The sequence below is a fragment of the Clostridium sp. 16K-1-R1 genome, from assembly GCF_023921145.1.
Lineage (GTDB): Bacteria > Bacillota > Clostridia > Clostridiales > Clostridiaceae > Sarcina > Sarcina perfringens.
In genome coordinates this window covers 2,960,514-3,018,184 of the sequence record NZ_CP046515.1, presented here as the reverse complement: position 1 = coordinate 3,018,184, position 57,671 = coordinate 2,960,514, and the positions used below count along the sequence as shown (strand labels likewise).

Here is a 57,671-nt window from a genome sequence, read left to right as displayed (position 1 = left end):
GGAGAGCACCTGCCTTGCACGCAGGGGGTCAGGAGTTCGAATCTCCTTACCTCCACCATATGTGGGTCTATAGCTCAGGTGGTTAGAGCGCACGCCTGATAAGCGTGAGGTCGATGGTTCGAGTCCATTTAGACCCACCATTGTTCTTTGAAAATTGCACATAAATTAATATAGAAACAACAAGCCAAATTGGCAAAACCAATTTCTATTCTTTGTAAAATGAGAACTATAACTAATATAGGTCAAGCTACAAAGGGCGCATGGTGAATGCCTTGGCATCAGGAGCCGATGAAGGACGTGATAAGCTGCGATAAGCTTCGGGTAGGCGCACATAGCCTGAGATCCGAAGATCTCCGAATGAGGAAACTCACATGGGAAACCCCATGTATCATTAAGTGAATACATAACTTAATGAAGGTAACCCAGGGAACTGAAACATCTAAGTACCTGGAGGAAGAGAAAGAAAAATCGATTTTCTTAGTAGCGGCGAGCGAAAGGGAAAGAGCCCAAACCGGAAACTTGTTTCCGGGGTTGAGGACATAACATAAAGAGAAGTAATGGCTAATTGAAGAGAACTGGAAAGTTCCACCGTAGAAGGTAATAGTCCTGTAAATGAAAGCTAGTATAATTGAGTTATGATCCAGAGTACCACGAGACACGTGAAACCTTGTGGGAAGCAGGGAGGACCACCTCCCAAGGCTAAATACTACCTGATGACCGATAGTGAAGCAGTACCGTGAGGGAAAGGTGAAAAGAACCCCAGGAGGGGAGTGAAATAGAACCTGAAACCGTGTGCCTACAACCGCTCAGAGCCCCTTATGAGGGTGATGAGGTGCTTTTTGTAGAACGAGCCAACGAGTTACGGTATGTAGCAAGGTTAAGTACTTAAGGTACGGAGCCGAAGGGAAACCGAGTCTGAATAGGGCGACTAGTTGCATGCCGTAGACCCGAAACCGGGTGACCTATCCATGGCCAGGTTGAAGCGAGGGTAAAACCTCGTGGAGGACCGAACCACGTTGCTGTTGAAAAAGCATGGGATGAGCTGTGGATAGCGGAGAAATTCCAATCGAACCCGGAGATAGCTGGTTCTCTCCGAAATAGCTTTAGGGCTAGCGTCGAGTATGAGTAGTGGAGGTAGAGCACTGAATGGGCTAGGGGGCATAGCGCTTACCGAACCTTATCAAACTCCGAATGCCACATACTTTGAGCTCGGCAGTCAGACTACGAATGATAAGATCCGTGGTCAAAAGGGAAACAGCCCAGATCGTCAGCTAAGGTCCCAAAGTGTAAGTTAAGTGGGAAAGGATGTGAGATTTCTAAGACAACTAGGATGTTGGCTTAGAAGCAGCCATTCATTAAAAGAGTGCGTAATAGCTCACTAGTCGAGAGATCTTGCGCCGAAAATGTAACGGGGCTAAACTTACCACCGAAGCTACGGGCTTGAACTTAGTTCAAGCGGTAGGAGAGCGTCGTAACCGGGCTGAAGTCGTACCGTAAGGAGCGGTGGACTGGTTACGAGTGAGAATGTTGGCATCAGTAGCGAGATGTGGGTGAGAATCCCACAGGCCGAAAACCTAAGGTTTCCTCAGGAAGGTTCGTCCGCTGAGGGTTAGTCGGGACCTAAGCCGAGGCCGAAAGGCGTAGGTGATGGACAACTGGTTGATATTCCAGTACCACTACCATCGTTATTATCGATGGCGTGACGCAGGAGGATAGTGTGTGCTAGCTATTGGATGCTAGTCTAAGCGTTTAGGCAGTGAGAGTAGGCAAATCCGCTCTCATAATGCTGAGGCGTGATGGGGAAGGTTCCACGGAACCGAAGTACATGATTCCACGCTGCCAAGAAAAGCGTCTAGAGAGAGAAGTAGTGCCCGTACCGCAAACCGACACAGGTAGGTGAGGAGAGAATCCTAAGGCCGGCGGAAGAATTACAGTTAAGGAACTCGGCAAATTGACCCCGTAAGTTCGCGAGAAGGGGTGCCTACGAGAGTAGGCCGCAGAGAATAGGCCCAAGCAACTGTTTAGCAAAAACACAGGTCTCTGCTAAAGCGTAAGCTGATGTATAGGGGCTGACGCCTGCCCGGTGCTGGAAGGTTAAGGGGAACACTTAGCGCAAGCGAAGGTGTGAACTTAAGCCCCAGTAAACGGCGGCCGTAACTATAACGGTCCTAAGGTAGCGAAATTCCTTGTCAGGTAAGTTCTGACCCGCACGAATGGCGTAATGACTTGGGCACTGTCTCAACTGTAAATCCGGCGAAGTTGTAGTGCGAGTGAAGATGCTCGCTACCCGCGATTGGACGGAAAGACCCCGTAGAGCTTTACTGTAGCTTAGCATTGAGTTTTGGTATTGTCTGTACAGGATAGGTGGGAGACTAGGAAACCAGGGCGTCAGCCTTGGTGGAGTCAACCTTGGGATACCACCCTGACAGTACTGAAATTCTAACTGGCGGCCATGAATCTGGTCACAGGACATTGTTAGGTGGGCAGTTTGACTGGGGCGGTCGCCTCCTAAAAAGTAACGGAGGCGCCCAAAGGTTCCCTCAGAACGGTCGGAAATCGTTCGAAGAGTGCAAAGGCAGAAGGGAGCCTGACTGCGACACCCACAAGTGGAGCAGGGACGAAAGTCGGGCTTAGTGATCCGGTGGTACCTCGTGGGAGGGCCATCGCTCAACGGATAAAAGCTACCTCGGGGATAACAGGCTGATCTCCCCCAAGAGTCCACATCGACGGGGAGGTTTGGCACCTCGATGTCGGCTCGTCGCATCCTGGGGCTGAAGTAGGTCCCAAGGGTTGGGCTGTTCGCCCATTAAAGCGGCACGCGAGCTGGGTTCAGAACGTCGTGAGACAGTTCGGTCCCTATCCGTCGCGGGCGTAGGAAATTTGAGAGGAGCTGTCCTTAGTACGAGAGGACCGGGATGGACTGACCTCTGGTGTACCAGTTGTTCCGCCAGGAGCACAGCTGGGTAGCTAAGTCGGGAATGGATAAACGCTGAAAGCATCTAAGCGTGAAGCCAACCTCAAGATGAGATTTCCCATAGCGTAAGCTAGTAAGATCCCTTGAAGAACACAAGGTTGATAGGTCGGGGGTGTAAGCATGGTAACATGTTCAGCTGACCGATACTAATAGATCGAGGGCTTGACCAAATATAGTATTAATTATGTGCAATTTTGAAAAAACAAAATATTTCTAATAATCTGGTGATGATGTTCTTTAGGGTAACACCCGTTCCCATTCCGAACACGACGGTTAAGCCTTTAGAAGCCGATGGTACTGCACGGGAGACTGTGTGGGAGAGTAGGTGGTCGCCAGGTCAGTATTCCTCGATAGCTCAATGGTGGAGCACTCGGCTGTTAACCGATAGGCTGGAGGTTCGAGTCCTCTTCGAGGAGCCAAATCTAGTGATGATGCGTTTAAGGGTAACACCCGTTCCCATTCCGAACACGACGGTTAAGCCTTTAACGGTCGATGGTACTGCACGGGAGACTGTGTGGGAGAGTAGATGGTCGCTAGGTAAGATAAAGCTTGAATTTTAATTCAAGCTTTTTTATTTTGTAATTTTTATAATATCCACATGAAAGGTTTAATTTTTAAAATTAGATTTTCCTGTGGATATTTTTATTTTAAAAATTATCCACAGAATTTATTGAATTAAAATATAAAATATATTTGTGGATAACTTTTGAGTAGTAATACTTGTCCTATAGCAAGTTGAATTATTATATTATAGTTTAGATTATTTTTAATAAGATTTATAATATTTAAATTTATGTCTTAAGATTGTGAAGTTAAGTTTATGCGGTTTGAGTTTTAAATTAAGTTTAAAAGCACAATTACATTAAAAATAAGATAAGAATATATATTTATTAATAGAATCTTATATTTTTAAATAAAAATTTAAATAAAAAAAGATTTGTATTTTATAATTGATATTCTCTCTATATATAATTTGAGTTAATTTTCAAATATTAATTTAACAACTTTAATAGTTTTTTGCTTTTTATTATCTTTAATACTTTTTAGGAATATAGTAGTATTTACGTTATTGTAAATAGTATAAGTTTCTGTTGATAAAATCTTTCTTATTTTACTTGTGTATAAATTTTAAGAAATTCTCTAATAAAGAGTTTAAAATTAAGGAACACTTTTTATTCTTAAGAATACAATATAGTGTGGTTAAAATATTAAATTATAGTTATAAATTTAATTAATAAAAAGTAATGTATAAAAATAAGTTATAAAAAAATAAGGTATAGAAAAATAAGTTATAAGGATAAATCATAAAAATAGATTATAAAAATAGATTATAAAAATAGACTATAAAAATAGACTATGAAAATAAATTGTAGAAAAGTAATTCAAAATTAAAATATAGTAATTTACTAATTAATTCAATATGAGTTAAGTCTTTATCACATAAAAATAATATTTTTAAGTTAAATTAATGTTATTTTTAGAAAAGGAGCTTTTTAGTGGCTTTATAATGTATTTTTTGTTATATATTAATCTAATAAATATATTTTTATAAAAAAAATCATAAAATTTTTAAAAAATGTATTGACATATTAGCTATATATCTATATAATTAATACTTGTGAAGAGCAAATGTTCTTTGGTGGTAAGGCTCGATAGCTCAGTCGGTAGAGCAGAGGACTGAAAATCCTCGTGTCGCTGGTTCGATTCCTGCTCGAGCCACCAGTGTGGCGCTATAGCCAAGTGGTAAGGCAGAGGTCTGCAAAACCTTTATTCCCCGGTTCAAATCCGGGTGGCGCCTCCATAAAAAACCTCAGTAACTTTACTGAGGTTTTTGCTTTGCAGAAATTTACATATACACACTAAATTTTATTCCAAACACTAAGAATTAAGTGGATTTATATTTTATAAATCCACTTTTTTCATTAAACATTAAAAGGGACATGTTAATATGTCTTTTTTAGTTTATTTAGCATAAATAAAAGTAAATGTTATGCAGTATCTGGAACTCTCTCCTTTATTCTTCTTAAACCTTATTATAAATAAAAGTACATTTTATGTGGTAGCTAATAAATTCTTATAGCCTTAGTGCAATCTACATGTTTTATTGATGGTTATGATATTAGTTTATCCTTAGCTAGAATATTAATTTCACTATTAACCATAAGAAACATTTAATATTTTATTATTAGTTTATCTTTAGCTGTGTCGAAAAGAATTGATGATCCTATTGGTAAGGTTATATTAGGATAGTCATGACCAAAAGGAATATTATATATAATTGGTTTTTTATATGGTAATAGTATAGAAAGTATAGTATTTATTGTTTTAGGATTATACGGTGTGAAATGTCCTATTAAAAAAGCTCTACAAGAATCTAGTTTACCTGAAAGTTTTAATTGCATTAAGTATCTATCTATAGCATAATTCTCTTCATTTACATCTTCAATCATGAGAATTTTATTTCGAGTATTTATTTCATAAGGAGTTCCTAAGGTGCTACATATCATAGTTAGGTTTCCACCACAAAGAATTCCTCTAAATAGTTCCTTATTTTCCACTTTAAAATCCTTTGTAGATATGTTAATTAAATTGCTCTCATCAGTAAGCAGTGATAGAAAGCTATTTTTAGTTATTTCATCTGAACTAATTTTAGAATTTATCATAGGTCCATGAAATGTTATTAAGCCTGTCTTTTGAGATAAGTAATTTAAGAGAACTGTTAAATCACTATAGCCACATAAAATTTTAGGATTTTTTTTAATTACTCCTATATCTAAATAGGGTAACATTCTTATACATCCATACCCACCTCTATAAGCTACTATTGCTTTAACTTCCTTATCTTTAAACATCTCCATTAAATCTTCAGCTCTTTCTTTGTCAGAAGCAGCTAGATAATCATTTTTTCTTCTTAAATATTTTCCTTCTTTAATTTTAAAGCCAAGATTTTTAAATGAGGATATATTATAGTTTATTACATCAGCACTATCTCCACTGGCAGGGGAAACAATACCTATAGTATCACCAACTTTTAATTTTTGAAATTTCACCATAAAACCTCCTAAAAAAATAGAGAGCATAAATTGCTCTCAATAATCTTTTAGTTAATTATATGCAAAAATATTTTTATGGTTACAGATAAATTTAAAACATATCTTTTTTATATAGTATAAATGCTATTACACCACAAAGTATTACAGATAAAGTCATTATTATATGGAACCCATATGGATGGTGTAATAGTGGTAAGTAGTCAAAGTTCATTCCGTATATACCAGAGATAACTGTAAGGGTAGACATAAGGATTGTAACTGAAGCTAAGACTTTCATCACTATGTTTAGGTTATTAGAAATAACAGAAGCAAAGAAGTCCATGGTACTACCTAGAATGTTACTATAAATATCAGTCATCTCAATAGCCTGTTTATTTTCTATTATTACATCTTCTAAAACATCTTTATCTTCTTCATATCTTTGAATAACATCAAGTTTTAACATCTTTTCTAATGTAATTTCATTAGATTTTAAGGATGTTGAGAAATATACTAAGGATTTACTTAATGAGTGCAATTGTACTAACTCTCTGTTTTTCATTGATTTATGAAGACGCTTTTCTATCATAATACTTTTTTTATCTATTTGTCTTAAGTATAAAAGATAATATGTAGAAACTCTGTTTAGAATTTGTAAAATAAATCTTGATTTTTTAAATGAGTAAAAATTACGAACTTTGTTTGAAGAGAAGTCGGTTAATACCTTGCTATTTTTTAAGCATACAGTAATTAATTCATTTTTTGTATGAATTATTGCTAATGGATAAGTATCATATGTTAAGGAGTTATCCTCCATTTCTGTAAAAGGAATATCGACTATTATTAATATAAAATCTCCTTCAATTTCTATACGAGAAGTTTCTTCATCATCTAAAGGTGCTCTTAAAAATTCTAAAGGAACTCCTGTTTTTTTAGAAATAAGAAGTAATTCTTCCTGAGAAGGTGCTATTATATTAACCCAACAACCTGGTTCAAGGGAAGCAATTTTCTTTAAAGTCCCATCATTTTCACTTAAAGATTTATATATCTGAATCATTTTCTCCCTCCCAAAGCATTAAGTTATATTTTGTTTCAATTATCATTAAACAAGTTATTTAAAATAAAATCAAGATAATTTTTATAATTAGCTTAGATATAACAAAGAAAGTAATAGAAATAAAGAGGTACAAGCAATACAATTACTATAAACTTTAAATATGAGCAATTAAGATTGAAATCAATAAAATTTTACACTTATCTAGGTAGATTTAATTTTTGAAAATTAGTATAATGTGATTTGTTTATAATATTAAAAGTCGGGGGATTTTTAAATGGGCACTATGCATAAGGAAGTTGTCAAAAAAAGAAGGGATGTAGCTATTGTAATTAGTATAGTTTGCATGAGCTTAGCTATAAGCCTATCTAATTTTTTTGGCAATATTAAATTTGAGTCTTTTAATGCAGAGACAATAACAGATCCAATATTTCTAGTTTTAACATTAGTTATATTCTTTAGAGAGTATAGAAAATGTAAGACAAGTTATAAATATTCCATAGTAGCTAATCAACTAATGATTCATAAGGTGAAAGCTAATAAGCAATCAACTTTAGAGAACATAAAGTTAAATAATATTGTTTATTTAGGTAAAGATTATTCTAAAGAAGCAAAGGATTTTAAAACTTCTTCTTGTAAGAAATATGTGTGTAGTTTATTAGATAGAACAGGTCATTATTGTTGTATATATAAAAATGGTGATGGATATAATAAATTCTATTTTAAGCCAAGTAAAACACTTGTTGATAAATTAGAAAAAAACTTAGCTATTTAAGAAAAGAGAGTCTTTTGACTCTCTTTTTTTAATATAAATTTTCCTTAGACATATTGAAGGTTTCTTTAACCTCTGAAAGAAGAAAATCGCTTTCTATAAGATCTAAGGCTGTTGAAATAAGGGCATAAGAAGCTGAAAGCGCTTGTTCTTGAGCAAAGGATGATATTGTTGCATCTGCAAATTCTTTAGTTCCATAGTCAATATTTACATTATCAACTATGTTTATATAAGGATGAATACAAGGTACCTTGTGACTTACAGTTCCTAATGAAAGACCAGCATCTATATCTCTTGGTTTTCCTATGTTTATTATTCCGTTTTCTTTTAAATTATGACTATATAATCTATTTAATACTTGATTAGATAAAAGCTCTTCATTAGGTGGCTCATAAAGTTCAACACAACTTTCTAAGTTCATTGTGTCAGAAATACAAGCAATAAGGTTTCTTATTTTATTTTCTATACATTTTGCAGTTTTGGTGCTTTCTGCTCTTATATATAATTTACCTTCTGATTCAACAGGTCTTAGAAGAGGTGTAACGCCTCCTTGAGATAAAATAGTGTGTATGTTAGCTTTCTTACAGAAGCCCTTAGATAAAGCGTTTATTACATTAAAAGTTAGCATAGTACCATCTAAAGATGTAAAACTATCAAAATCTAAGAAACTTAATCCATCATGACCTTTAAAAGTTACTTTTAGAGGTATAATTGCCTTTGAAGTACCACTTTCAGAGGTTATTATATCTGGGTGAGTTGTTAATACCACATCTATATCATCAAAAATACCTTGTCTAACATAAGTAGACTTAGTTCCACCTAAATATTCTCCAGGACATCCTATTAATATTACTGTTCCACCAGACTTTTCAATTACCTTGCTTAATCCTAAGGCACTTGTAATTGATATAGTAGTAAGAAGATTATGACCTGTTATATGTCCTCCCTTAGATTTAATAGCATCATATTCGCATAAAAAGCATATTTTAGGGTATCCATTTCCTTTCTTAGCATAGAAAGCAGTATCTAAATCTAAAAATTTTTCTCTTACATCAAAATCTCTATCTCTTAGGAAATTACATATATATTTGCAAGCGTCATATTCTTTGTAACTATCTTCAGGATTATCATGCAGAAATTTACAAAGATTAAAGAGAGCTTCTTTTTCTGTAGATAAATAAGAAATAACTTCCTGTCTCATTGAAAAAACCTCCTAAATATTTATAGGATTAGTTTGTGCTACAATAGAAAAAATATTAATTTTTATTTATTTAAATATTTTTCCTGCTGAATTATGTATAGAAAAATATTATATGGAAAAAATATAGAAAAATAGAGATTTAAGGAGTGTTATCTATGAATAAGTCAATTTGTATAATTTGTGGCAAAGAGGGTAATGGTATAATGATAAGAGGAAAATTAATATGCACAGAATGTGAGAAAAAAGCTATAAGTTGTGATATTAATAGTGAATTCTATGAGTTTTATAAAAATAGATTAAAAGAAGAAGTTTATAAGAAAAAATTAGGGTAACAGAGGAGTGGTTAACTTTGAGAAATATTCCTATAATTAATGGGATATCAATGTACTTAAGAGAAGAAATAGTACCTTTTTCTATGCCAGGTCATAAGAATGGACGAGGCTTTAAGGGATTTGAAGAAATACTTTTACAAGGTGATTTAACTGAAGTTGAAGGATTAGATAATTTGCAGCATCCAGAGGGAATAATTAAAGAAGCTGAGGATAAACTTTCTAAGTTATATAAAAGTAAAAAGAGTTATTTTTTAGTTAATGGAAGTACTTGTGGAAATTTAATAATGATATTTTCTTTGTTTAAAGAAGGAGATAAAGTTTTAGTAGAAAGAAATTGTCACAAAAGTATAATGAATGGAATAATAATGAGAAAATTAAAACCAGTTTTTATAAATAATATATTTCATTCAAAATTAAAAGCACCAGTAGGAATTGATTTAAATCATTTAAAAGAGCAAATAAGTTTAAATAAGGATTTAAAAGGAATAATATTAACCTACCCTAATTATTATGGCGTAGGAGTTAATATAGATGAGACTATAAAAATAGCTAGAGAGGCAAATTTAAAAGTTGGAATAGATTCAGCTCATGGAGCACACTTTGGATTTAACAAGTTATTGCCTGAAAGTGTACAAGAATTAAAGGCTGATATAGTTGTAATGAGTGCTCATAAAACTTTACCAAGTTTAACACAGACTGCTTGGATGCATGTTAACAATGAGGATTTTATTGAAGAAATAGAATTTTATAAAAACATTTTTATGAGTACTAGCCCTTCATATATGTTTATGATGAGTTTAGATTATTCAAGAAATTTTTTAGAAGAACATGGTGAAGAGGCATACAATAACTTGTTTAAGATCATAGAGGATTTTAAAAATAATATTAAGGACTTATCATATTTTAAAATATTAGATAAGGAATTTTTAATTAATGGATTAGAAAAAAATATTAAGATAAATGATATTAAGATAGATAATAGTAGAATAGTACTAAACTTAAGGGAAAATTTAAATGGGAATAAACTATTAGATTATTTAAGAAGTAAAAATATACAATGTGAAATGAGTGATAATAAAAATGTTGTTTTAATACCGTCACCATTTAATACTGAAGAAGATTTTAAAATTTTAAAAGATGCTTTAAAATCTTGTGATATAAATTGTCTTAAAGATGAAGAAATAGATTTTTATTTAACAGATTTACCAGAGAAAAAATTAGAACCTTTTGAAGTTTTAGATTTAGAATATGAAAGAATTAATATAAATGATGCTGTAGGTAAAATTGTAGCAGAGAGTATAGTTCCGTATCCACCAGGAGTCCCTATGCTAATAATGGGCGAAGTAATAGAAGAAAGACATGTTAAATTACTTAATGAGTATATGAAAAATAAAGTAGATTTAATAGGGATAAAGGATAAAAAAGTTAAGGTAATAAAGAATAAGTAAATACTTAAAGAATATATTAGTTAGGTTGTATCGAAGTTGGGAGTTAAATAAAGAATATAATAAGTATTTTTTATTTATAAGATTTTGGTACAACCTTTTTAATTTATTAAATAAACGATTAGAAGATTATTTGATATAATAATCCTTGTATTAAAATTATTACATAAGACTTTTTAGGGAGTTTTATAGAATTTATTTAATATATTTTTAGAGAAAAAAACGTGTTTATATAGATTGGAGTAGTTATGGGTAAAATATTTTGCATAATGGGGAAAAGTGGTTCTGGTAAGGATACTATTTTAAAAGAGATAAATAAGGTTGAAGATTTAAATTTAAAAACTATAGTTACATATACAACTAGACCTAAAAGAAATAATGAAACAGATGGAGTGGAATATTTCTTTATAGATAAAGAAAAGCTAGATGATTTTAATAGAGAAGGTAAGATAATAGAATGTAGAGTTTATGATACTGTTCATGGAAAATGGTATTACCTAACTGTAGATGATGGCCAAATAAACTTAGAAGAAAATAATTATATAGTTATTGTAACTTTAGAGGCTTATTCTGAGTTTAGAAAATATTTTGGAGATGAGAAATTAGTACCACTTTACATAGACTTAGATGATGGAGTTAGACTTGAAAGAGCATTAAAAAGAGAGAGAGAACAGAAAAGTCCTAATTATAATGAGATGTGCAGAAGATTTTTAGCAGATAATGAAGATTTTAGTGAAGATAAATTACTAAATAACAATATAATTAAGAAATATAACAATTACAATTTAGAAGAATGTATAAGTGAAATATATGATGTAATAAGAAAAACTTCTAAATAATCTGGGGGAAAATAATATGAAAAATGCATTAAAGTTAACTTTTATTGGATTTCTAATAATATTAGTAGGAATATACTTAGCGGTTTCTGATATAGATACATATGGAGTACATAAAGTTCTTACTATAGTAGGAGTTATTTTAGCTGGTTTTGGCATAAAGAGCATAAAATAACTTAGCTATTAAAAATATTAATTTTAAATAAAAAGTAAATTATATAACTTATGAAATTAAAGCAATAATAAGGTTTGGTTAAGGGTTGTAAATAATGATATAATTATTTAAAACATAAATTTGAATTTTAGGGTAGAGATGTGAGGAGGACGTGTTATGAAATTAGTAATATCTATAGTTCAGGATGATGATGCTTTAGATTTAGTTGATGCGTTAAATGAGAAAGGTTATAGTGTAACTAAATTAGCTACAACAGGTGGATTTTTAAAATCAGGAAATACTACACTTTTAGCTGGGGTTCAAAAAGAAAAGGTTGATGATGTTATAAGTATAATAAAAGATATATGCCAAACAAGAAAGGGCGTTGTAAGTTCATCTGCAAGTGTTTCTGAACCAGGTGGAGTGTATATACCATATCCTATGGAAGTGCAGGTTGGAGGAGCTACAATATTTGTTGTTGATGTAGATAAATTTATAAAGATTTAAAATAGAAAGGAAAGTGCATAAATGATAGGTCACAATAAAGTTAGAGATAGATTTAGTAAAAGTGTAAGTAAAAATGCACTTTCCCATGCTCATTTAATTATTGGTGAGGATGGAATAGGAAAAAGTCTTTTAGCAGATGAATTTGCTTATAAGATTTTAGGAATACCATCACAGAGAGAACATGTAGATATTGTTCATTATAAATCTGAAAAGGCCTCTTTTGGTGTTGATTTAGTAAGAAATATTATAGCTGAGGCAAATAAAAAACCTTATGAATGTGATAGAAAGGTTATAATAATTCATAATGGAGAAAAGCTTACAGTTGCAGCACAAAATGCTTTATTAAAGACCATAGAAGAACCTCTTACAGGTATTTTTATAATAATTTTAAGTAGTAATATTGATTCTATATTAGAAACTATAAGATCTAGATGTCAAATACATAGGTTAGCACCTCTTAGTAAAGAGGAAATTAATTTATATATATCTAAAAAGTATAATGGAATAGATGATGAATTAAATAGAACTCTTATATCTTTTAGTGAAGGTATCCCAGGAAGAGTTGATAAATTCATGAATGATGATATTTTTAAGGATATAAGAAATACAGTTATAGAGATGTTAAAAGATATTGGGCATGGGAAAATAGAAGTTCCTATAAAATATTCTGATAAATTTTATAGCATGAAGGGTAACGAAGAGGAAATCTTAGAGACCATAACTATTTTTGCCAGAGACTCAATTATATTTAAGGAAATAGAAAGCAACTTGTCCATAATAAATGGAGATAAAATAGATGATATTAGAGAAATAGCTAGTAATTTATCCTATAATAAATTAAATAGGATAATAAAAGTAGTTAATGAGGCCAGAAATAATTTAAAAAGTAATACTAATTTATGGCTAACTTTAGATAGTATGCTGATTAGTATATTGGAGGAATAAAAATGATAGAAGTAATAGGAGTCAGATTTAAAAAAGCTGGTAAAATATATTACTTTGGTCCTAATGGTATAGAGATAAAGAAGGGTCAAAACGTAATTGTTGAAACTGCTAGAGGTATTGAATTTGGAGAATGTGTAATTGGTATAAGAAAAATTAGTGAAGAGGATATCGTTGCACCATTAAAATCTGTATTAAGATTAGCTACAGAGGAAGATATAAATAAGCATAAGGAGAATAAAGCTAAAGAAACAGAGGCTTTTGAAATATGCTTAAAGAAGATAGAAGAACATAATTTAGTAATGAAACTAATAGATGTAGAATATACATTTGATAATAATAAGGTTATATTCTACTTTACTGCAGAGGGTAGAGTTGACTTTAGAGAATTAGTAAAAGATTTAGCAACTATATTTAAGACAAGAATAGAGCTTAGACAAATAGGGGTTAGAGATGAGGCTAAAATGATAGGTGGACTTGGACCATGTGGAAGACCTCTTTGTTGCTCTACATTCTTAGGAGACTTTGCTTCAGTTTCAATAAAAATGGCTAAGGAACAAAGTTTATCACTAAATCCAACTAAGATATCAGGAATATGTGGAAGACTTATGTGTTGTTTAAATTATGAGCAAAGCACATATGAAGAAATAAGAAAAGAACTTCCTAGAGTAGGATCTGTAGTTGAGACTGAACTTGGAAAAGGTGAAGTAGTAGGTAACAACGTATTAAAGGAATTAGTAAGAGTTAAATTACCAAGAAAAAATGAAGAGATTATACAGGATTTTAAAATGTATGATGTAAAATTAATCTCAGGTAGCTATGAAGGTGAAGTAGAGGATACAAACATTAGATTAGAAATTACTGATGAAGCGGATAAAGCATTAATTAAAAATCTAATAAAAGATAATTAAAATTAAATTTTTAATACGGTATAGGGGTATTCTTTAGCATGTTAATTCTAATTTTACTAGAATAGGCTAAATATGCTTAAAAGAGATATTAAATACTTTAAAAATTAGCAAAAATATGATAATATAAATATGGTATTTTTATACCAACATTTTAGGAGGTGTTTTATTATGGCATACAAAATATTAGACACATGTGTAAGCTGTGGAGCATGCGCTGCTGAGTGTCCTGTAGATGCAATATCACAAGGAGATACTCAATTCGTTATAGATGCAGATACTTGTATCGATTGCGGAAACTGCGCTAATGTTTGTCCAGTAGGTGCACCAGTTCAAGAATAATATTATTAAAGATCATCTTCGGATGATCTTTTTTTTGCAGCTTTAAGCTGCTTTTTTTATTTTAAAGTAAATTTTGAATAAATGTAGGAGAGTGTTGGGAAAATATAATATAAAAAATGGTAGGAAGGGTGAGTGATTTGAAACTAAAGGATTTAAGAGTTCTAGAGGGGAGAAATATAAAGGGAGAAGAAAATCTTATATTTATAGACATAGAGGAATCTGAAAGAAAAAGATTATATTGGTTAATAAGTGATTATGAGTTCATATGCAGAAAGATGAATATGGAAGGTACCTTAAAAGAGGCTATATATAATGAGTTTGGAGGATGTGCGTGGTTAACTTACTCTAATAAGGAATTAGCTTTATTTATAATTGAAAGCTTAATAGAGAGAGTAAGTGCAGATAAATTATTAAATGAAGCTGTAGCTAAAAAGCAACGGATTTGGGAGTATAACTTATTAGAAGAGTGTTCTAAGAAAAAAATAGACTTCTTTAAAGAGGATGATGAAATAATAGTAGGGTATGGAGTTAATTCTAAGAGAATAAGTAAAGAGGATTATGAAAATAAAAATTATAATCTGGATTTAATAAATAATGGAGTTATTCCTATAGTATCTATAACAGGAACTAATGGTAAAACATCTACTTCAAGATTAATATATAAAGGTTTTGAGAATTTAGGGTATTTCTCTGGATTGGCTATGACTGGTGGGATAATTATAAATAATGAGTTTGTAAAGAAGGGAGATACTACAGGATTTTATAGTGCTAAAAAGGTTCTTACCAATCCACAGGTTGAAGTTGGGGTTTTAGAGACTGCTAGAGGTGGTATTTTAAGAAAGGGATTAGGATTTAAAAATTCTAAGGTTGCCATAATAACATCCTTAGCAGAGGACCACATAGGGGTAGATGGAATAAAAGATATTAATGATTTACTAGATATAAAATTAATTACAACTAGAGAAGTTTTACCAGAAGGAAAAGTAATAATAAAGGCAGAACCAAAGCTATATGAAGTTCTACAGACAAAAGAAAATTTAGTTTTATTTAATTCTAAAAAGAATGAATATATTGAAAAACACATGAAAAATGGTAAGGAAGCTTGGTTCGTAGAGGATGAAAATGTAATATTTTTTGATGGTAAAGATAAAAATATTATCTCTAATATAAAAGATTTTAAGTTTACTCATAATGGTAATTCAAAAACTAATATAAATAATATTTTGGTATCTATAGCTGCTATATATGAAGTACATAAAAATTTAAAGGAAGTAGTGGAGTGCTTAAAAAATATAGAGTGTGATGTCTATAACAATATTGGAAGACAAAACATAATTGAATTTGAAAATTTTAAGATTATATTGGATTATGGTCATAATCCAGAAGCCTTTGAGAAATTATTTTACCTAGCTAATAAGATCAAAAGAAATAAGATCATTTCTATAGTTTCATCACCAGGAGATAGGCTTGATGAATACATAAAAGAATTAGGAAGAATAGCAGGTAAAAATTCAGATACTATTATAATAAAAGAAACCTTTGATAGAAGGGGAAGAGAGGAATTAGAAATAACTAATTTAATAAAAAGTGGGATAAATGAAGTTGAAAATAAATCAGTAGAAGTATTATCAATAATAGATGAAGAAGAAGCTATCAAAAAGGCAATATCAATGGCCGAAGAAGGAGACATTATAGTAGATTTTACTCAACATTTAGATGTAGTAATACCTGTTATAAATAAATACTTATCTAATCATGGAAAAGAAATTATAGAGGTTGATTTAGAAGACTTTCACTAAAGAAAAAGACTATATCAAATTCCTAAGTAATGGAGTTTGCATATAGTCTTTTATATCATATCTTCAGAAGTTAGCTCTAATATTTTTATTGTAGTATTTTCAGGAAGTGATTCAGAATTTACTGATAAAACTTGATCATGAGTTATTTTAAAACCTTTCATTTCCATTAGAAATTTATCTACAGTATTTAAATAGAAACTTAATTTTGCAGTTTTATAATGCATTGGAATAACGTAACTAGGATTTATATCTAGGATTACCTTTTTTAGATTTTCTACAGAAATAGTTAAATGTTCTCCTACAGGAACAAATAATATATCTATATGGCCTAGTTGCTTTATAACTTTAGAAGAAAGTATATGTCCTAAATCTCCTAAATGACAAAGTGTTATGTCATCACAAAGAATTTTAAATATGAAGTTTTTATCACGTTTTAATCCAAAGCAATCATCATGAAAAGATAAATATGATTTAACTTTGCAAAAGGTATTTTGATAATCAACTAAGTCTGTTAATACTTTTGCTTCATCATTAATGTATTTTGTACAATTATGATCGAAGTGCATATGACTTATAGTAACTAAGTCCACATCACCTTTATAGGGAATATATCCTATATCTATATCAAATGGGTCCATTAATATACGTTTTCCAAGATTAGTTTTTATTAAAAAACAAGAATGACCTAACCAATAAATATTCATTAAAAAGCCTCCTATAAAAATTATTTATATTATTGACACATATAATATAAATAAACATAAAATATAAGAATAATTTATTTGAATTGAATTTATTTAAGGAGATTTAAATAAAAATAATAGATGAATAAGTGTATTACATTGATTAAGTATGTCAAATGTATTAATATATATTGTGTATTAAGGTCAGTAAAGGTCAAATTTTGAGGAGTGATATATATGGCTAAATTGTCAGATTCAATAGAATATTTTCTAAAGGATTTATTAGACCAAACAGAAGATAACAATTTAATAATAAGAAGAAATGAGTTAGCTGATAAGTTTAAGTGTGCACCATCACAGATAAATTATGTTTTAACAACTAGATTTACCTATGAAAAAGGATATTTAATTGAAAGTAGAAGAGGTGGTGGTGGATACATTGTAATAAAAAAAGTAATTCATGAAGTTCATGCTGATAGAAGAGATTTAATTTATGATGAGATAGGTACAGGGATTACATACCATAATGCAGCTGCCATTGTAGATAATTTACTTGAACATAATATCATAGATGAGAAAGCAGCAAATCTTACTAAGGTTGCAATAAATGATAGAACCCTTCAGAGTTCTAAGAATATAAATGAAACAAGGGCAGATATTTTTAAGGCTTTGCTTATGGTATTGCTTAAGTAATTTATGGGAGTTGAAAATTTTGCTTTGTGAGAGTTGTAATAAAAATAATGCAACAATACAATTATTAAAAAGTACTAAGGGAAAAAAAGAAAGCTTAATGCTTTGTGATAAATGTGCAATCGAAATAATGAGCCTTGCACTAGAAGATGAGGAGATAAATTTAGAAGATTTTTTATTAGATTTAAACACTTATATAGAGTGCATTGAAGAGAGGGTTAAGGATAAAGCTTTAGTATGTAAAAATTGTGGAACAAGATTTTCTGATTTTGAAGAGGATAATTTCCTAGGGTGTGAAAAATGCTATGAGATATTTAAAAATAGAATAATATTTTTATTAAATTTAGAAGAAGCAGAGATAAAGCATAGAGGGAAACAACCTAAAACAATAAAAAAGGACTTAAAGAAATTAGAAATCTTAAATTTACAAGAAAAATTAAAAATTAATATACTGAAAGAGGAATATGAAGAAGCTATTATTACTAAGAAAAAAATACATGATTTAAAAGAGAGTATAAGGGAGGATAGTAATAGTGGTTCAATGGATTAGCCCCTTAGATAATAGTATAGTAATTGCATCAAAAGTTAAAATCTTAAGAAACATAAAAGGAATTAAATTCACTAAGATGTTAAATGAAGAGGAATTTAATAATCTTTCAAGTATGGTTTTAGGACACTTGAAAGAAGTTGATATTTTGGATAAATGTTATGTAGTTAAATTAAAAGACGGTGAAGAAAAAATAATAGATTACTACAAAGAAAATTTTGGCTTAATAAAATACTTTGAAAATAAGGATAATCTTATTTTTATAATGAATAAAAATGGAGAATTTAATATATTACTGAATGAAGAAGAGCATATTGGGATAGAATGTACAAATAGTGGATTAAGTTTAAGAGAAGTGTATTCTAAGGTAGATAAATTAGATGACTTAATTGAAGAAAAAATACACTATTCCTTTGATTCTGAATTAGGATATTTAACATCAAATATAAAAAATTTAGGAACAGCTTTAAGAGCAAAGGTATTTATACACTTACCTCTTTTAAGTTCAAATAATTTAATAAGAATAATAAAAAATGCTCTAAAGGAAGAAGGAATTACTCTAAAGAGTATATACAATTCAGGAAATAAAGATGTTGGCAATATTTATGAAGTATCTAATATTAAGACTTTAGGAATGTCAGAAAAAGATATTTTAGATTCTCTTATATCTATTACTAATAAATTAATTTTAAGAGAGAAAAACCAAAGAGATAATCTTTCAGAGGATGAGTATATTGAATTAAAAGATTATATTTTAAGAGCCTTAGGAGTTTTGAGAAATACCTATTCAATAGATAGGGATGAAGCTTTAAAATATTTATCTTATGTAAGGTTAGGAGTTGAGCTAGGCATTATAGAAGATCTTAGTTTAAAATCAGTAAATTCTGCTATGATTGAAATTCAACCTGATATGATAAATAACTCATCAATTAAAAAGAGAGATATACAAAGTTTAAAAATAGAAAGAGCCAAAATTATTAGAAATGCTTTAAACACATAATTATAGGGTATTGGGAGGTAAAAGATGCGTCTTGATAATTTTAATGAAAATTCCAAAATAGTAATCAATAAGGGAAAAGAAAGTTCTTTAATGCTAAAACACGGCTACATGGGAACAGAGCATTTATTAATAGGATTAATTAATGAAAATGGACAATGTTCTAAAATTTTGGAAGAAAGCAATGTAACTGAAGAAAAGGTACTTAGTTTTATTAAGCTATATGTTGGAATTGGAGAGGTAAATTATAGTTTGGATGAGGTGCCTTTTACACCTAGATGCAAAAAGATTTTAGATAGAAGTGTTGAAATTGCTAAGGAATATGGTCATAGCATTTCAAGACCAGAGCACATATTATTAGCCTTAATAAAAGAAAGAGAAGGTGTAGCTAATTTAATTCTAACTAAAATAGTAAAAAATGATATAAAAAATATAAGCGATAAGTTAAATAACATACTAGGTAGAATTCCAAGTAAGGAAAGTAAAAGCCTTAAAGAAAAGGAAAAACCAAAAAGAAAAGATACTCCTACATTAAATCTTTATGGTATAAATTTAATAGAAAAGGCAGATAAAAATAAACTTGATCCTGTAATAGGGAGAAAGGATGAAACTCAAAGACTTTTAGAAATACTTTGTAGAAGAATGAAAAACAATCCTTGTTTAATAGGAGAACCTGGAGTAGGAAAAACTGCCGTTGTAGAAGGATTAGCTCAAAGAATTCTATTAGGTGAAGTACCAGATATTATTAAGGATAAAAGAATATTTACCTTAGATGTGACTTCTATGTTAGCTGGGGCAAAATATAGAGGAGAATTTGAGGAAAGACTTAAAAAGGTTTTAAACGAAGTAAAAGATTCAGATGATATAATACTCTTTATAGATGAAATGCATAATATTGTTGGGGCTGGGGGAGCAGAAGGTGCTATAGATGCATCAAATATATTAAAACCAGCTTTAGCAAGAGGTGAAATACAATGTATAGGTGCAACAACAACTGATGAATATAGAAAAAATATAGAAAAGGATTCTGCTTTGGAGAGAAGATTTCAACCAGTAGTTGTAAAAGAGCCTAGTAAAGAAGATTCCGTATTAATATTAAAGGGATTAAGAGAAAAGTATGAAGTACATCACAATGTAAAATTAACAGATGAAGCCATAGAGGCAGCTGTTAATTTATCAAGTAGATATATAACCGATAGATTTCTACCAGATAAGGCCATAGATCTAATAGATGAGGCTGCGGCTAAGGTAAGAATAGAAAGTATGATTGTTCCTCCTAGACTTTTTAAGCAGGAAGAATTAATAGCTAACTTAAAAATTGAAAAAGAAGAAGCTATAAAATTACAGGACTTTGAATTAGCTGCAAAGTTAAGAGATGAAGAATCAATGTTACAGGAAGAACTAGAGCGAGATAAAGAACTTTGGAGAGAAGAAAATTACAATAAAATCTACGAAGTTAATAAAGAACATATTGCAAAGGTTGTTTCAAAGTGGACTCAGATACCAGTAGAAAGGCTTACAGAGAAAGAATCAAGTAAACTTCTTAAGCTGGAAGAAAAGCTTAGTAAAAGAGTTATAGGACAATTAGAAGCAATAAGAACCATATCTAAAGCTGTAAGAAGATCAAGGGTAGGTCTTAAAGATCCTAAGAGACCTATTGGATCCTTTGCCTTTTTAGGACCTACTGGAGTAGGAAAAACAGAGCTTTGTAAGGCTTTAGCAGAGGCTATGTTTGGTGATGAGAATAAATTTATTAGGCTTGATATGTCTGAATACATGGAAAAGCATGGTGTATCTAGACTTATTGGAGCTCCCCCAGGATATGTAGGATATGAAGAGGGAGGACAACTTACAGAAAAGGTAAGAAGAAATCCTTACTCAGTAATACTTTTTGATGAAATAGAAAAAGCACATCCAGATATATTTAATGTTCTTCTTCAAATATTAGAAGATGGTGTTCTTACAGATGGAAAAGGTAAAACAGTAGATTTTAAGAATACAATAATCATAATGACTTCAAATATTGGAGCAGATAAATTAGATAAGAAAAATGCAGTTGGATTTAGTGCTAAAGAGGATAAGGAACGAGATTATGATAAGATGAAAGGAATTATGTTAGAAGAGCTAAAACAAAATTTCAAACCTGAATTTGTAAATAGATTAGATGACATAGTTGTATTCCATAGTCTAGAAAAGGATCATCTTTTAAAAATTGTTGATCTTATGATATGTTCTCTAAAAGAGAGGTTAAATGATTTACAACTTTCTTTGAATTTTTCTCAAGAGTGTAAAGAATTTTTAGTTAAAAAGGGCACTGAATTAAAATATGGAGCACGTCCATTAAGAAGAGTTATAACTAAATATATTGAAGATAGATTAAGTGAAGAACTTTTAAGTGGAAATATATTAAGAGGATCTAAGGTAGATGTTTTCTTAGAAGACGACGTTGTAAAATTTAAAAAAACTGTTTGATTTTAAGAATAAATAAGGTTATATATGATAAAACATATATGACCTTATTTTTTTATTATTTATCTATATATTGTATTTTAAATTTCGGAATATAATAGAGTTTTTTTGTTAGAATAAAAAATAAAACAAAGAAAAAATATAATTAATAATAATTATTATTGAAAAATTGTTTAACAAGGAGTATAATTAATAAAAAATATGTACCCTAAGGGGGTACATCGAATAATATATCATATAATACAAATAATAAATTTAACCTCAGTAAGGAGTGTTAGTATGGATAAAGAAATAAAAGAATTAGATTTAATAATAATTGGAGCAGGTCCAGCAGGATTAACATCTGCAATATATGCTTCAAGAGCAAAATTAAGTACTTTAGTTTTAGAAGATAATTTAGTTGGAGGTCAAGTAAGATCAACTTATACAGTTGAAAACTATCCTGGATTTACAGAAATAACAGGAAATGATCTTGCTGATAGAATCCAAGCGCAAGCAGAGGCTTGTGGAGCTATAATAGATGAATTTGATTTTATAGAAAATGTCTCATTAAAAGATGATGAAAAAATCATAGAGACTGGAGATTATATATATAAGCCAAAGGCTGTAATAATAGCTACAGGAGCTACACCTAAGAAATTACCAATTCCAAGTGAAAGTAAATATCTAGGTAAGGGTGTGCATTACTGTGCAGTATGTGATGGAGCAGTTTACCAAGATGAGGTTGTTGCCGTTGTAGGTGGCGGAAATGCTGCTTTAGAAGAAGCTTTATATCTATCTAATATAGTTAAGAAAGTAATTGTTATAAGAAGATATGATTATTTCCGTGCAGAAGCTAAGACATTAGAGGCTGCAAGTAATAAGGAAAATATTGAAATAATGTATAACTGGGATTTAGTTGATGTTCTAGGTGGAGAGTTTGTTGAAGCTGCAAGAATAAAAAATACTAAAACTGGAGAAGAAAAAGAAATTGCTATAAATGGAGTCTTTGGATATATAGGAACAGAACCTAAGACATCTATGTTTAGAGAATATATAAATGTTAAAGAAAATGGTTATATTGAAGGCGATGAAAACATGAGAACTAATGTTAAGGGTGTTTATGTAGCAGGAGATGTTAGAGAAAAGATGTTTAGACAAATAACTACTGCCGTTTCAGATGGAACTATAGCAGCCTTACATGCAGAAAAATATATTTCAGAAATAAAGGAGAGATAAGTATGGTAAAAGTATATTCAGTTGAATGGTGTGGACCATGTAATAAATTAAAAAAATATTTAGAAAAATTAGGCGTTCAATACGAAACAATCACAGTTGCAGATGGTAAGGAAGATAGAAATGAAGTTTTAGAAGTTTCAGGACAAAGATCAGTGCCAGTAGCTGTTATAGGAGAAGAAGTTATAGTTGGTTTTGATAAGCAGAAAATTGATGCTGCAATAGAAAAAATAAGATAGTAGAAGGTGATTCTTAATGAATACTAAAGAAAATATTTTTTATAACTTTATGGGTGGTAATTTCTATGAAAACAAATCAGATAAATTAATAGATATAAAATCACCTTTAGATGGTAGTTTAGTTGGAAGGATACAAAGTCTTTCTAAAGAAGATGTGGATAAAATTATTGATAATGCAGAAAAAGCACAAAAATCATGGAATGAAGTTCCTTTAAATGAAAGAGCACATGTGCTTTATAAAACTGCAGATTTATTAGAAGAGCATAAGGAGGAATTAGCAAATATAATGATAAGAGAAGTTGCTAAGGACAAAAAGAGTGCTTTATCAGAAGTTAGCAGAACAGCTGACTATATAAGATTTACAGCTGATGCTGCAAAGAGTATGGATGGAGAAAGTATACCATCAGATAACTTCCCAGGATTTAATAGAAGTAAAATATCTGTGGTAACAAGAGAACCTTTAGGGGTTGTATTAGCAATATCACCTTTTAACTATCCAGTAAATTTATCAGCATCAAAAATAGCACCTGCTATAGTAGCTGGAAACAGTGTTGTGCTTAAACCTGCTACTCAAGGAAGTTTATCAGCTTTATTCTTAGCTAAAATGTTCCATGATGCAGGTCTTCCAGGAGGAGTTTTAAATACTATTACTGGAAGAGGAAGTGAAATAGGAGACTATTGTGTAACTCATGATAAAATAGACTTCATAAACTTCACTGGAAGTACAGAGGTAGGAAGAAGAATTTCAGAAATAACAGTTATGAAGCCTCTTCTTATGGAACTAGGTGGTAAGGATGCTGCTATAGTTTTAGAGGATGCAGATTTAGATTTAACTGTTAATAATATAATTGCTGGTGGATATTCTTACTCAGGACAAAGATGTACTGCAGTAAAGAGAATATTAGTAATGAATTCAGTTGCAGATAAATTAGTAGAGAAATTAAAAGAAAAAATAAGCAAATTAAAAATGGGAAATCCATTAGAAGTAGAAGATGTAACAATAGTTCCGCTTATAGATAATAAAGCAGCTGACTTTGTTATGGAACTTATTGATGATGCAAAAGAAAAAGGTGCTACTTTAGTTTGTGGAGGACATAGAGAAGGTAACTTAATAGAAGCTACTTTATTTGATAATGTTACTACAGACATGAGATTAGCATGGGAAGAGCCTTTTGGCCCAGTTTTACCTATCATAAGAATAAATGATAAGGATGAAGCTATAAAAATAGCTAATGCATCTAAATATGGATTACAATCATCAGTATTTACTAGAGATATAAATGAAGCATTTTATATTGCTAATAAATTAGAAGTTGGTACTGTTCATGTTAACAATAAGACTGAAAGAGGACCAGACCACTTCCCATTCCTAGGAGTAAAATCTTCTGGTATGGGAACTCAAGGTATAAGATATTCAATAGAAGCAATGTCTAGACCTAAGGCAACAGTAATTACAATAAGATAATAGTTTTATAATTATTATTTATTTCAACCTATACCTAAAGAGCTACAAGTAAATTTCTACTTGTAGCTTTTTTATTGCAAAAAAATAAAGAGATGTAAAAACATCTCTCTATTTTATGTTCCTATTCGTTTAAAGCTTTATCTATAGCATTTTTATCGAAACCAACTATAATAGTTCCATTTATATCTAAAACAGGAACACCCATTTGTTTACTCTTTTTAAGCATATCTTCTCTAGCAACCATATCTGTTTGTACGTTTAAATCTTCAAATTCAACATTTTTTGATTTAAGATATTGTTTTGCTTTAACGCACCATGGACAAGAGTTTGTTGAATAAACCTTTACCATATTATCATCTCCTATGCGAATTAATTTTTAATATATCTTTATTTTAAGTATTAAAAGTGTATAAAATATGTGATTTAAATCAATAAAAAATAATTATTTAATTTGATCATCATTTAAATGGTCATTAAATATTAAATTATGCATTGTATCTTCATTGTTGTTAATAAAAGAAGATAAACTAGTTAGGGCAGTATTAGAAGAATGCAATGGATTTTCATAAACAGTAGAGTTATTACTAAATTTATCATTTAAGTTCAATGGAATCCCTCCTAATTTTTATTTATAGTATTTGATAAAATTTCAATAGATATTCATTAGTATTGATAAAAGTGGAAAATATTTAATGATAAATGATAAAATATAACATAGACTAAATATGAAATTATTACAAAAAGAATGTATAGTGGTCTAGACAAGTTAGAACCAGTTGAGTATAATTTAATTAGGAGGAGAAATCATGATAGATAAAAATAGTCCTATACCTGTGTATTACCAATTAAAAGAGATGATAAAAGAAAAGATAGCAGATGGCACTTGGCAAGTAGGACAGTGTATAGCAAGCGAAAGAGAGTTGACAGAGGCTTATGGAGTAAGTCGAATGACTGTCAGACAGGCTTTAGGAGAACTAGTACAAGAAGGTCTTCTTGTTAGAGAAAAAGGAAAAGGAACCTTCGTATGTGAACCTAAAGTAAAGCAAGAAGATATGATGAGTTTCTCAGAAATTATTAAAAAAGCAGGAAGAAGTTTAATAACTAAAGTTATAGATTTTGAAGTTATTAATACCCCTGAAGAATTAGCAGATACTTTTGATTTAGAAAAAATATATAAAATAAATAGATTAAGATTAGTTGATGGAGAAGCTGTTGCTAATGAGGTTGTTTATATTCCTTGTGAATATTGTGGCTTTGTAACTAGAGATGATTTAGAGGGGTCCTTATTTAAGTTATTAGAAGAAAAGGGACATATTATAGAAAGTACAGAATCATCTTTAGCAGCTGTAATAATGGATGATGAGCTAAAAGCTTTATTTAATGTGAATAAACAAGTACCTCTTTTAAAAAGTCATAACACAGCTTTAAATTCAGAAGGCGAAATAATTTACGTTGAAGATGCAATTTATAGGTCAGACAAATATATATTAGAAATTAATATTTCTAAAAGAGAGGGGAAATTGAAATGAGATTAATCGTTACTAAGAATTATGAGGAAATGAGTAAAGTTGCAGCTAAAGAAATGGCTGAAGATATAAAAAGAAATCCTGAAATTGTTTTAGGATTAGCTACTGGTGGAACTCCAGTTGGAATGTATAAAGAGCTTATTAGAATGTACAATGAAGGAGAATTAGATTTCTCAAAAGTTACAAGTATAAATTTAGATGAATATGTTGGGTTATCAGGGGATCATGATCAAAGTTATAGATACTTTATGAATACAAACTTATTTAACCACATAAACATAGATAAAAATAATACATTCGTACCTAATGGATTAGCAGAAAATGTTGAAGAAGAGTGCATGGCATATGATGCTAGAATTCAAGACATGGGAGGAATTGACCTTCAGTTACTAGGATTAGGTGCAAATGGACATATAGGATTTAATGAGCCAGGAGAAGCTTTAAGTGTAGGAACTCACTTAACTGATCTTAAAGAATCAACTATAGAAGCAAATGCAAGATTCTTTGATTCAATTGATGATGTACCAAGAAAAGCTATAACTATGGGACTTGGTGGAATAATGAAGGCTAAAAAAATAATGGTTATAGCAAGTGGAGAAGGAAAGGCTGAAGTTGTTAAGGCAATGATGAGTGGAAAAATAACAACTGAAATTCCAGCTACCATGTTACAAATGCATAGAGATGTCATATTAATAGTTGATGAAGATGCAGCTAAATTATTAAAATAGTTATTACTATCTTAGATTAATATATAAGAAGACTGTTTGTAGATAAAAGCATTATTTAAATGCTTAAATTTACAAACAGTTTTTTATTTTTATTCTAATAATTATTATTAAATCTTTTACATGAATCTTTTTAAGAAAATAGTAATAAATAAGTATGTGATTAGTTATAATGATATGATATGATTATTTAAGGATATATTAGGAAATAATTAGATTTGTACGTAAAATGAAGAAATATGGAGTTGGTAAAGTGGCAAAGGTTAGAAGCATATATGTATGTCAAAATTGTGGATATGAAACACCTAAATGGATGGGAAAATGTCCAGAATGTAATAATTGGAATACTTTAGTTGAAGAGATTAGAGATACTAAGAGTAATCAATCTTCTCCTAAGGTTGAAAGACAAATTGGTGAGCTTAAAAAGATAAAAGAAATTAAATCAGGTGAAAAGGAAAGATATGATACTGGAATTGGTGAATTAAATAGAGTATTAGGTGGAGGACTTGTTAAGGGGTCGCTTACACTTATATCTGGTGATCCTGGAATAGGTAAATCTACACTTCTTTTACAGACAGCCAATAATATTTCAAAAAAATATGGGAAAGTTTTATATGTTTCTGGGGAAGAATCAGAAGAACAAATAAAAATAAGAGGAGACAGGTTAAAAGTTGATGCAGAAGAACTTTATATAGTTTCCGAAACTAATCTTGATGTAATAGAAGCATATATAGATAAACTTGAACCAGCTTTCATAATAATAGATTCAATACAAACAATTTATAGAGAAACAGTTTCTTCAGCACCAGGAAGTGTTTCACAGGTTAAGGAATGCTCAAATGCTGTAATGAGAATTGCTAAAGGAAAAAATATTCCTTTATTTATAGTTGCTCACGTTACTAAGCAAGGGGATTTAGCAGGACCAAGAGTATTAGAACACATGGTGGATACCGTATTATCCTTTGAAGGGGAAAGAACTGAAGAATTTAGAATATTAAGAACCATGAAAAATAGATTTGGTACTACGGCTGAAATAGGTGTTTTTGAAATGCGTGGAGAGGGATTAATGCAGGTTTATGATCCATCTAGCATGTTCTTAGAGGACACTAGTTTTAATCAAGAAGGGTCAGTTGTAATTGGAGTCATGGAAGGAACTAGACCTATTCTTGTGGAAATACAATCATTAGCATCTGAAACAAAAGCAGTTATGCCTAGAAGAACCTCTGTAGGAGTAGAAAATTCAAGGTTAAGTTTAATATTAGCTGTATTAGAAAAAAAATTAAGAGTTCCTTTTTATAATACTGATGTTTATGTAAATGTAGTAGGAGGACTTGAAATAGAAGGTACTACAGCAGACTTAGGAATTGCTATTTCACTTGTATCCTCTGTTAAAGGTAAGGCAGCTAGCTTAGAAAAATTAGTTGTTGTAGGCGAGGTTGGGTTAACAGGTGAAATAAGACCAATATCAAATTGTGACAGAATATTAAATGAAGCAGAAAAAATGGGATTTTTAAATGCAGTTGTTCCTTATAGAAGTTTAGAAAAATTAAAGGGAAGTAAATTAAACCTTATAGGAGTAAAAACTGTAAGGGAAGCAATAGGAAAGATATTTTAAGATGGATAGGTGTGAGTAAATGAGAACTGTACATGATGATGAGTTAAAAAAAATATTAAAAATAATGAGTCCAGGTACTTCTTTAAGGGAAGGATTAGATAATATACTTAGAGCCAAAACAGGAGGACTTATAGTATTAGGGGATAATGAAGAAATATTAGATTTAGTAGATGGTGGATTTAATATAAATTCTGAATATAGTCCAGCATATATATATGAGCTTGCTAAGATGGATGGAGCATTAGTACTTACTTCAGATAGAAAAAGAATACTCTACGCAAATGCTCAGCTTATGCCAAATCAATCTATAAGTACTTTTGAAACAGGAACAAGACATAGAACTGCTCAAAGGGTTGCAAAGCAAACAAATAAAATAGCAATAGCTATATCACAAAGAAGAAATATAATTACTGTTTATAAAGGTGACATAAAATATGTTTTAAGGGATAGTGCAGTTATATTAAGTAAAGCAAATCAGGCTATACAAACATTAGAGAAGTATGTAGCTGTACTTGAAAGAGTAACAAATAATCTTAACATACTTGAGTTTCAAGACCTAGCAACTCTTTTTGATGTAACTACAGCTATACAGAGAACTGAAATGGTAATGAGGATAGTTGAAGAGATAGAGGGTTACATTATTGAGCTAGGAAATGAGGGAAGACTTATTTCTATGCAATTAAATGAATTAGTAAGAAGTATAGAACAAGATGGAGTCCTTTTAATAAGAGATTATTGCTATGACAAGATGGAATATAATGATGTCTACAAAGAAATTCAAGAGTTATCGGCTGAAGATTTATTAGATTTAGATATAATAGCAAAAGAATTAGGATATGTAGGAAAATCTTTAATTGACACATTAGTGTCACCAAGAGGGTATAGAATATCAAATAAGGTACCAAGAATACCTTCAAATGTAATAGAAAACTTAGTAGGACATTTTGGAAAGCTTAAATATATTCTTGAAGCTGGTAATGAAGAATTAGATCAAGTAGAAGGAATTGGAGAAGCTAGAGCTAGAGCAATAAAAAATGGATTAAGAAGAATAAGAGAACAAGTTGCTTTAAATAAAAATTTATAAAAAGAAGTGCCATATAAATATGGCACTTAATATTTATCTAAAAGTAAATTTACCTAAAGTATCCATTTTGTTATATTCTTTTAATAAGATATCAAATAGGTTTAGATCCAGTGCATTGCATAGTGAAGTTAAATAGAAGAGATTATTTCCAAGTTCACGTTCTATAACTTCTCTGCAATTTTCGCATAAGTCACCTTTTATATGAGAACTTAAGCGTGGATTAAGTTCTTCTAAGGATAGGTCAGTATCCTCTAGCATATTCTGTTTTTTAGCACAAATCTCTATGCAACCGCAATTTGTAACGGCTTTGCATATAGCTCTGCTAGCTCTTGCTTGAGATTCTTGATATTTACTCAATATATCTAATATGCTTTTGTGTCTAAGTAAAGAATTATTAACGCTATTTTGAAAATCGTCAAAAATTACGTCCTTCATAGTGTTTCACTCCTTATATACTAATCTTTGACCCTATAGTAATTATAGAATTTTTTGGTTATATTTGTCAAATGATTTAGGTTGCAAAACTAAATATATGTTAAAAACTAATTAGCTTGTTAACTTGACTTTAATATAAATCAAATTTAAAAAGATTTATAGGGGGTAATTTATTAATTATAATAATTAAACAATATTTGTAAGTATTAAAGTGCTTCAATATGGTATAATTAAGAAAATATATTATAAATATTTTACAACTATGAATGATAAAAACTAAACATGTCAATAATTATATAGGAGGTGAGTTTGTGATAAAGAAAATTTTCAGAGTAATTTTCACTATTTTAGGGTTGTTGATTGGATTTGTTTTAGCAGACGGAATAAGAAAAAGTGCTATAGGCAATGAATATTTAACAAACATTTTTTTTAAGGTATCATTTTATGTAATTTTAATTGCTGTTTTTGGAATCATTTTATTTATTCTTTCTCCTTTTATTTATAAATCTATAAGAAAACTTATAACATTTATAGAAAAAGGGATATCTAAATTATCTCCAAGTGAAATAATATTTGGAGCGGGGGGAGCTATAGTAGCTCTAGTATTAGCTTTAGTAATAACGTTGCCATTAAGTAGCTTTTTAAGTGGCTTAAATGAAATGTTAGGACCTATTGTGTCAGTTATCATAAACATAATAGCTATGATTATAGGAGCTGATATAGCTGTTAAGAAAAGAGAAGATATTACAGGATACTTTGAGAATTTTAGAAAAAATCAATCTAAAGAAAAGAAAACAAAGAATTCTTCTAATAAGAAGAATGAGGCTACTCCAAAGGTTTTAGATACATCTGTAATAATTGATGGTAGAATCTTTGATTTATGCCAAACTGGTTTTATAGAGGGAGCTTTAGTAATTCCAACTTTTGTTCTTGATGAATTAAGACACATCTCAGATTGTTCAGATTCTTTAAAAAGAACAAGAGGAAGAAGAGGATTAGATATATTAAATAAAATCCAAAAAGAGCTTCCGATAGAAGTAATCATGTGGGAAGGTGATTTCCCAGAAATAGCAGAGGTTGATATTAAACTTCTAAAATTAGCACAAAAATTAAATGGTAAGGTTGTAACAAATGATTATAACTTAAATAAAGTAGCTGAATTTCAGGGTGTTCCAGTATTAAATATAAATGAATTAGCAAATGCAATTAAGCCAGTAGTATTACCAGGAGAAGAGATGACTCTTACTGTTGTAAAGGATGGAAAAGAATCTGGACAAGGGGTTGCTTATCTTGATGATGGTACTATGATTGTTGTAGAAGGTGGTAGAAAGTACATGGGAAAAGAAATAACAGTAGTTGTAACTTCAGTACTTCAAACTGCAGCAGGAAGAATGATATTTGCTAAATATAAATCTTAAGAGGAATTTAATTATGGGAAAAGTAGTTAGCGTAATATTAGCAGGTGGAAAAGGAAAAAGAATGGGTGCTGAAGTTAGTAAGCAATTCATTGAAATAAATGGTAAGCCTATAATATATTATACTTTAAAAGCTTTTGAGGAGTGTAAAGGTATTGATGAAATAATTCTTGTTCTACCTAAGGATGAAATAGATTATTTTAAAAGAGAAATAGAACCTAGATTTGATTTTAAAATATCTAAAATTATTGAAGGTGGAAAGGAAAGACAGGATTCAGTTTACAATGCATTAAATTCCATAGGAGATTGTGATATTGTTTTAATACATGATGGAGCAAGAGCTTTTGTAAGCAATAAAATAATAGAAGACGGAATAAAGTATTCTAGAGAGTTTGGAGCAGCAGCTCCAGGTGTTATGCCAAAGGACACTATAAAAGTTAAAAATTTAGAAGGATTCTCTGTGGATACACCAAATAGAGCATCTTTAGTAGCTGTTCAAACTCCACAATGCTTTAAATATAATTTAATAAAAAAAGGTCATAACAAAGTTAAAAATGAAAAGATTCAAGTTACGGATGATACTATGATAGTAGAACTTTTAGGAGAAAAAGTTTATCTTTTTGAAGGTGACTATAAAAACATAAAGGTTACAACACCAGAAGACTTAATATTAGCAGAACATTTTGTTAAGTAAGGATCACAAGATAGAGACAGTATATTGACATGTTATTTTTATAAGGATATAATTTTATAAGATTTAAGAAAATTTAATAGTTGTAAAGACTGTGAAAAAGATTAGTAGAAACGCTTATACAGAGAGAAAATACTAGGCTGAGAGATTTTCAACATGTTTTGAACCTACTTTGGAGTCGTAGCAAAAAACTAACCGGGTTTAATACCGTTAACAATGAATAGAGTACAAATTTAGGTGGTACCGCGAAATACAAGCTCGCCCTAAAGTTTTTTAGGGTAGAGCTTTTTTTTATTTTTTAAATGAAATTAATTAAAATATTAAGATTATAAATAGCTTATGAGGAGGTAGTATATTATGAAAATGTCAAATATGTTAGTAGGAACTTTAAGAGAAGTTCCAGCTGAAGCAGAAATAGAAAGTCACAAGCTTATGCTTAGAGCAGGTCTTATGAGAAAGATGGCTGCAGGGATTTATAACTATATGCCTTTAGGATTAAAGGTTATAGAAAATGTTAAAAATATAGTAAGAGAAGAAATGAATAATGCAGGTGCTCAAGAATTCTTAGCATCAGCTTTAATACCAGCTGAGTTATGGCAAGAATCAGGAAGATGGGATGCTTATGGAGCAGAAATGTTTAGATTAAAAGATAGACATAACAGAGATTTTTGCTTAGGACCAACTCACGAAGAGGTATTTACTGATATAGTTAGAAATGAAATAAAGTCATATAAGCAATTACCATTAAATCTTTATCAAATACAAACTAAGTATAGAGATGAAAGAAGACCAAGATTTGGAGTTATGAGATCAAGAGAATTCATAATGAAAGATGGATATAGCTTTGACAAAGATCAAGAAGGATTAGATTTAGCATATGAAAAAATGAGAAAAGCATATGTTAATATATTCAATAGATGTGGATTAGATGCTAAGGCAGTTGCAGCTGATTCAGGAGCTATAGGTGGATCAGGTTCAGCTGAGTTTATGGTTAAATCAGAAGTTGGAGAAGATGATGTAGTATTCTGTACAGCTTGTGATTATGCAGCTAACATAGAAAAAGCTCCATCAACACCAGAACATGCAGAAAAAGAAGAATTAATGGAAGTAGAAAAAGTTGAAACTCCAGCTGTTAAATCAATTGAAGATTTAGCAAAATTCTTTGAATGCTCACCAAAGAAAATAGCAAAAACTTTAATATTCCAAGCTGATGATAAAGTGGTTGCTGTTGTATTAAGAGGAGATAGAGAAGCTAACGAAGTTAAGATAGCTAATGCTATTGGAGAAGTTATAGAATTAGAAATGGCAAGTGAAGAGGCTGTTAAAGAAGCTACTGGCGCAGCTGTTGGATTTGCAGGTCCTATGGGAATAAAAGTAGATATGTTATTAGTTGACCAAGAAGTAGCTAATATGTATAACTTCATAATTGGTGCTAATGAAACTGATATGCACTTAAAAAATGTAAACTATGGAAGAGACTTTGAAGGAATAGTTGGTGACTTTAGAAATGTTACTATAGGAGAAAAATGTCCTGAGTGTGGAAAAGAAATAACTATTTCAAGAGGTACTGAGGTTGGACATATATTCAAACTTGGAACTAAGTATTCAGAGTCTATGGGTGCAACATTTATTGATGAAGATGGAAAAGCTAAACCATTTATAATGGGATGCTATGGAATAGGGGTTACAAGAACTGTAGCTTCAATAATAGAGCAACACAATGACGAAAACGGAATAATATGGCCATTAGAAGTAGCTCCATACCATGTATCAGTTATACCAGCTAATGTTAAAAATGAAGAACAAGCAACTAAAGCTGAAGAAATATACAATGAATTAAGAAAAATGGGAGTTGAAGCTCTACTTGATGATAGAAAAGAAAGAGCAGGAGTTAAATTCAAAGATTCTGAATTAATGGGAATTCCAATGAGAATAACTGTTGGAAAGATGATTGGTGAAGGTCAAGTTGAATTTAAACTTAGAAACGGTGGAGAAGTTGAGACTTTATCTATAGAAGAAGTTTATAATAGAGTAAGAGAAGAATTTGAAAGAGCAAATTTATCTTTATAATTTATAAGATTAACGGAATTGTATATAATTAGAATATAATAATAGAGCTCACCTTATTTAATATAGGGTGAGTTACTAATAATATAAGGTAGGAGGGTCAAGTAGTGATTAAGGTTTATAATACTTTAAACAAGAAAAAAGAAGAATTCATTCCTTTAACTCCAGGAGAAGTTAAAATGTATGTTTGTGGTCCTACTGTGTACAACTTTTTTCACATAGGAAATGGTAGAACATTTATAGTTTTTGATACTATAAGAAGATATTTTGAATACAGAGGATTCAAAGTTGATTTTGTTCAAAACTTTACAGATATAGATGACAAGATGATAAAAAAGGCTAATGAAGAAGGCACTACTGTAAAGAAGATTGGAGATACTTATATAAAAGAGTATTACCAAGATGCAGATGCATTAAATATAGAAAGAGCTACAGTTAATCCAAGAGCTACAGAATTTATTGGAGAGATAATAAAATTTGTTAAGGGATTAGTTGATAAAGGATATGCTTATGAAGTTGATGGAGATGTTTATTTCTCAACTAAGAAGTTTGAGGGATATGGAAAGTTATCAGGACAGAACATAGAAGATCTTCAATCAGGTGCTAGAATAAGTGTTGATGAAAGAAAAAAAGATCCAATGGACTTTGCTATATGGAAAGCTCAAAAACCAGGTGAACCAGCTTGGAATAGTCCTTGGGGAATGGGAAGACCAGGATGGCATATAGAATGCTCATGCATGGCTAAAAAATTATTAGGTGAAACTATAGATATTCATGCTGGTGGATCAGACTTAAAATTCCCTCACCATGAAAATGAAATAGCACAAAGTGAAGCTTTAACAGGTGAACCTTTTGCAAGATATTGGTTACATTCAGCCTTTGTTAATGTAAACAATGAAAAAATGTCAAAATCATTAAATAATTTCTTTACAGCAAGAGAAATATTAGAAAGATATGATGCTGATGTTATAAGATTTTTAATGTTATCAGCTCATTATAGACAACAACTTAACTTTAGTGAAGACTTATTAGAGTCAGCTAAAGCTTCAGTTGAAAGAATATACAATGCTATAGGAAACTTAGAAAACTTAATAGATGAAGTTTCTAGAGAAGAAATGAATGAGGAAGAAAAAGCTTACTTAGAGTCATTAAACAAATATAAAGAAAAATATATTGAAAAAATGGATGACGATTTTAATACAGCAGATGCTATAACGGCTATATTTGATTTAATAAAAGATACTAATACAAATATAACAATTGACTCATCAAAGGAATTAGCTCAAAAAGCTTTAGAGTTAATAAGAGAATTAGGAGCTCCATTAGGAATGTTCCAAAAATCAACTAAAGGAAATCTAGAAGAAGAGATTGAAGCTTTAATAGCTAAGAGACAACAAGCTAGAAAAGATAGAGATTTTACTTTAGCTGATAAAATAAGAGATGAATTAAAAGATAGAGGAATTGTCTTAGAAGATACACCTCAAGGTGTTAGATGGAAGATGATATAATTTAGATAATAAACTTGCAAAGGAACTTTCTTTTGCAAGTTATTATTTTAAAGAATTTTATTTGATAACTATTAAAATAAAAGTAAATTCAATAATTTAAAAAAATCTAAATTTAATCATATTAAAATCTTTGATTGAATTAGATTTGAATTTGTAGTTTAATAGTTTTAAATAAATAAATTCTATATAATTTTTAAATTAAGCTCAAACAAAAGGAGATAAGATATTGAAGAATTTATTATACAGAGAGTTTTCAGAAAGTGAAGCTAGAATGTTAAACCCACTTCAATTAGCTTTAATAGGAGATGGAGTTTACGAAGTTTTTATAAGAAACTATATATTAAGTGAAAATGCAGGTTTATCAGCTCACAAAATACATGTTAAAGCAATACAATATGTAAAAGCTAAGGCACAAAGTGACATAATAAATGCTTTAGAAGATGAGCTAAGGGAAGATGAACTTTATATTTATAAAAGAGGTAGAAATGCTAAGTCAGCAACAGTACCTAAGAATGCAAATGTTAGAGATTATAGAAATGCAACAGGATTTGAGGCTTTAGTAGGTTATTTATATCTTACTGGAAAAGAAGAAAGATTAAATGAGTTCTTATTGAAATGTATAGAAGTTCACGTTTAGGAAGGAGAAATATTAATGTTAAAAGTTAAATTATTACAATATACACCAGAACCAGAAAAGACCATAGCAGCAGCGGCTAAATTATGCTATAGTCCTGTAGGTGTTGATGATATATTAGAAAATTTAACTGATGAAGGCGCGGAAAAGTTTTTAAATATGCTTATGTCATATGGTCATATGTCACCAATAGAGCATGTTTCATTTACTTTTGCAGTAGAAGGAGTTTCAAGAAGCTTAACTCATCAGTTAGTTAGACATAGAATAGCATCTTACTCACAGCAATCTCAAAGATATGTTAAGTTAGATCAATTTGAATACATAGTACCACCAGCTATAGAAAATGATGAAGTTGCTAAAAAGCTATTTATTGACCAAATGCAAGGTGCACAAAAAGCATATGATGAAATAGTTGAAAGATTAAAAGATAAATATATTAGTGAAGGAATTGGTGAAAAACCAGCTGAGAAAAAAGCTATAGAGGATGCAAGATATGTTTTCCCTAATGCTTGTGAAACAAAAATTGTATTTACTATGAATGCTAGAAGTTTAATGAACTTCTTCCATCATAGATGTTGTGATAGAGCTCAATGGGAAATAAGAACTATGGCAGAAAAAATGGTTAATGAAGTTAAAAAGGTTGCCCCAATATTATTTAAGAATGCAGGTCCAAGTTGTGTAGCAGGTCCATGTCCTGAAGGAAAAATGTGTTGTGGAAAGCTTAAAGAGATGAGAACATTATATCTTGGAAAATAGGAATTTTTAAGGAGAGAACAAAATGACAAAGTCAGAAAATAAATATAAACAATTAACTCGTAAGCAAAAGTATGCTTTAGAAAGAGAACAAAGAGCAAGAGAAGAAAAATATGCTAGAAATACTAGAACTTTTGCTGAGGAAGAAGTTAAAGTAAGAGAAGATTTAGTAGAAGGAAGAAACGCTGTTATAGAATTATTAAAGTCAGATAAGACTATAGAGCAAATATTTATAGCTAATGGAAAAATGGAAGGTTCAATAAACAAAATTTTAGGATTAGCTAAAGAAAAGAAAATAGTTGTAAAAGAAGTTGATAGAAAGAAACTTGACTTAATGAGCGAAACTAAAGCTCACCAAGGAGTAATAGCACAAATAACTCCTTTTAAATATAGTACTGTTGAAGATATATTAGATTTAGCTAAAAGTAAAAATGAAGATCCATTCATAGTTATTTTAGATGAATTAGAGGATCCTCATAACTTAGGATCAATAGTAAGAACAGCAGAATTATGTGGTGCACATGGTATCATAATTCCAAAGAGAAGAAATGTTGGAGTAACTGGAACTGTTTATAAAGCTTCTGTAGGAGCTATTGAACATATGAAAATTGCAAAAGTTACTAATATAAATAATGCTATTGAAGAATTAAAGGCTAACAATTTATGGATATATGGAGCTGATATAGCTGGAGAAGAATATAGTTATGAAACAAACTTCAAAGGTGCTTGTGGAATAATAATCGGTAGTGAAGGTAGAGGAATGTCAAACTTAACTAAGAAGAAGTGTGACAAGTTAGTTAAAATTCCAATGGTTGGAAAAATAAATTCTTTAAATGCCTCAGTTGCAGGTGGTATAATGATGTATGAGGTATTAAAATCAAGAATAATAAAGTAGAAAAAGAGTGATGAGATGAGAGTTATATTTATAGATGGTTATAATGTTATAAATAGTTGGCCTAATCTAAAAAAGTCAAAAAATTATAGCTATGATATAGCAAGAACAGAGCTTACAGAAATGCTTGAAAATTATGCTGCTTTTAACTCTTGTAAAATTTATTTAGTTTTTGATGCTCATAAGGTTGCTGGAAATATTGAAAGCAAAGAGTTATCTGGAAATATAATTACTGTCTTTACAAAAGAAGGCGAAATTGCTGATGCATATATTGAGAGAATGGTAGATGAACTAGGAAGAAAAGTAGAAATTGTTGTTGTAACCTCGGATAGGTTAGAACAACAAACTATTTTCCAAAGAGGGGCCGTGAGAATGTCATCTATTGAATTCTACAATGAAGTGTTAAAAGTTCAGGATAACATTAGAAAAAAGGCAGAAAAAAATAAATTAGAATTAGGTAAAAATTTTTTAGGCGATACTTTAGAAGAAAGTGTATTAGAAAAATTAGAAAAAATGAGAAGAGGGTAATATTGACGAAGTCATATATAAACCTTATAATTTATTTGTAATTTATTGGATATTAGATTTTTATCTGGGGGTGTAGAGAATATGGGGATTACTTATGATTTGGCTAAAATCAATAATTATGAAGAATTTAAAGATTTAACAGATAAAGAAGTAGTTATGCTAGCTAAAAATGGTGATAATATGGCTCAAGAATATGTAATAAGTAAGTATGAGCAGTTTGTAAAAGCTAAATCTAAATCATATTTTCTTATAGGAGCAGATAAAGAAGATATATATCAAGAGGGAATGATTGGATTATATAAAGCAATAAGAGATTTTAATCCAGATAAGTTTGCATCATTTAAAAGTTTTGCAGAACTTTGTGTTACAAGGCAGATAATAACTGCTATAAAAACTGCAACAAGGCAAAAACATATCCCATTAAACACTTATATTTCTTTAAGCAAACCTATTTACGAGGAAGAATCTGATAGAACGCTTTTAGATACTGTAGTAGGAATAACAATTACAGATCCTGAATCATTGGTCATAGGTAAAGAAGAGGTTGAAAAAATAGAAAGTGCAATTAATAGTGTGCTTTCTGAACTAGAATTAGAGGTATTAAATTCTTATTTAGATGGTAAATCATATCAAGAAATTGCCTGTGATTTAGATAGAGAAGCTAAATCTATAGATAATGCATTACAACGTGTAAAAAGAAAGCTTGAAAAATGTTTAAACATTAAATAATGCAATTTTTTAAAAGTATTGACAAAGAATTTTATTAGTAGTAAAATTTTTATGGCATAGGTAAATTAAATGAATGTAAGGTGCTCACGTAGCTCAGTCGGCAGAGCGTCGCCTTGGTAAGGCGGAGGTCGTCGGTTCAATCCCGATCGTGAGCTCCAATCCAAAATAAGGAAAATACAACACGCTAGGTAGAGTTTATTTGAATTTTAAAGGAGGAATTTGCAATGTCAAAAGCAAAATTTGAAAGAAGCAAACCACACGTTAACATTGGAACAATCGGTCACGTAGACCACGGTAAAACAACTTTAACAGCAGCTATAACAACAGTTTTAGCACAAGCTGGTGGGGCAGAAGCATTCAAATATGATGAAATAGATAAAGCTCCAGAAGAAAAAGAAAGAGGAATCACAATCAACACAGCACACGTTGAGTACGAAACAGCTAACAGACACTACGCTCACGTTGACTGTCCAGGACATGCTGACTACGTTAAAAACATGATCACTGGAGCAGCTCAAATGGACGGAGCTATATTAGTTTGTTCAGCAGCTGATGGTCCAATGCCTCAAACAAGAGAGCACATCTTATTATCATCAAGAGTTGGAGTTGACCACATCGTAGTATTCTTAAACAAAGCAGATATGGTTGACGACGAAGAATTATTAGAATTAGTTGAAATGGAAGTTAGAGAGTTATTAAGCGAGTACAACTTCCCAGGAGACGACATTCCAGTAATCAAAGGATCAGCTTTAGTAGCATTAGAAAACCCAACTGACGAAGCTGCAACAGCTTGTATCAGAGAGTTAATGGATGCTGTAGATAGCTACATCCCAACACCAGAAAGAGCAACAGATAAGCCATTCTTAATGCCAGTAGAGGACGTATTCACAATCACTGGTAGAGGAACAGTTGCAACAGGAAGAGTTGAAAGAGGAGTTCTACATGTAGGAGACGAAGTAGAAGTAATCGGATTAACTGAAGAAAGAAGAAAAACTGTTGTAACAGGAATCGAAATGTTCAGAAAGTTATTAGATGAAGCACAAGCTGGAGATAACATCGGAGCATTATTAAGAGGTATCCAAAGAACTGACATCGAAAGAGGTCAAGTTTTAGCACAAGTTGGAACAATCAACCCACACAAAAAATTCGTAGGTCAAGTATACGTACTTAAAAAAGAAGAAGGTGGAAGACATACTCCATTCTTCGATGGATACAGACCACAATTCTACTTCAGAACAACAGACGTTACAGGATCAATCAAATTACCAGAAGGAATGGAAATGGTTATGCCTGGAGACCACATCGACATGGAAGTTGAATTAATCACAGAAATCGCTATGGATGAAGGATTAAGATTCGCTATCAGAGAAGGTGGAAGAACTGTAGGTTCAGGAGTTGTTACTTCAATAATCGAGTAGTTTTAAGCAAAATAACATATAGTTTATCATAATAAGGACTGGGTTAAATAACCTAGTCCTTTACATAGCCAACGTTTGTTGACACTTGTGTATATTTATGATAATGTATTTTAGTAATTAACTAGCAGTGTATTGGTAGATAGAACTACTTTTAATATACAACAAAACTGGAGGTGCTGAACGTGAGAGTAAAAGTAACTTTAGCATGTACTGAGTGCAAGCAAAGAAACTACAACACTATGAAAAATAAGAAAAACGATCCTAATAGAATAGAGATGAAAAAATACTGCAAATTCTGTAAGACTCATACTCTTCACAGAGAAACTAAGTAGTGTTTTGGATAGAAAATTCTAATGCATTATTATGGTGTTAAGGATGTGAATTTATGGCTGCAAAGCAAAATGTAAATGAAAAAAGCAGAGGCTTTGGTATAACAAAGTTCTTTAGAGGGGTTAAGGCTGAAATCAAAAGAATAACTTGGCCACCAAAAGAAGAAGCTAAAAAGGCCATTATTGCAGTAATTGTATTTACTGTAATATCTATTGCTTTAATAGGAGTAATGGATTTTGTATTTAAGAACCTCTTTGAGTTAGTGTTTGGACTTAAATAATATAAGGGAGGTTTGGTGATTTATTCACCGGTATGATATGAGTGATAGAGCTAGATGGTACGTAGTACACACATATTCAGGATACGAAAATAAAGTTAAAGCAAATCTTGAGAAGACTATAGAGAACAGAAACTTAGAATCTTTAATCTTAGACATTCAAGTTCCTATGGAAGAGAGTGCAGAAGAAAAAGATGGTAAGATAAAAGTTACTTTAAAGAAAAAATTCCCAGGATATGTTATAGTAAACATGGTTATGACAGATGAATCTTGGTATGTCGTAAGAAATACAAGAGGAGTAACTGGATTTGTAGGTCCAGGGTCAAAACCTGTACCACTTACCGATGAAGAGGTAGAATCTATGGGAGTAATGAAAACTGCTATGGATATCGACTTGGAGGTAGGAGAAACTATAAACATTATTTCAGGAGCTTTAAGTGGTTTTGCTGCTATAATCCAAGAAATAAATGTTGAAAAAGGCAAAATAAAAGCCTTAGTAGATATGTTCGGTAGAGAAACTCTAGCTGAACTAGATTTTAATCAAGTAGAAAAATTAGATTAAAAATCAGACTAACGTCTCGATCAAGTGGGAGGGCGGAAGTCCGATAATTACCACAGTATAGGAGGAATAAACTCATGGCTAAGAAAGTAACAGGAATGATAAAACTTCAACTTCCTGCAGGAAAAGCAACACCAGCACCACCAGTAGGACCAGCTTTAGGTCAACACGGTGTAAACATAATGGGATTCTGTAAAGAATTCAACGCAAAGACTGCTGATAAAGCTGGCTTAATAATACCAGTTGTAATAACTGTATATCAAGACAGATCATTCAGCTTCATATTAAAAACTCCACCAGCTGCAGTTCTTATAAAGAAAGAATTAGGCTTAGAAAGTGGATCAGGTGTTCCAAACAGAACTAAAGTTGGAAACATCACTAAAGAGCAAATAAGAAAAATTGCTGAATTAAAAATGCCAGACTTAAATGCTGCAACAATCGAAACTGCAATGAGCATGATCGAAGGTACTGCTAGAAGTATGGGTGTAGTAGTAGTAGAATAATTTATTCAAATCGGTGGGAGGTAAAAACCGCTAATACCACAAAGGAGGATTATATTAATGGGAAAGAAATATATTGAAAGTTCAAAATTAATAGATAAAAATGCATTATATACTCCAGCAGAAGCTTTAGAGCTTGCTGTTAAAACTGCAAAAGCTAAATTCGATGAAACTATCGAATTACACGTAAGATTAGGTGTAGACCCAAGACATGCTGACCAACAAGTTAGAGGAGCTGTTGTTCTTCCACACGGAACTGGTAAAGATGTTAAAGTTTTAGTTTTCGCTAAAGGTGAGAAAGCTAAAGAAGCTGAAGCTGCAGGAGCAGATTTCGTTGGAGCTGACGAATTAGTACAAAAAATTCAAGGTGAAAACTGGTTTGATTATGATGTAGTTGTTGCTACTCCAGATATGATGGGTGTAGTTGGTAGATTAGGTAGAGTATTAGGACCAAAAGGTTTAATGCCAAACCCAAAATCAGGAACAGTTACATTTGACGTAGCTAACGCTATAAAAGAAATCAAAGCAGGTAAAGTTGAATATAGAGTAGATAAGACTGCTATAGTTCACTGCCCAATAGGAAAGAAATCTTTCGGAACTGAGAAATTAGTTGAAAACTTCAAAGCTTTAATGGATGCTTTAGTAAAAGCTAAACCAGCTGCTGCTAAAGGACAATACTTAAAATCAGTTTCAGTTTCAGCTACTATGGGACCTGGAGCTAAAGTTAACCCAGCTAAAGTTTTAGATTAATTTTAATAAAGTGCTTGACATAAGTTTAAGTGCATGTTAAAATAATTTTTGTTGAAAAAGTGAATGAAAGTTTCCGTAGACAGTAGGTGCTGAAAGGCATAACGTAGAACAACCTACCGAGGGCAATTATAGTGTATATAATAGTCTTCCTATGTCTACGGGAAGACTTTTCTTATTATATAAAGCAGTTAACTAAACTGTGAGGAGGTGGACACAGTGAACAAAAACAGACAATTAAAAGAAGCTAAAGTTGCAGAGATAAAAGAGAAATTAGAAAAAGCTCAATCAGTTGTACTTGCTAGCTACCAAGGTTTAACAGTAGAACAAGATACAAACTTAAGAAAGAGCTTAAGAGAAGCAGGTGTTGAGTACAAAGTTTACAAAAACACACTAGTTACTCTAGCTGCAAAAGAATTAGGTTTTGATGGAATAGTTGAATACTTAGAAGGTCCAGTTTCAATAGCTTTCGGTTACGAAGATGCTACTGCTCCAGCTAGAATCCTTAACGATTTCGCTAAGGAAAACAAAAAGCTTGAGTTAAAAGCTGCTATAGTAGAAGGAACAGTTTACAACAAAGAGCAAACTGAGCAACTTGCTGCTATACCTTCAAGAGAAGTGTTACTTGCAAAACTTCTTGGAAGTATCAAGTCACCACTATCAAACTTTGCATACTTATTAAGTGCAATAGCAGACAAAAAAGAAGAATCTGCTGAATAATTAATAAAAATAAAAATTTAAAAAACAGGAAAGAAAATTTCGGAGGTGCGAATCATGACAAAAGAGCAAATCATAGAAGCTATAAAAGAAATGAGTGTTTTAGAATTAAACGAGTTAGTTAAAGCTTGTGAAGAAGAATTCGGAGTAAGCGCTGCTGCTCCAGTTGCTGTTGTAGGCGGAGCTGCTGCAGGTGCTGCTGCAGAAGAAAAATCAGAGTTTGACGTAGTATTAACTAATGCTGGTGCAAACAAAATAAAAGTAATCAAAGCAGTTAGAGAATTAACTGGTTTAGGATTAAAAGAAGCTAAAGAAATAGTTGATGGAGCTCCTAAAACATTAAAAGAAGCTGTAGCTAAAGAAGAAGCTGAAGACATGAAAGCTAAATTAGCTGAAGTTGGAGCTGAAGTAGAGCTTAAGTAATTAAAGCTTAATTTTAAAATATTAAAAGAGGTACTTAGTAGTGCCTCTTTTTTTTAACTCAAGAGATTGGGCGTAAAAAATAATTTAAAGTAAATTTTTTTAGAATATTGACAACGGGTATTGCCTATGATACCATAAGTAAATGTACTATTGTGTAATAGTATAAAGTTGAATATGAATTTTATGTATACTACATTAAAAAATGGGTATACTAAAAAGATGATATTGTATGTAATCCGAAAGCATAGGTCCTTAGGGAAAGTATGCTTTTGGCTATTTTAGTTTATACAAGGGGTGAAAGTTGATGGTACATCCTGTCCAAGTTGGAAAAAGAACGAGAATGAGCTTTGCAAAAGTCAAAGACGTGGCTGAAATGCCAAACCTAATTGAAATTCAATTAGATTCTTACAAATGGTTTTTAGATGCAGGACTTTATGAAGTTTTTGATGATATTAATCCTATCTCAAACTTTACTGGAAATCTTGTACTTGAGTTTGTAGGGTACACTCTAGATATGGATAACATAAAATATTCAGTTGAAGAGTGTAAAGAAAGAGACACTACTTATGCTGCACCGCTAAAAGTAGCTGTAAGACTTCAAAACAAAGAAACTGGAGAAATAAAAGAACAAGAGGTATTTATGGGAGATTTCCCATTAATGACAGAGCAAGGAACTTTTATAATCAATGGTGCCGAAAGAGTTATTGTTTCTCAGTTAGTAAGATCACCAGGTGTTTACTACAATTATAATGTAGATAAAACTGGTAAAAAACTGTTCTCTGCAACAGTAATACCTAACAGAGGTGCATGGTTAGAGTATGAAACAGATTCAAATGATGTTATCTATGTAAGAATAGATAAAACAAGAAAACTTCCTATAAGTATACTAGGAAGAGCTATGGGTTTTGGAAGCGATCAAGAACTTCTTGAGTATTTTGGTGAAGAAGAAAGATTCAAAGCTACAATAGAAAAAGATAATACTAAGACTAAAGAAGAAGCATTATTAGAAATCTATAAGAGATTAAGACCAGGTGAACCACCTACAGTTGATAGTGCAATTAGTTTAATAGATTCTTTATTCTTCGATGCTAAGAGATACGACTTATCAAGAGTTGGTAGATACAAGTTTAACAAAAAACTTGCAATTGGTTTAAGAATAGCTAACCAAATAGCAGCAGAAGATATAGTAGATAAATTAACTGGTGAAGTTTTAGTTGCAAAAGGTGAAAAAATATCAAGAGCTAATGCTGAAGAAATCCAAAATAGAGGAATAAATTCAGTTGATGTTTTAGTTGAAGACAGAGTAATTAGAATTATTGGTAACCACTTTGTAGATATACATAAGTGTGTGGACTTCGATATATCAGATTTAAATATCAGAGAATTAGTTCACTACCCAACATTAAGAGAGATCTTAGATAACTATTCTGATGAAGAAACTATAAAAGAAGAAATCAAAAAGAATATGACAAGACTTATTCCTAAGCACATCATCAAAGATGATATATTCGCTACAATAAGTTACCAAATTGGCTTAGCTTATAATATTGGATATGTTGATGATATAGACCACTTAGGAAACAGAAGATTAAGAAGTGTTGGTGAGCTTTTACAAAATCAATTTAGAATTGGTTTATCAAGAATGGAAAGAGTAGTTAAAGAGAGAATGACTATTCAAGACCAAGAAGCTATAACACCACAACAATTAATCAATATAAGACCAGTAGCAGCAGCTATAAAAGAGTTCTTTGGAAGCTCACAGTTATCACAGTTCATGGATCAAACAAACCCATTATCTGAGTTAACTCATAAGAGAAGATTATCAGCTCTTGGACCAGGAGGTCTTTCAAGAGAAAGAGCTGGTTTCGAAGTTAGAGACGTTCACCACTCTCATTATGGTAGAATGTGTCCTATCGAGACTCCAGAGGGACCAAACATAGGTCTTATAAACTCATTAGCTACATATGCTAAAGTTAATGAGTATGGCTTTATTGAAACTCCTTATAGAGTTGTAGATAAAGCAGAAGGTAGAGTAACTGGTGAAATAAGATACTTTACTGCAGATGAGGAAGACCAATACCTAGTAGCTCAGGCTAATGAACCATTAGACGAAAATGGATGCTTTATTGATAAGAAAGTAACTGTTAGAGATAAAGGTGAGGTATTAGTAGTTCCAAGTAAGGATGTTGACTTAATGGACGTTTCTCCAAGACAGCTAGTATCTGTTGCAACAGCAATGATACCTTTCTTAGAGAACGACGACGCATCAAGAGCCCTAATGGGATCAAACATGCAACGTCAAGCAGTTCCTTTATTAAAACCATATGCTCCAATAGTTGGTACTGGAATAGAATACAAAGCAGCTGTAGATTCAGGGGTTCTTCCTAAAGCTAAAAATGCTGGTGAAGTAGTTTATGTAAGTGCTAACGAAGTAAGAGTTAAGAGAGAATTAGATGGTGGTGTTGATACTTATAGACTTCTTAAATTCAAGAGAAGTAACCAAGGTACTTGTATAAACCAAAGACCAATAGTGGCTAAAGGTGACTGGGTACTTAAAGGTGAAGTATTAGCAGATGGACCTTCAACTGATTTAGGAGAAATAGCTTTAGGTAAAAACATAAGAATGGGATTCATTACTTGGGAAGGATATAACTACGAGGATGCTATGCTTATCTCAGAAGAGTTAGTTAGAGAAGACGTATTTACATCAATCCATATAGAAGAATATGAATGCGAAGCTAGAGATACTAAATTAGGACCAGAAGAAATAACTAGAGATATTCCAAACGTAAGTGAGGATGCTTTAAAAGATATAGATGAAAGAGGTATAATCAGAATCGGTGCTGAGGTAAGATCAGGAGATATTCTTGTTGGTAAAGTAACACCAAAAGGAGAAACTGAACTTACTGCTGAGGAAAGATTATTAAGAGCTATCTTTGGTGAAAAAGCTAGAGAAGTTAGAGATACTTCTTTAAGAGTTCCACACGGGGAAGCTGGTATAATAGTAGATGTAAAAGTATTTACAAGAGAAAATGGTGATGATTTATCACCAGGAGTTAATGAACTTGTAAGATGTTACATTGCTCAAAAGAGAAAAATATCTGTTGGAGATAAGATGGCTGGTCGTCACGGTAACAAAGGGGTTATCTCAAGAGTATTACCAGAAGAAGATATGCCATTCTTACCAGATGGTAGACCACTTCAAATATGCTTAAACCCACTAGGGGTTCCATCTCGTATGAACATCGGTCAGGTATTAGAGGTTCACTTAGGATGGGCTGCAAGTGCATTAGGATGGCACATTGCTACACCAGTATTTGATGGTGCTACAGAAACTGATATAGAAGATTGCTTAGAAAAAGCAGGATACAATAGAAACGGAAAAACAGTTTTAAGAGATGGTAGAACTGGTGAAGAGTTTGATAACGAAGTAACAGTTGGTATAATGTACATCTTAAAACTTGCTCACTTAGTTGATGATAAGATCCATGCTAGATCAACAGGACCTTACTCATTAGTAACTCAACAGCCACTTGGTGGTAAGGCACAATTCGGAGGACAAAGATTCGGAGAGATGGAGGTTTGGGCATTAGAAGCATACGGTGCTGCTCATACTCTTCAAGAAATACTTACTGTTAAGTCAGATGATGTTGTAGGTAGAGTTAAAACTTACGAAGCTATTGTTAAAGGTGAAAACATTCCTGAACCAGGAGTGCCAGAATCATTTAAGGTTCTTATTAAAGAACTTCAAGCTTTATGCTTAGACGTTAAAGTTTTAAATGATAATAACCAAGAAGTTAAATTCAAAGAATTAGCTGAAGATGATGATGAAATCGAAGTATTAGAAGTTAACATGGAAGGTACTGAAGATTCAACAACAGAAGAAGCTAAAGAGGAAAAAGGGGAAGCATACATCCCAGCAGAAGAAATTGATGAAGAAATAGACTATGAAAACATAGACTTATTAGACTTCACAAGTGATTTAGACATAGAAGATGATTTTAACTAGGATATAAAGTGTTCCCTTGCTCATGAGAGTAAGGGGATACTTAAAAATTCACATTAAACTATGAAGGGAGGACACACCCTTGTTCGAATTAAATAATTTTGATGCTTTACAAATCGGGTTAGCATCTCCAGAACAAATTAGAGAGTGGTCTAGAGGAGAAGTAAAGAAACCTGAAACTATTAACTATAGAACGTTAAAACCTGAGAGAGACGGATTATTCTGTGAAAGAATATTCGGACCTATAAAAGACTGGGAATGTCACTGTGGAAAATACAAAAGAGTTAGATATAAAGGTATTGTATGTGACAGATGTGGTGTTGAAGTAACTAAATCTAAAGTTAGAAGAGAGAGAATGGCTCACATTGAATTAGCTGCGCCAGTATCTCATATATGGTATTTCAAAGGAATACCTTCAAGAATGGGATTAATCCTTGATATGTCACCAAGAGCTTTAGAAAAAGTTCTATATTTTGCATCATATATAGTTATAGATCCAAAAGAAACTTCATTATTAAAGAAACAACTTCTTAATGAGAAAGAATATAGAGAAGCGTGTGACAAATATGGTGAAGAGAGCTTTGTAGCTGGAATGGGTGCAGAAGCTATAAAAACTTTATTATCAGAAATAGACTTAGAAAGAACTGCTGCTGAACTTAAAGAAGAATTAAAGCAAAGCACAGGTCAAAAGAAAGTTAGAATAATAAGAAGATTAGAAGTTGTAGAATCATTCAAATCATCAGGAAATAAACCTGAATGGATGGTAGTAGATGTAATACCAGTTATACCACCTGATTTAAGACCTATGGTTCAATTAGATGGAGGTAGATTTGCTACTTCAGATTTAAATGATTTATACAGAAGAGTTATAAATAGAAATAACAGACTTAAGAAGTTATTAGACCTTGGCGCTCCTGACATAATAGTTAGAAACGAAAAGAGAATGCTTCAAGAGGCTGTAGATGCTTTAATAGATAACGGTAGAAGAGGAAGACCTGTAACTGGTCCTGGAAACAGACCTCTTAAATCATTATCAGATATGCTTAAAGGTAAGCAAGGAAGATTCAGACAAAACCTTCTTGGTAAGAGGGTTGACTATTCAGGAAGATCAGTTATCGTTGTTGGTCCTGAATTAAAAATGTATCAATGTGGTCTTCCAAAAGAAATGGCTTTAGAATTATTCAAGCCTTTCGTTATGAAGAAATTAGTTGAAGACGGAGTTGCTCATAACATAAAGAGTGCTAAGAGAATGGTTGAAAGAGTAATGCCACAAGTATGGGATGTACTTGAAGAAGTTATAGCAGACCATCCAGTATTACTAAACAGAGCACCTACTCTACATAGACTAGGTATTCAAGCATTCCAACCAGTATTAGTTGAAGGTAGAGCTATAAAACTTCATCCACTTGTATGTACAGCATACAACGCTGACTTCGATGGAGACCAAATGGCTGTTCACGTACCTTTATCAGTTGAAGCTCAAGCAGAAGCTAGATTCTTAATGCTTGCAGCAGGTAATATAATGAAACCTTCTGATGGTAGACCAGTTTGTGTACCTACTCAGGATATGGTTCTTGGTTCATATTACTTAACAATGGATAAAGACGGAGCTAAAGGTGAAGGAAAATACTTCGCATCATTTGATGAAGTAATAATGGCTTACCAATTAAAAGAAGTTGATATTCATGCTAAGATTAACGTTAAAGTTACTAAAGAAATAGACGGAGAGCTTAAGTCAGGAATAATCAAAACAACTCCAGGATTTATAATATTCAATGAATGTATACCTCAAGACTTAGGTTTTGTAAATAGAGAAAATCCTGAAGAAATGTTCAATTTAGAAATAGATTTCTTAATAACTAAAAAGTCATTAGGAAAAATAATAGATAAATGTTACTTAAAGCATGGTCCAACTAAGACTTCAATAATGCTTGATAACATAAAAGCAACAGGATATCATTATTCATCAATTGGAGCTGTTACAGTTGCTGCTTCAGATATGATAGTTCCTCAAAAGAAATATGAACTATTAAAAGAAGCTGATGAAACTGTAGATAAGATCGAAAAAATGTATAGAAGAGGTCTTATATCTGAAGATGAAAGATATGAAAGAGTTATAGAAAAATGGACTGAGACTACTGAGGAAGTTGCGGATACATTAATGAATAGTTTGGATAAATTTAACCCAATATTCATGATGGCAGACTCAGGAGCCAGAGGATCTAAGTCACAGATCAAACAGTTAGCTGGTATGAGAGGACTTATGGCGAGTCCATCAGGTAAAATCATCGAGTTACCAATCAGAGCATCATTTAGAGAAGGTCTTGACGTATTAGAGTACTTCATATCTACTCACGGAGCTAGAAAAGGTAACGCCGATACAGCACTTAAGACTGCTGACTCAGGTTACTTAACAAGAAGACTTGTTGACGTAAGCCAAGATGTTATAGTAAGAGAACACGACTGTGGAACTCAAAATGGTATTTACGTTGAAGAAATAAAAGAAGGTTCAGAAGTAGTTGAACAATTAGCTGAAAGATTAACAGGAAGATATACTGCAGAAGATGTTTTCCATCCAGAAACTGGAGAGCTTTTAGCTGCAAAAGATACTTACATGGATCCAATTTTAGCTGAAAAAATAGCTGACACTGGAATTCAAAAAGTAAAAATAAGATCAGTATTTACATGTGATTCTAAGGTTGGAGTATGTACTAAGTGTTATGGTATGAACATGGCAACATCATATAAAATTAATATTGGTGAAGCTGTTGGTATCGTAGCTGCTCAGTCAATCGGAGAACCAGGAACACAGCTTACAATGAGAACATTCCATACAGGTGGAGTTGCTGGAGCAGATATAACTCAAGGTCTTCCAAGGGTTGAAGAGTTATTCGAAGCAAGAAAACCAAAAGGATTAGCAATTGTAAGTGAAGTTGCAGGTACTGTAAGAATAGAAGAAACTAAGAAGAAGAGAACTGTTTATGTTGTTACTGATTCAGGAGAAGAATATAGCTATGACATACCATTTGGATCAAGATTAAAAGTTAAAGATGGTATAGCTATTGGAGCTGGAGATGAAATAACAGAAGGTTCAGTTAACCCACATGATATCATGAGCATTAAGGGTGTTGATGGTGCAAGAGAATACTTACTTTCAGAAGTTCAAAAAGTTTACAGACTTCAAGGGGTTGATATCAACGATAAGCACTTAGAAGTTGTAGTTAGACAAATGACTAGAAAGATAAAAGTAACAGAGCAAGGTGATACTAATTTATTACCAGGTGTAATGATTGATATGTTCGATTTCAGAGCTGAAAATGAAAGAGTTGAAAGCTTTGGAGGAGAAAAAGCTCAAGGAGATATAGTTCTTCTTGGTATTACTAAAGCAGCTCTTGCTACAGATAGTTTCTTATCAGCAGCATCATTCCAAGAAACAACAAGAGTTCTTACTGATGCAGCAATCAAAGGAAAAATTGATCCTCTTGTTGGATTAAAAGAAAATGTTATAATTGGTAAGTTAATTCCAGCAGGTACAGGTATGATGAAGTATAGATCATTAAAATTAAATACTGAAAACAGTAATCAAGAGACTGAAACAATAATTGAGATTGAAGAATAAGATTAATTTTGTTGACAGTAGTATTCTTAGATGATAAAATACAGTTTGTGTGATTAGCAAAGTACTAAGGGATTAACTTGTCTACATGATTATTTACAATGGAGGTAATCTTATGGTAGACAGACTTTTAGGAAAAAAAGTTATTGGCATAAAACAGTCCACAAAAGCTATGAAAAACGGTGAAGGAAAAATTTTGTATGTTGCAAAAAATGCTAACGATAAAATGGTCACTCCATTGGTAGAATTAGCGGAAAAATGTGGAATTGAAATAAAACATGTTAAAAACATGAAAATTCTAGGGGAAATGTGTGGCATAGATGTAAAATCAGCTGTAGCATTAATCTTAGATTAGAGTGTTAACATCTAAAATTTATATAGATAGTTAAATAATTTATCAGGAGGTGAAAGTATGCCAACTATAAGCCAATTAGTAAGAAAAGGCAGAAAAACAGTAGCATCAAAATCAACTGCACCAGCTCTTAAAGAGTGTCCACAAAAAAGAGGAGTTTGTACTGTAGTTAAAACAACTACTCCTAAGAAACCTAACTCAGCGTTAAGAAAAATCGCCAGAGTAAGATTAACTAATGGATACGAAGTAACAGCTTACATTCCTGGTGTAGGCCACAACTTACAAGAGCATAGTGTTGTTCTTATAAGAGGTGGAAGAGTTAAAGACCTTCCTGGTGTTAGATACCACATAGTAAGAGGAGCTTTAGACTCAGCTGGAGTAGCTAACAGAATGCAAGGAAGATCAAAGTACGGTGCTAAGAAACCAAAGCAAAAGAAATAATTGTTGCTTAAACTTAGTTTAAGTGCTATGTCTTCAAGTTTAGATAAATAACTGTTCGAAGTTTAAATATAGATTATGAAGCAAGCACTTTACGACAATCGATTAAGTTGTGTCGAGTACCGATGAACTTAAACAAAAATTGTTAAGGAGGGAAGAAAAGTGCCAAGAAAAGGACATATTGCAAAAAGAGATGTATTACCAGATCCAGTGTACAATTCAAAAGTTGTTACTAAGTTAATAAATAACGTAATGGAAGATGGTAAAAAAGGAGTAGCACAAAAAATATGCTACGATGCTTTCCAAATAATCAATGAGAAAACTGGCAGAGATGCTATGGAAGTTTTTGAGGAAGCAATGAACAACATAATGCCTTTATTAGAGGTTAAAGCTAGAAGAATAGGTGGTGCTAACTACCAAGTTCCAATAGAAGTAAGACCTGAAAGAAGACAGACTTTAGGATTAAGATGGCTTCTTGCAGCTTCAAGAAAAAGAGGCGAGAAGTACATGAGAGAAAGATTAGCTGGAGAATTAATGGATGCAGCTAACAATACTGGAGCAGCTGTTAAGAAGAGAGAAGATACTCACAAAATGGCTGAAGCTAATAAAGCATTTGCTCATTACAGATATTAATAAAATGAAACTGTTTTGGCTAAAAGCCAAAACAGTTTTGTTGAATTTAAAAACACTATACGTTGAGAGGAGGAGTCACAATGGCTAGACAATATCCGTTAGAAAAATTCCGTAACTTCGGAATAATGGCACATATAGATGCTGGTAAAACAACTACTACTGAGCGTATTCTTTTCTATACAGGAAGAAACCACAAAATAGGGGAAACTCATGATGGAGCTTCAACTATGGACTGGATGGCTCAAGAGCAAGAAAGAGGTATAACAATAACTTCTGCTGCTACAACTTGTTTCTGGAAAGGTTATGAATTAAACATAATCGATACTCCAGGACACGTAGACTTCACAGTTGAGGTTGAAAGATCATTAAGAGTTCTTGATGGAGCTGTTACTGTTCTTGATGCTAAGAGTGGAGTTGAACCACAAACTGAAACTGTTTGGAGACAGGCAGACAAGTACGGCGTTCCAAGAATGATATACGTAAACAAAATGGATGCTACAGGAGCAGACTACTACAACTGTATAAACACAGTTAGAGAAAGATTACAAGCTAATGCTGTTGCAATTCAAATTCCAATAGGTCAAGAAGATCAATTCCAAGGAATGGTTGATTTATTAACTAACCAAGCAATAATCTTCAAAGATGACTTAGGAAAAGATATAGAAGTAAGTGATGTTCCAGCTGATTTAGCTGATAAAGCAGAAGAGTACAGAGCTGCTATGATTGAAGCTATAGCTGAAACTGATGAAGAGTTAATGATGAAATACTTAGAAGGTGAAGAATTAACTCTTGAAGAATTAAAAGTTGCTTTAAGAAAAGCTACTATCAACAATGAAATAATCCCAGTTATCTGTGGATCATCATACAAAAACAAAGGTGTTCAACAAATGATCGATGGTGTTGTTGATTACTTACCATCACCATTAGACATACCTGCTGTTAAAGGTACTAACTTAGACGGTGAAGAAGAAGTTAGAGAAGCTTCAGATGACGCTCCAATGTCAGCTTTAGCATTCAAAATAGCTACTGACCCATTCGTTGGAAGATTAGCATTCACAAGAGTTTACTCAGGAGTTTTAGAGAGCGGTTCATACGTATTAAACTCAACTAAGGGTAAAAAAGAAAGAATAGGAAGACTTGTTAAGATGCACGCTAACTCAAGAGAGGAAGTTGAATCATTAGAAGCAGCTGAATTAGGAGCTGTAATAGGTCTTAAGAATACAACTACTGGAGATACTTTATGTACGGAAGCAGCTCCAATAATACTTGAAAAGATGGAATTCCCAGAGCCAGTTATATCTATAGCTATCGAGCCAAAGACAAAAGCTGGTCAAGAAAAAATGGGTATAGCTTTATCAAAGCTTGCTGAAGAGGATCCAACTTTCAAAACTTGGACTGATCAAGAAACAGGTCAAACTATCATAGCTGGTATGGGTGAGCTTCACTTAGATATCATCGTTGATAGATTACAAAGAGAATTCAAAGTTGAGTGTAACGTAGGTGCTCCTCAAGTTGCTTACAAAGAAACTATCAAAAAGGCTGTTGAAGCAGAAGCTAAATTTGCTAGACAATCTGGTGGTAGAGGACAATACGGTCACTGTAAGATAGAAATGATACCAACTGAAGGCGAATATGAATTCGAAAATGCTATCGTTGGAGGAGCTATTCCAAGAGAATACATTCCAGCAGTAGATAACGGAATCAGAGAAGCTGCAGAAAGTGGTATAATAGCTGGATACCCAGTTATAAACTTCAAAATAAGATTATTCGACGGATCATACCATGATGTCGATTCATCTGAAATGGCATTCAAAATAGCTGGATCTATGGCATTCAAAAACGCTATGGCTAAAGCTGATGCTGTATTACTTGAGCCTATAATGAAAGTTGAAATCACTGTACCAGAAGAGTACATGGGAGACGTTATAGGAGATGTTAACTCAAGAAGAGGTAGAATGGAAGGAATGGACTCAAGAAATGGTGCACAAATCATAAGAGCATTCATCCCACTATCAGAAATGTTTGGATACGCAACTGCATTAAGATCAAGAACTCAAGGTAGAGGAACTTATGCAATGGAATTCGATCACTATGATGACGTTCCTAAGAGCATCCAAGAAGAAGTTGCAGGTAAAAAAAATAAATAATTAAAGAAGCTTTTAAAGCTTCTTTAATATATAAATGTATATAATATTTTTAAATTAAAGGAGGAATTTGCAATGTCAAAAGCAAAATTTGAAAGAAGCAAACCACACGTTAACATTGGAACAATCGGTCACGTAGACCACGGTAAAACAACTTTAACAGCAGCTATAACAACAGTTTTAGCACAAGCTGGTGGGGCAGAAGCATTCAAATATGATGAAATAGATAAAGCTCCAGAAGAAAAAGAAAGAGGAATCACAATCAACACAGCACACGTTGAGTACGAAACAGCTAACAGACACTACGCTCACGTTGACTGTCCAGGACATGCTGACTACGTTAAAAACATGATCACTGGAGCAGCTCAAATGGACGGAGCTATATTAGTTTGTTCAGCAGCTGATGGTCCAATGCCTCAAACAAGAGAGCACATCTTATTATCATCAAGAGTTGGAGTTGACCACATCGTAGTATTCTTAAACAAAGCAGATATGGTTGACGACGAAGAATTATTAGAATTAGTTGAAATGGAAGTTAGAGAGTTATTAAGCGAGTACAACTTCCCAGGAGACGACATTCCAGTAATCAAAGGATCAGCTTTAGTAGCATTAGAAAACCCAACTGACGAAGCTGCAACAGCTTGTATCAGAGAGTTAATGGATGCTGTAGATAGCTACATCCCAACACCAGAAAGAGCAACAGATAAGCCATTCTTAATGCCAGTAGAGGACGTATTCACAATCACTGGTAGAGGAACAGTTGCAACAGGAAGAGTTGAAAGAGGAGTTCTACATGTAGGAGACGAAGTAGAAGTAATCGGATTAACTGAAGAAAGAAGAAAAACTGTTGTAACAGGAATCGAAATGTTCAGAAAGTTATTAGATGAAGCACAAGCTGGAGATAACATCGGAGCATTATTAAGAGGTATCCAAAGAACTGACATCGAAAGAGGTCAAGTTTTAGCACAAGTTGGAACAATCAACCCACACAAAAAATTCGTAGGTCAAGTATACGTACTTAAAAAAGAAGAAGGTGGAAGACATACTCCATTCTTCGATGGATACAGACCACAATTCTACTTCAGAACAACAGACGTTACAGGATCAATCAAATTACCAGAAGGAATGGAAATGGTTATGCCTGGAGACCACATCGACATGGAAGTTGAATTAATCACAGAAATCGCTATGGATGAAGGATTAAGATTCGCTATCAGAGAAGGTGGAAGAACTGTAGGTTCAGGAGTTGTTACTTCAATAATCGAGTAATTTTAACTTTTTAAATAAATTTTTTATTAGTACCGATGAACAACGGGAATTTATGCTTAGTTAAAACTCACTTATATACTTAGCGCAAAAGTTTATAAGCTGAGAGTTAACTAAGAAAAGTTTCTAATATATAGACGTATATATTAGAAGACTCTTTAAAATCTAAAATTAACGCGCAATAGTTTTTAATTTAAAAGAGTGTTCATTAAATAGGCCTTTAATATAAAAGAGTGGATATATTATCCTCTCTTTTATTTTTTTGTTGATTTTATAGAAAAAATAAATATAATATAATTTAGGAAAAATATTTTTGGTAAGAATAATAATATAAAATTTTTTTAGGAATAAAATTCTTGTTGAAAAATTAAAAAAATAGTATATTATTAATATTAGTGCTTTATTTTTTTGAACGGTTTTGGGGTAAAGATAGTACATAAATGTATATGTTAAAACTTCTAAAAAAATACTTGAAAAAACATAATATACATAGTATAATGAAGAAGTTGTAAAGCGAACAGCGATGAATCAAGAGGTTGCCGGACTTCCGGGTAATTCTTGATGAGCATGTTAGGATCTAGAATCCGACGACAGGGGTTACGTGTGCATGTCTAAAGTGTGAAACACCAGGGACAGTTTACACAATGCTTACTGTTGTGCGTTAGAAGTAAAGCGTACATGAAAAGGAGGGAAACCAAATGTCAAAACAAAAAATAAGAATAAGATTAAAAGCATTTGATCATACAATATTAGATCAATCAGCTGAGAAAATTGTTGAAACTGCTAAGTCTACAGGAGCAAAGGTTGTTGGACCAGTTCCACTACCAACTGAAAAAGACGTTATAACAATCTTAAGAGCTGTACATAAGTACAAAGACTCAAGAGAGCAGTTCGAAGTAAGAACTCATAAGAGATTAATAGACATCGTTAATCCATCACCAAAAACTGTTGATGCATTAATGAGATTAAACTTACCAGCAGGTGTTGATATCGAAATAAAACTTTAATAGTTTATTTAGATTGAATTAAGAGATTGAACT

General features: G+C 31.8%; 53 protein-coding genes, 6 tRNA genes, 3 rRNA genes and 1 other annotated feature (1 of these 63 only partly in view). Of the genes, 55 read left to right on the top strand and 7 right to left on the bottom strand.

Going from position 1 to position 57,671, the window contains the following annotated elements; genetic code table 11:
* From GOM42_RS13620 to GOM42_RS13585, 8 genes are all read left to right on the top strand, one after another.
* Positions 1 to 58: transfer RNA gene (locus GOM42_RS13620), tRNA-Ala, on the top strand; it begins 18 nt to the left of the window's first position.
* A 5-nt stretch (positions 59 to 63) separates the two neighbouring features.
* Positions 64 to 140 (top strand) — tRNA-Ile (locus tag GOM42_RS13615).
* Positions 141 to 240: 100 nt separating this feature from the next.
* A 23S ribosomal RNA gene (locus GOM42_RS13610) occupies positions 241 to 3,144 on the top strand.
* Positions 3,145 to 3,194: 50 nt separating this feature from the next.
* Positions 3,195 to 3,312: ribosomal RNA gene (rrf, locus tag GOM42_RS13605) — 5S ribosomal RNA — on the top strand.
* A gap of 6 nt (positions 3,313 to 3,318) precedes the next feature.
* Positions 3,319 to 3,393 (top strand) — tRNA-Asn (locus GOM42_RS13600).
* 2 nt (positions 3,394 to 3,395) lie between these two features.
* Positions 3,396 to 3,513 (top strand): 5S ribosomal RNA (rrf, locus tag GOM42_RS13595).
* 1,107 nt (positions 3,514 to 4,620) lie between these two features.
* Positions 4,621 to 4,696, top strand: a tRNA-Phe gene (locus GOM42_RS13590).
* A 4-nt stretch (positions 4,697 to 4,700) separates the two neighbouring features.
* Positions 4,701 to 4,775: transfer RNA gene (locus tag GOM42_RS13585), tRNA-Cys, on the top strand.
* 370 nt (positions 4,776 to 5,145) lie between these two features.
* On the opposite strand, the gene GOM42_RS13580 is transcribed toward GOM42_RS13585, so the two are convergent.
* Complete coding sequence (locus tag GOM42_RS13580; RefSeq protein WP_049039901.1) at positions 5,146 to 6,027, bottom strand: LD-carboxypeptidase; 882 nt, start codon at positions 6,025 to 6,027, stop codon at positions 5,146 to 5,148.
* Positions 6,028 to 6,118: 91 nt separating this feature from the next.
* Positions 6,119 to 7,063 (bottom strand): magnesium transporter CorA family protein, encoded by a 945-nt coding sequence (locus tag GOM42_RS13575; RefSeq protein ID WP_003459363.1) that lies wholly within the window; start codon positions 7,061 to 7,063, stop codon positions 6,119 to 6,121.
* A gap of 274 nt (positions 7,064 to 7,337) precedes the next feature.
* Between GOM42_RS13575 and GOM42_RS13570 the strand changes: the two genes are divergently transcribed.
* A complete protein-coding gene (locus tag GOM42_RS13570) occupies positions 7,338 to 7,835 on the top strand; it encodes a hypothetical protein (RefSeq protein WP_003459375.1) in 498 nt (165 codons plus the stop codon).
* A gap of 28 nt (positions 7,836 to 7,863) precedes the next feature.
* On the opposite strand, the gene GOM42_RS13565 is transcribed toward GOM42_RS13570, so the two are convergent.
* Entirely contained in the window at positions 7,864 to 9,033 is a 1,170-nt protein-coding gene (locus GOM42_RS13565) for an amidohydrolase (protein ID WP_049039907.1), read from the bottom strand.
* Between the two features lie 155 nt (positions 9,034 to 9,188).
* Here GOM42_RS13565 and GOM42_RS13560 point away from each other — a divergent pair, with 155 nt between their 5' ends.
* From GOM42_RS13560 to GOM42_RS13520, 9 genes are all read left to right on the top strand, one after another.
* Positions 9,189 to 9,365 carry a sigma factor G inhibitor Gin gene (locus tag GOM42_RS13560; RefSeq protein ID WP_110077568.1) on the top strand — a complete coding sequence of 59 codons (177 nt, stop codon included), beginning with the start codon at positions 9,189 to 9,191 and terminating at the stop codon, positions 9,363 to 9,365.
* Between the two features lie 17 nt (positions 9,366 to 9,382).
* Complete coding sequence (locus GOM42_RS13555; protein ID WP_049039912.1) at positions 9,383 to 10,813, top strand: aminotransferase class V-fold PLP-dependent enzyme; 1,431 nt, start codon at positions 9,383 to 9,385, stop codon at positions 10,811 to 10,813.
* Between the two features lie 245 nt (positions 10,814 to 11,058).
* Positions 11,059 to 11,649, top strand: a complete 591-nt coding sequence (locus GOM42_RS13550; protein WP_003459338.1) for a guanylate kinase — start codon at positions 11,059 to 11,061, stop codon at positions 11,647 to 11,649.
* 16 nt (positions 11,650 to 11,665) lie between these two features.
* Entirely contained in the window at positions 11,666 to 11,821 is a 156-nt protein-coding gene (locus GOM42_RS13545) for a hypothetical protein (protein WP_003452252.1), read from the top strand.
* A gap of 156 nt (positions 11,822 to 11,977) precedes the next feature.
* A complete protein-coding gene (locus GOM42_RS13540; RefSeq protein WP_003459310.1) occupies positions 11,978 to 12,307 on the top strand; it encodes a cyclic-di-AMP receptor in 330 nt (109 codons plus the stop codon).
* Positions 12,308 to 12,328: 21 nt separating this feature from the next.
* Positions 12,329 to 13,252 (top strand): DNA polymerase III subunit delta', encoded by a 924-nt coding sequence (locus tag GOM42_RS13535; RefSeq protein WP_110077569.1) that lies wholly within the window; start codon positions 12,329 to 12,331, stop codon positions 13,250 to 13,252.
* A 2-nt stretch (positions 13,253 to 13,254) separates the two neighbouring features.
* Entirely contained in the window at positions 13,255 to 14,160 is a 906-nt protein-coding gene (locus GOM42_RS13530) for a stage 0 sporulation family protein (protein ID WP_003452261.1), read from the top strand.
* 168 nt (positions 14,161 to 14,328) lie between these two features.
* The gene (locus GOM42_RS13525) at positions 14,329 to 14,499 is read left to right on the top strand and encodes a 4Fe-4S binding protein (RefSeq protein WP_003452217.1); all 171 of its coding nucleotides are present in this window, start codon (positions 14,329 to 14,331) and stop codon (positions 14,497 to 14,499) included.
* Between the two features lie 116 nt (positions 14,500 to 14,615).
* On the top strand, positions 14,616 to 16,298 hold the full coding sequence (locus tag GOM42_RS13520; RefSeq protein ID WP_110077570.1) for a Mur ligase family protein: 1,683 nt from the start codon (positions 14,616 to 14,618) through the stop codon (positions 16,296 to 16,298).
* A 50-nt stretch (positions 16,299 to 16,348) separates the two neighbouring features.
* Here GOM42_RS13520 and GOM42_RS13515 read toward each other — a convergent pair whose 3' ends face one another.
* Positions 16,349 to 17,002, bottom strand: a complete 654-nt coding sequence (locus tag GOM42_RS13515; RefSeq protein ID WP_003482391.1) for an MBL fold metallo-hydrolase — start codon at positions 17,000 to 17,002, stop codon at positions 16,349 to 16,351.
* Between the two features lie 216 nt (positions 17,003 to 17,218).
* Between GOM42_RS13515 and GOM42_RS13510 the strand changes: the two genes are divergently transcribed.
* The 7 genes from GOM42_RS13510 (at position 17,219) to GOM42_RS13480 (ending at position 24,603) form a co-directional block, all read left to right on the top strand.
* Entirely contained in the window at positions 17,219 to 17,674 is a 456-nt protein-coding gene (locus tag GOM42_RS13510) for a CtsR family transcriptional regulator (protein WP_003452250.1), read from the top strand.
* Positions 17,675 to 17,693: 19 nt separating this feature from the next.
* Entirely contained in the window at positions 17,694 to 18,221 is a 528-nt protein-coding gene (locus GOM42_RS13505; RefSeq protein WP_003482390.1) for a hypothetical protein, read from the top strand.
* Positions 18,205 to 19,218: a protein arginine kinase gene (locus GOM42_RS13500; protein ID WP_110035061.1), complete on the top strand. Its 1,014-nt coding sequence runs from the start codon at positions 18,205 to 18,207 to the stop codon at positions 19,216 to 19,218. Before GOM42_RS13505 ends, GOM42_RS13500 begins: the two co-directional genes overlap by 17 nt.
* A gap of 24 nt (positions 19,219 to 19,242) precedes the next feature.
* On the top strand, positions 19,243 to 21,687 hold the full coding sequence (locus tag GOM42_RS13495) for an ATP-dependent Clp protease ATP-binding subunit (protein WP_003459331.1): 2,445 nt from the start codon (positions 19,243 to 19,245) through the stop codon (positions 21,685 to 21,687).
* Between the two features lie 276 nt (positions 21,688 to 21,963).
* Positions 21,964 to 22,902 carry a thioredoxin-disulfide reductase gene (gene trxB, locus GOM42_RS13490; protein ID WP_003452248.1) on the top strand — a complete coding sequence of 313 codons (939 nt, stop codon included), beginning with the start codon at positions 21,964 to 21,966 and terminating at the stop codon, positions 22,900 to 22,902.
* A gap of 2 nt (positions 22,903 to 22,904) precedes the next feature.
* Positions 22,905 to 23,138, top strand: a complete 234-nt coding sequence (locus tag GOM42_RS13485) for a glutaredoxin family protein (protein WP_003452243.1) — start codon at positions 22,905 to 22,907, stop codon at positions 23,136 to 23,138.
* A 16-nt stretch (positions 23,139 to 23,154) separates the two neighbouring features.
* Positions 23,155 to 24,603, top strand: a complete 1,449-nt coding sequence (locus GOM42_RS13480) for an NADP-dependent glyceraldehyde-3-phosphate dehydrogenase (RefSeq protein WP_003459369.1) — start codon at positions 23,155 to 23,157, stop codon at positions 24,601 to 24,603.
* A 121-nt stretch (positions 24,604 to 24,724) separates the two neighbouring features.
* On the opposite strand, the gene GOM42_RS13475 is transcribed toward GOM42_RS13480, so the two are convergent.
* Both GOM42_RS13475 and GOM42_RS13470 read right to left on the bottom strand, forming a co-directional pair.
* The gene (locus GOM42_RS13475) at positions 24,725 to 24,952 is read right to left on the bottom strand and encodes a glutaredoxin family protein (protein ID WP_003452255.1); all 228 of its coding nucleotides are present in this window, start codon (positions 24,950 to 24,952) and stop codon (positions 24,725 to 24,727) included.
* 93 nt (positions 24,953 to 25,045) lie between these two features.
* The gene (locus GOM42_RS13470; RefSeq protein ID WP_003459343.1) at positions 25,046 to 25,210 is read right to left on the bottom strand and encodes a hypothetical protein; all 165 of its coding nucleotides are present in this window, start codon (positions 25,208 to 25,210) and stop codon (positions 25,046 to 25,048) included.
* Between the two features lie 199 nt (positions 25,211 to 25,409).
* On the opposite strand from GOM42_RS13470, the gene GOM42_RS13465 reads away from it, so the two are divergent.
* The 4 genes from GOM42_RS13465 to disA all read left to right on the top strand — a co-directional run bounded on the left by GOM42_RS13465 (position 25,410) and on the right by disA (position 29,553).
* The gene (locus tag GOM42_RS13465; RefSeq protein WP_003469605.1) at positions 25,410 to 26,132 is read left to right on the top strand and encodes a GntR family transcriptional regulator; all 723 of its coding nucleotides are present in this window, start codon (positions 25,410 to 25,412) and stop codon (positions 26,130 to 26,132) included.
* The gene (gene nagB, locus GOM42_RS13460) at positions 26,129 to 26,857 is read left to right on the top strand and encodes a glucosamine-6-phosphate deaminase (RefSeq protein ID WP_011591132.1); all 729 of its coding nucleotides are present in this window, start codon (positions 26,129 to 26,131) and stop codon (positions 26,855 to 26,857) included. The genes GOM42_RS13465 and nagB overlap by 4 nt, the downstream gene beginning before the upstream one ends.
* A gap of 250 nt (positions 26,858 to 27,107) precedes the next feature.
* On the top strand, positions 27,108 to 28,469 hold the full coding sequence (gene radA / locus GOM42_RS13455; RefSeq protein ID WP_003479244.1) for a DNA repair protein RadA: 1,362 nt from the start codon (positions 27,108 to 27,110) through the stop codon (positions 28,467 to 28,469).
* Between the two features lie 19 nt (positions 28,470 to 28,488).
* On the top strand, positions 28,489 to 29,553 hold the full coding sequence (gene disA / locus GOM42_RS13450) for a DNA integrity scanning diadenylate cyclase DisA (RefSeq protein WP_003452233.1): 1,065 nt from the start codon (positions 28,489 to 28,491) through the stop codon (positions 29,551 to 29,553).
* Positions 29,554 to 29,586: 33 nt separating this feature from the next.
* On the opposite strand, the gene GOM42_RS13445 is transcribed toward disA, so the two are convergent.
* The gene (locus GOM42_RS13445) at positions 29,587 to 29,988 is read right to left on the bottom strand and encodes a hypothetical protein (RefSeq protein WP_003459340.1); all 402 of its coding nucleotides are present in this window, start codon (positions 29,986 to 29,988) and stop codon (positions 29,587 to 29,589) included.
* A gap of 311 nt (positions 29,989 to 30,299) precedes the next feature.
* Here GOM42_RS13445 and GOM42_RS13440 point away from each other — a divergent pair, with 311 nt between their 5' ends.
* The 26 genes from GOM42_RS13440 to rpsJ all read left to right on the top strand — a co-directional run bounded on the left by GOM42_RS13440 (position 30,300) and on the right by rpsJ (position 57,638).
* Complete coding sequence (locus tag GOM42_RS13440; protein WP_003459365.1) at positions 30,300 to 31,406, top strand: PIN/TRAM domain-containing protein; 1,107 nt, start codon at positions 30,300 to 30,302, stop codon at positions 31,404 to 31,406.
* Positions 31,407 to 31,419: 13 nt separating this feature from the next.
* The gene (gene ispD, locus GOM42_RS13435) at positions 31,420 to 32,097 is read left to right on the top strand and encodes a 2-C-methyl-D-erythritol 4-phosphate cytidylyltransferase (protein ID WP_003459324.1); all 678 of its coding nucleotides are present in this window, start codon (positions 31,420 to 31,422) and stop codon (positions 32,095 to 32,097) included.
* A 354-nt stretch (positions 32,098 to 32,451) separates the two neighbouring features.
* A complete protein-coding gene (locus tag GOM42_RS13430; protein ID WP_003459370.1) occupies positions 32,452 to 34,164 on the top strand; it encodes a proline--tRNA ligase in 1,713 nt (570 codons plus the stop codon).
* A gap of 107 nt (positions 34,165 to 34,271) precedes the next feature.
* Positions 34,272 to 35,669: a cysteine--tRNA ligase gene (cysS, locus tag GOM42_RS13425; RefSeq protein ID WP_025648643.1), complete on the top strand. Its 1,398-nt coding sequence runs from the start codon at positions 34,272 to 34,274 to the stop codon at positions 35,667 to 35,669.
* Between the two features lie 226 nt (positions 35,670 to 35,895).
* On the top strand, positions 35,896 to 36,306 hold the full coding sequence (locus GOM42_RS13420; RefSeq protein ID WP_003459297.1) for a ribonuclease III domain-containing protein: 411 nt from the start codon (positions 35,896 to 35,898) through the stop codon (positions 36,304 to 36,306).
* A 15-nt stretch (positions 36,307 to 36,321) separates the two neighbouring features.
* Complete coding sequence (gene thyX / locus GOM42_RS13415) at positions 36,322 to 37,059, top strand: FAD-dependent thymidylate synthase (RefSeq protein WP_003452247.1); 738 nt, start codon at positions 36,322 to 36,324, stop codon at positions 37,057 to 37,059.
* 22 nt (positions 37,060 to 37,081) lie between these two features.
* Positions 37,082 to 37,951, top strand: coding sequence for a 23S rRNA (guanosine(2251)-2'-O)-methyltransferase RlmB (gene rlmB / locus GOM42_RS13410; protein WP_003459298.1), 870 nt, complete (start codon positions 37,082 to 37,084; stop codon positions 37,949 to 37,951).
* Positions 37,952 to 37,966: 15 nt separating this feature from the next.
* Positions 37,967 to 38,476, top strand: coding sequence for an NYN domain-containing protein (locus GOM42_RS13405; RefSeq protein ID WP_003459316.1), 510 nt, complete (start codon positions 37,967 to 37,969; stop codon positions 38,474 to 38,476).
* An 81-nt stretch (positions 38,477 to 38,557) separates the two neighbouring features.
* Positions 38,558 to 39,205 carry an RNA polymerase sporulation sigma factor SigH gene (gene sigH, locus GOM42_RS13400; protein WP_003459372.1) on the top strand — a complete coding sequence of 216 codons (648 nt, stop codon included), beginning with the start codon at positions 38,558 to 38,560 and terminating at the stop codon, positions 39,203 to 39,205.
* An 82-nt stretch (positions 39,206 to 39,287) separates the two neighbouring features.
* A tRNA-Thr gene (locus tag GOM42_RS13395) sits at positions 39,288 to 39,363 on the top strand.
* Positions 39,364 to 39,429: 66 nt separating this feature from the next.
* Entirely contained in the window at positions 39,430 to 40,623 is a 1,194-nt protein-coding gene (tuf, locus tag GOM42_RS13390) for an elongation factor Tu (RefSeq protein ID WP_003452162.1), read from the top strand.
* 182 nt (positions 40,624 to 40,805) lie between these two features.
* Positions 40,806 to 40,955, top strand: coding sequence for a 50S ribosomal protein L33 (gene rpmG / locus GOM42_RS13385; RefSeq protein ID WP_003482374.1), 150 nt, complete (start codon positions 40,806 to 40,808; stop codon positions 40,953 to 40,955).
* Positions 40,956 to 41,008: 53 nt separating this feature from the next.
* Positions 41,009 to 41,233, top strand: a complete 225-nt coding sequence (gene secE / locus GOM42_RS13380) for a preprotein translocase subunit SecE (protein ID WP_003479237.1) — start codon at positions 41,009 to 41,011, stop codon at positions 41,231 to 41,233.
* A 37-nt stretch (positions 41,234 to 41,270) separates the two neighbouring features.
* On the top strand, positions 41,271 to 41,792 hold the full coding sequence (nusG, locus tag GOM42_RS13375) for a transcription termination/antitermination protein NusG (protein ID WP_003452167.1): 522 nt from the start codon (positions 41,271 to 41,273) through the stop codon (positions 41,790 to 41,792).
* Positions 41,793 to 41,866: 74 nt separating this feature from the next.
* Positions 41,867 to 42,292 carry a 50S ribosomal protein L11 gene (gene rplK, locus GOM42_RS13370; RefSeq protein WP_003452181.1) on the top strand — a complete coding sequence of 142 codons (426 nt, stop codon included), beginning with the start codon at positions 41,867 to 41,869 and terminating at the stop codon, positions 42,290 to 42,292.
* A 57-nt stretch (positions 42,293 to 42,349) separates the two neighbouring features.
* A complete protein-coding gene (rplA, locus tag GOM42_RS13365; RefSeq protein ID WP_003452172.1) occupies positions 42,350 to 43,039 on the top strand; it encodes a 50S ribosomal protein L1 in 690 nt (229 codons plus the stop codon).
* 55 nt (positions 43,040 to 43,094) lie between these two features.
* Positions 43,095 to 43,221: a sequence feature (ribosomal protein L10 leader region), on the top strand.
* A 34-nt stretch (positions 43,222 to 43,255) separates the two neighbouring features.
* Positions 43,256 to 43,756 carry a 50S ribosomal protein L10 gene (gene rplJ, locus GOM42_RS13360; RefSeq protein ID WP_003452177.1) on the top strand — a complete coding sequence of 167 codons (501 nt, stop codon included), beginning with the start codon at positions 43,256 to 43,258 and terminating at the stop codon, positions 43,754 to 43,756.
* A gap of 54 nt (positions 43,757 to 43,810) precedes the next feature.
* Positions 43,811 to 44,176 carry a 50S ribosomal protein L7/L12 gene (gene rplL / locus GOM42_RS13355; RefSeq protein ID WP_003452170.1) on the top strand — a complete coding sequence of 122 codons (366 nt, stop codon included), beginning with the start codon at positions 43,811 to 43,813 and terminating at the stop codon, positions 44,174 to 44,176.
* A gap of 304 nt (positions 44,177 to 44,480) precedes the next feature.
* The gene (gene rpoB, locus GOM42_RS13350) at positions 44,481 to 48,185 is read left to right on the top strand and encodes a DNA-directed RNA polymerase subunit beta (RefSeq protein WP_003460611.1); all 3,705 of its coding nucleotides are present in this window, start codon (positions 44,481 to 44,483) and stop codon (positions 48,183 to 48,185) included.
* Between the two features lie 79 nt (positions 48,186 to 48,264).
* Entirely contained in the window at positions 48,265 to 51,801 is a 3,537-nt protein-coding gene (rpoC, locus tag GOM42_RS13345; protein WP_003460614.1) for a DNA-directed RNA polymerase subunit beta', read from the top strand.
* A 112-nt stretch (positions 51,802 to 51,913) separates the two neighbouring features.
* Complete coding sequence (locus tag GOM42_RS13340; RefSeq protein WP_003452175.1) at positions 51,914 to 52,153, top strand: ribosomal L7Ae/L30e/S12e/Gadd45 family protein; 240 nt, start codon at positions 51,914 to 51,916, stop codon at positions 52,151 to 52,153.
* 57 nt (positions 52,154 to 52,210) lie between these two features.
* Positions 52,211 to 52,591, top strand: a complete 381-nt coding sequence (gene rpsL / locus GOM42_RS13335) for a 30S ribosomal protein S12 (RefSeq protein WP_003452165.1) — start codon at positions 52,211 to 52,213, stop codon at positions 52,589 to 52,591.
* Positions 52,592 to 52,750: 159 nt separating this feature from the next.
* Entirely contained in the window at positions 52,751 to 53,221 is a 471-nt protein-coding gene (gene rpsG / locus GOM42_RS13330) for a 30S ribosomal protein S7 (RefSeq protein ID WP_003452182.1), read from the top strand.
* Between the two features lie 80 nt (positions 53,222 to 53,301).
* A complete protein-coding gene (fusA, locus tag GOM42_RS13325) occupies positions 53,302 to 55,368 on the top strand; it encodes an elongation factor G (protein WP_003460612.1) in 2,067 nt (688 codons plus the stop codon).
* Positions 55,369 to 55,440: 72 nt separating this feature from the next.
* Positions 55,441 to 56,634, top strand: coding sequence for an elongation factor Tu (gene tuf, locus GOM42_RS13320; protein ID WP_003452162.1), 1,194 nt, complete (start codon positions 55,441 to 55,443; stop codon positions 56,632 to 56,634).
* Positions 56,635 to 57,329: 695 nt separating this feature from the next.
* The gene (rpsJ, locus tag GOM42_RS13315; protein ID WP_003479233.1) at positions 57,330 to 57,638 is read left to right on the top strand and encodes a 30S ribosomal protein S10; all 309 of its coding nucleotides are present in this window, start codon (positions 57,330 to 57,332) and stop codon (positions 57,636 to 57,638) included.
* The last annotated feature ends 33 nt before the right edge of the window (positions 57,639 to 57,671 follow it).

Bases quoted from the DNA above. Each gene is read 5' to 3' on its own strand.
- thyX (WP_003452247.1), top strand. From the start codon at position 36,322: ATGTTAAAAGTTAAATTATTACAATATACACCAGAACCAGAAAAGACC.
- disA (WP_003452233.1), top strand. From the start codon at position 28,489: ATGAGAACTGTACATGATGATGAGTTAAAAAAAATATTAAAAATAATG.
- GOM42_RS13565 (WP_049039907.1), bottom strand. From the start codon at position 9,033: ATGAGACAGGAAGTTATTTCTTATTTATCTACAGAAAAAGAAGCTCTC.
- GOM42_RS13515 (WP_003482391.1), bottom strand. From the start codon at position 17,002: ATGAATATTTATTGGTTAGGTCATTCTTGTTTTTTAATAAAAACTAAT.
- GOM42_RS13340 (WP_003452175.1), top strand. From the start codon at position 51,914: ATGGTAGACAGACTTTTAGGAAAAAAAGTTATTGGCATAAAACAGTCC.
- rplA (WP_003452172.1), top strand. From the start codon at position 42,350: ATGGGAAAGAAATATATTGAAAGTTCAAAATTAATAGATAAAAATGCA.
- nusG (WP_003452167.1), top strand. From the start codon at position 41,271: ATGAGTGATAGAGCTAGATGGTACGTAGTACACACATATTCAGGATAC.
- GOM42_RS13480 (WP_003459369.1), top strand. From the start codon at position 23,155: ATGAATACTAAAGAAAATATTTTTTATAACTTTATGGGTGGTAATTTC.
- rpsL (WP_003452165.1), top strand. From the start codon at position 52,211: ATGCCAACTATAAGCCAATTAGTAAGAAAAGGCAGAAAAACAGTAGCA.
- GOM42_RS13405 (WP_003459316.1), top strand. From the start codon at position 37,967: ATGAGAGTTATATTTATAGATGGTTATAATGTTATAAATAGTTGGCCT.
- GOM42_RS13550 (WP_003459338.1), top strand. From the start codon at position 11,059: ATGGGTAAAATATTTTGCATAATGGGGAAAAGTGGTTCTGGTAAGGAT.
- rpoB (WP_003460611.1), top strand. From the start codon at position 44,481: ATGGTACATCCTGTCCAAGTTGGAAAAAGAACGAGAATGAGCTTTGCA.
- GOM42_RS13430 (WP_003459370.1), top strand. From the start codon at position 32,452: ATGAAAATGTCAAATATGTTAGTAGGAACTTTAAGAGAAGTTCCAGCT.
- GOM42_RS13580 (WP_049039901.1), bottom strand. From the start codon at position 6,027: ATGGTGAAATTTCAAAAATTAAAAGTTGGTGATACTATAGGTATTGTT.
- GOM42_RS13545 (WP_003452252.1), top strand. From the start codon at position 11,666: ATGAAAAATGCATTAAAGTTAACTTTTATTGGATTTCTAATAATATTA.
- GOM42_RS13520 (WP_110077570.1), top strand. From the start codon at position 14,616: ATGGTAGGAAGGGTGAGTGATTTGAAACTAAAGGATTTAAGAGTTCTA.
- GOM42_RS13510 (WP_003452250.1), top strand. From the start codon at position 17,219: ATGGCTAAATTGTCAGATTCAATAGAATATTTTCTAAAGGATTTATTA.
- trxB (WP_003452248.1), top strand. From the start codon at position 21,964: ATGGATAAAGAAATAAAAGAATTAGATTTAATAATAATTGGAGCAGGT.
- tuf (WP_003452162.1), top strand. From the start codon at position 55,441: ATGTCAAAAGCAAAATTTGAAAGAAGCAAACCACACGTTAACATTGGA.
- rplK (WP_003452181.1), top strand. From the start codon at position 41,867: ATGGCTAAGAAAGTAACAGGAATGATAAAACTTCAACTTCCTGCAGGA.
- GOM42_RS13540 (WP_003459310.1), top strand. From the start codon at position 11,978: ATGAAATTAGTAATATCTATAGTTCAGGATGATGATGCTTTAGATTTA.
- GOM42_RS13485 (WP_003452243.1), top strand. From the start codon at position 22,905: ATGGTAAAAGTATATTCAGTTGAATGGTGTGGACCATGTAATAAATTA.
- GOM42_RS13560 (WP_110077568.1), top strand. From the start codon at position 9,189: ATGAATAAGTCAATTTGTATAATTTGTGGCAAAGAGGGTAATGGTATA.
- GOM42_RS13475 (WP_003452255.1), bottom strand. From the start codon at position 24,952: ATGGTAAAGGTTTATTCAACAAACTCTTGTCCATGGTGCGTTAAAGCA.
- GOM42_RS13465 (WP_003469605.1), top strand. From the start codon at position 25,410: ATGATAGATAAAAATAGTCCTATACCTGTGTATTACCAATTAAAAGAG.
- GOM42_RS13530 (WP_003452261.1), top strand. From the start codon at position 13,255: ATGATAGAAGTAATAGGAGTCAGATTTAAAAAAGCTGGTAAAATATAT.
- rplL (WP_003452170.1), top strand. From the start codon at position 43,811: ATGACAAAAGAGCAAATCATAGAAGCTATAAAAGAAATGAGTGTTTTA.
- GOM42_RS13570 (WP_003459375.1), top strand. From the start codon at position 7,338: ATGGGCACTATGCATAAGGAAGTTGTCAAAAAAAGAAGGGATGTAGCT.
- GOM42_RS13575 (WP_003459363.1), bottom strand. From the start codon at position 7,063: ATGATTCAGATATATAAATCTTTAAGTGAAAATGATGGGACTTTAAAG.
- fusA (WP_003460612.1), top strand. From the start codon at position 53,302: ATGGCTAGACAATATCCGTTAGAAAAATTCCGTAACTTCGGAATAATG.
- secE (WP_003479237.1), top strand. From the start codon at position 41,009: ATGGCTGCAAAGCAAAATGTAAATGAAAAAAGCAGAGGCTTTGGTATA.
- GOM42_RS13535 (WP_110077569.1), top strand. From the start codon at position 12,329: ATGATAGGTCACAATAAAGTTAGAGATAGATTTAGTAAAAGTGTAAGT.
- nagB (WP_011591132.1), top strand. From the start codon at position 26,129: ATGAGATTAATCGTTACTAAGAATTATGAGGAAATGAGTAAAGTTGCA.
- ispD (WP_003459324.1), top strand. From the start codon at position 31,420: ATGGGAAAAGTAGTTAGCGTAATATTAGCAGGTGGAAAAGGAAAAAGA.
- GOM42_RS13445 (WP_003459340.1), bottom strand. From the start codon at position 29,988: ATGAAGGACGTAATTTTTGACGATTTTCAAAATAGCGTTAATAATTCT.
- rpsJ (WP_003479233.1), top strand. From the start codon at position 57,330: ATGTCAAAACAAAAAATAAGAATAAGATTAAAAGCATTTGATCATACA.
- GOM42_RS13525 (WP_003452217.1), top strand. From the start codon at position 14,329: ATGGCATACAAAATATTAGACACATGTGTAAGCTGTGGAGCATGCGCT.
- rlmB (WP_003459298.1), top strand. From the start codon at position 37,082: ATGACAAAGTCAGAAAATAAATATAAACAATTAACTCGTAAGCAAAAG.
- tuf (WP_003452162.1), top strand. From the start codon at position 39,430: ATGTCAAAAGCAAAATTTGAAAGAAGCAAACCACACGTTAACATTGGA.
- sigH (WP_003459372.1), top strand. From the start codon at position 38,558: ATGGGGATTACTTATGATTTGGCTAAAATCAATAATTATGAAGAATTT.
- GOM42_RS13495 (WP_003459331.1), top strand. From the start codon at position 19,243: ATGCGTCTTGATAATTTTAATGAAAATTCCAAAATAGTAATCAATAAG.